This window comes from Acinetobacter sp. ANC_7512 (assembly GCF_056779935.1).
Window position 1 is genome coordinate 115,344 of the sequence record NZ_JBWYIX010000007.1, and the last position, 52,223, is coordinate 167,566.

The 52,223-nt window shown below is 39.8% G+C and carries 44 protein-coding genes and 2 tRNA genes (1 of these 46 only partly in view); 19 read left to right on the plus strand and 27 right to left on the minus strand.

Going from position 1 to position 52,223, the window contains the following annotated elements:
- From AC1M9H_RS08435 to glyQ, 3 genes are all read right to left on the minus strand, one after another.
- Positions 1 to 1,048, minus strand: partial view of a hypothetical protein gene (locus tag AC1M9H_RS08435; RefSeq protein ID WP_481597540.1) — the 5' portion only. The gene continues 164 nt to the left of window position 1, outside the view; 1,048 of the gene's 1,212 nt are visible here — the first part of the coding sequence; its start codon is at positions 1,046 to 1,048; the stop codon falls past the left edge of the window.
- Between the two features lie 158 nt (positions 1,049 to 1,206).
- Positions 1,207 to 3,276, minus strand: a complete 2,070-nt coding sequence (glyS, locus tag AC1M9H_RS08440) for a glycine--tRNA ligase subunit beta (protein WP_481613177.1) — start codon at positions 3,274 to 3,276, stop codon at positions 1,207 to 1,209.
- Positions 3,276 to 4,253 carry a glycine--tRNA ligase subunit alpha gene (gene glyQ / locus AC1M9H_RS08445; protein WP_035264216.1) on the minus strand — a complete coding sequence of 326 codons (978 nt, stop codon included), beginning with the start codon at positions 4,251 to 4,253 and terminating at the stop codon, positions 3,276 to 3,278. Before glyQ ends, glyS begins: the two co-directional genes overlap by 1 nt.
- A 348-nt stretch (positions 4,254 to 4,601) precedes the next feature.
- Between glyQ and AC1M9H_RS08450 the strand changes: the two genes are divergently transcribed.
- Positions 4,602 to 5,828: a hypothetical protein gene (locus AC1M9H_RS08450; RefSeq protein ID WP_481596196.1), complete on the plus strand. Its 1,227-nt coding sequence runs from the start codon at positions 4,602 to 4,604 to the stop codon at positions 5,826 to 5,828.
- Between the two features lie 74 nt (positions 5,829 to 5,902).
- Here the strand turns inward: AC1M9H_RS08450 and AC1M9H_RS08455 are convergent, their stop codons facing one another.
- The 3 genes from AC1M9H_RS08455 to AC1M9H_RS08465 form a co-directional block, all read right to left on the minus strand.
- Positions 5,903 to 7,312 (minus strand): SLC13 family permease, encoded by a 1,410-nt coding sequence (locus AC1M9H_RS08455; RefSeq protein WP_481613178.1) that lies wholly within the window; start codon positions 7,310 to 7,312, stop codon positions 5,903 to 5,905.
- Positions 7,313 to 7,409: 97 nt separating this feature from the next.
- Complete coding sequence (locus AC1M9H_RS08460) at positions 7,410 to 8,192, minus strand: sulfite exporter TauE/SafE family protein (RefSeq protein ID WP_481613179.1); 783 nt, start codon at positions 8,190 to 8,192, stop codon at positions 7,410 to 7,412.
- Between the two features lie 147 nt (positions 8,193 to 8,339).
- Entirely contained in the window at positions 8,340 to 8,603 is a 264-nt protein-coding gene (locus AC1M9H_RS08465; protein WP_481613180.1) for a PspC domain-containing protein, read from the minus strand.
- A 270-nt stretch (positions 8,604 to 8,873) separates the two neighbouring features.
- On the opposite strand from AC1M9H_RS08465, the gene AC1M9H_RS08470 reads away from it, so the two are divergent.
- The gene (locus AC1M9H_RS08470) at positions 8,874 to 9,485 is read left to right on the plus strand and encodes a hypothetical protein (protein WP_481613181.1); all 612 of its coding nucleotides are present in this window, start codon (positions 8,874 to 8,876) and stop codon (positions 9,483 to 9,485) included.
- A gap of 91 nt (positions 9,486 to 9,576) precedes the next feature.
- Here the strand turns inward: AC1M9H_RS08470 and AC1M9H_RS08475 are convergent.
- From AC1M9H_RS08475 to AC1M9H_RS08490, 4 genes are all read right to left on the minus strand, one after another.
- Positions 9,577 to 9,652: transfer RNA gene (locus AC1M9H_RS08475), tRNA-Lys, on the minus strand.
- Between the two features lie 19 nt (positions 9,653 to 9,671).
- A tRNA-Lys gene (locus AC1M9H_RS08480) sits at positions 9,672 to 9,747 on the minus strand.
- 130 nt (positions 9,748 to 9,877) lie between these two features.
- Positions 9,878 to 11,719 (minus strand): long-chain-acyl-CoA synthetase, encoded by a 1,842-nt coding sequence (locus AC1M9H_RS08485; protein ID WP_481613182.1) that lies wholly within the window; start codon positions 11,717 to 11,719, stop codon positions 9,878 to 9,880.
- A 205-nt stretch (positions 11,720 to 11,924) separates the two neighbouring features.
- Positions 11,925 to 15,302 carry an Rne/Rng family ribonuclease gene (locus AC1M9H_RS08490; RefSeq protein WP_481613183.1) on the minus strand — a complete coding sequence of 1,126 codons (3,378 nt, stop codon included), beginning with the start codon at positions 15,300 to 15,302 and terminating at the stop codon, positions 11,925 to 11,927.
- A 758-nt stretch (positions 15,303 to 16,060) separates the two neighbouring features.
- Between AC1M9H_RS08490 and AC1M9H_RS08495 the strand changes: the two genes are divergently transcribed.
- Both AC1M9H_RS08495 and AC1M9H_RS08500 read left to right on the plus strand, forming a co-directional pair.
- Entirely contained in the window at positions 16,061 to 17,026 is a 966-nt protein-coding gene (locus tag AC1M9H_RS08495) for an RluA family pseudouridine synthase (RefSeq protein ID WP_035264199.1), read from the plus strand.
- Positions 17,027 to 17,152: 126 nt separating this feature from the next.
- Positions 17,153 to 17,821 carry an HAD family hydrolase gene (locus AC1M9H_RS08500; protein ID WP_481613184.1) on the plus strand — a complete coding sequence of 223 codons (669 nt, stop codon included), beginning with the start codon at positions 17,153 to 17,155 and terminating at the stop codon, positions 17,819 to 17,821.
- A gap of 44 nt (positions 17,822 to 17,865) precedes the next feature.
- On the opposite strand, the gene hcaR is transcribed toward AC1M9H_RS08500, so the two are convergent.
- Complete coding sequence (gene hcaR, locus AC1M9H_RS08505; protein WP_481613185.1) at positions 17,866 to 18,771, minus strand: DNA-binding transcriptional regulator HcaR; 906 nt, start codon at positions 18,769 to 18,771, stop codon at positions 17,866 to 17,868.
- A gap of 681 nt (positions 18,772 to 19,452) precedes the next feature.
- Here hcaR and AC1M9H_RS08510 point away from each other — a divergent pair.
- Positions 19,453 to 20,574, plus strand: coding sequence for an MBL fold metallo-hydrolase (locus AC1M9H_RS08510; protein WP_481613186.1), 1,122 nt, complete (start codon positions 19,453 to 19,455; stop codon positions 20,572 to 20,574).
- Positions 20,575 to 20,619: 45 nt separating this feature from the next.
- On the opposite strand, the gene AC1M9H_RS08515 is transcribed toward AC1M9H_RS08510, so the two are convergent.
- Both AC1M9H_RS08515 and AC1M9H_RS08520 read right to left on the minus strand, forming a co-directional pair.
- Positions 20,620 to 22,140, minus strand: a complete 1,521-nt coding sequence (locus AC1M9H_RS08515) for a catalase (protein ID WP_035264193.1) — start codon at positions 22,138 to 22,140, stop codon at positions 20,620 to 20,622.
- A 426-nt stretch (positions 22,141 to 22,566) separates the two neighbouring features.
- On the minus strand, positions 22,567 to 24,804 hold the full coding sequence (locus tag AC1M9H_RS08520) for a fatty acid desaturase (RefSeq protein WP_481613187.1): 2,238 nt from the start codon (positions 24,802 to 24,804) through the stop codon (positions 22,567 to 22,569).
- 108 nt (positions 24,805 to 24,912) lie between these two features.
- On the opposite strand from AC1M9H_RS08520, the gene AC1M9H_RS08525 reads away from it, so the two are divergent.
- Together AC1M9H_RS08525 and AC1M9H_RS08530 are read left to right on the plus strand one after the other, a co-directional pair.
- The gene (locus tag AC1M9H_RS08525; RefSeq protein ID WP_481613188.1) at positions 24,913 to 25,932 is read left to right on the plus strand and encodes an AraC family transcriptional regulator; all 1,020 of its coding nucleotides are present in this window, start codon (positions 24,913 to 24,915) and stop codon (positions 25,930 to 25,932) included.
- A gap of 151 nt (positions 25,933 to 26,083) precedes the next feature.
- Positions 26,084 to 27,736, plus strand: a complete 1,653-nt coding sequence (locus tag AC1M9H_RS08530) for an acyl-CoA dehydrogenase family protein (protein ID WP_481613189.1) — start codon at positions 26,084 to 26,086, stop codon at positions 27,734 to 27,736.
- Between the two features lie 139 nt (positions 27,737 to 27,875).
- Here AC1M9H_RS08530 and AC1M9H_RS08535 read toward each other — a convergent pair whose 3' ends face one another.
- The 4 genes from AC1M9H_RS08535 to AC1M9H_RS08550 all read right to left on the minus strand — a co-directional run bounded on the left by AC1M9H_RS08535 (position 27,876) and on the right by AC1M9H_RS08550 (position 31,160).
- Positions 27,876 to 28,358 (minus strand): hypothetical protein, encoded by a 483-nt coding sequence (locus tag AC1M9H_RS08535; protein ID WP_481597550.1) that lies wholly within the window; start codon positions 28,356 to 28,358, stop codon positions 27,876 to 27,878.
- Between the two features lie 92 nt (positions 28,359 to 28,450).
- On the minus strand, positions 28,451 to 29,251 hold the full coding sequence (locus tag AC1M9H_RS08540) for an SDR family NAD(P)-dependent oxidoreductase (RefSeq protein WP_481597551.1): 801 nt from the start codon (positions 29,249 to 29,251) through the stop codon (positions 28,451 to 28,453).
- A gap of 14 nt (positions 29,252 to 29,265) precedes the next feature.
- Positions 29,266 to 30,180 (minus strand): SMP-30/gluconolactonase/LRE family protein, encoded by a 915-nt coding sequence (locus tag AC1M9H_RS08545; protein WP_481597552.1) that lies wholly within the window; start codon positions 30,178 to 30,180, stop codon positions 29,266 to 29,268.
- A gap of 68 nt (positions 30,181 to 30,248) precedes the next feature.
- Positions 30,249 to 31,160 (minus strand): NADP-dependent oxidoreductase, encoded by a 912-nt coding sequence (locus AC1M9H_RS08550; RefSeq protein WP_481613190.1) that lies wholly within the window; start codon positions 31,158 to 31,160, stop codon positions 30,249 to 30,251.
- 117 nt (positions 31,161 to 31,277) lie between these two features.
- On the opposite strand from AC1M9H_RS08550, the gene AC1M9H_RS08555 reads away from it, so the two are divergent.
- From AC1M9H_RS08555 to AC1M9H_RS08565, 3 genes are all read left to right on the plus strand, one after another.
- Positions 31,278 to 32,180, plus strand: coding sequence for a LysR substrate-binding domain-containing protein (locus tag AC1M9H_RS08555; protein ID WP_481613191.1), 903 nt, complete (start codon positions 31,278 to 31,280; stop codon positions 32,178 to 32,180).
- Positions 32,181 to 32,282: 102 nt separating this feature from the next.
- The gene (locus AC1M9H_RS08560; RefSeq protein ID WP_481613192.1) at positions 32,283 to 32,831 is read left to right on the plus strand and encodes a hypothetical protein; all 549 of its coding nucleotides are present in this window, start codon (positions 32,283 to 32,285) and stop codon (positions 32,829 to 32,831) included.
- 115 nt (positions 32,832 to 32,946) lie between these two features.
- Positions 32,947 to 33,132: a DUF7230 family protein gene (locus tag AC1M9H_RS08565; RefSeq protein WP_481596209.1), complete on the plus strand. Its 186-nt coding sequence runs from the start codon at positions 32,947 to 32,949 to the stop codon at positions 33,130 to 33,132.
- 265 nt (positions 33,133 to 33,397) lie between these two features.
- On the opposite strand, the gene ptsP is transcribed toward AC1M9H_RS08565, so the two are convergent.
- Positions 33,398 to 35,692 carry a phosphoenolpyruvate--protein phosphotransferase gene (ptsP, locus tag AC1M9H_RS08570; RefSeq protein WP_481613193.1) on the minus strand — a complete coding sequence of 765 codons (2,295 nt, stop codon included), beginning with the start codon at positions 35,690 to 35,692 and terminating at the stop codon, positions 33,398 to 33,400.
- A gap of 98 nt (positions 35,693 to 35,790) precedes the next feature.
- On the minus strand, positions 35,791 to 36,261 hold the full coding sequence (locus AC1M9H_RS08575) for an RNA pyrophosphohydrolase (RefSeq protein WP_035264177.1): 471 nt from the start codon (positions 36,259 to 36,261) through the stop codon (positions 35,791 to 35,793).
- A gap of 183 nt (positions 36,262 to 36,444) precedes the next feature.
- Between AC1M9H_RS08575 and AC1M9H_RS08580 the strand changes: the two genes are divergently transcribed.
- Positions 36,445 to 37,095 carry an HAD family hydrolase gene (locus AC1M9H_RS08580; RefSeq protein WP_481613194.1) on the plus strand — a complete coding sequence of 217 codons (651 nt, stop codon included), beginning with the start codon at positions 36,445 to 36,447 and terminating at the stop codon, positions 37,093 to 37,095.
- A gap of 184 nt (positions 37,096 to 37,279) precedes the next feature.
- Positions 37,280 to 37,531, plus strand: coding sequence for a DUF2789 domain-containing protein (locus AC1M9H_RS08585; protein ID WP_481592415.1), 252 nt, complete (start codon positions 37,280 to 37,282; stop codon positions 37,529 to 37,531).
- 68 nt (positions 37,532 to 37,599) lie between these two features.
- On the opposite strand, the gene AC1M9H_RS08590 is transcribed toward AC1M9H_RS08585, so the two are convergent.
- Positions 37,600 to 38,457: a LysR family transcriptional regulator gene (locus tag AC1M9H_RS08590; protein WP_035264171.1), complete on the minus strand. Its 858-nt coding sequence runs from the start codon at positions 38,455 to 38,457 to the stop codon at positions 37,600 to 37,602.
- A gap of 131 nt (positions 38,458 to 38,588) precedes the next feature.
- Positions 38,589 to 38,825 (minus strand): DUF2061 domain-containing protein, encoded by a 237-nt coding sequence (locus AC1M9H_RS08595; protein WP_035264169.1) that lies wholly within the window; start codon positions 38,823 to 38,825, stop codon positions 38,589 to 38,591.
- A 234-nt stretch (positions 38,826 to 39,059) separates the two neighbouring features.
- Here AC1M9H_RS08595 and leuC point away from each other — a divergent pair, with 234 nt between their 5' ends.
- From leuC to leuB, 4 genes are all read left to right on the plus strand, one after another.
- The gene (gene leuC, locus AC1M9H_RS08600; RefSeq protein WP_481613195.1) at positions 39,060 to 40,508 is read left to right on the plus strand and encodes a 3-isopropylmalate dehydratase large subunit; all 1,449 of its coding nucleotides are present in this window, start codon (positions 39,060 to 39,062) and stop codon (positions 40,506 to 40,508) included.
- 14 nt (positions 40,509 to 40,522) lie between these two features.
- Positions 40,523 to 41,173: a 3-isopropylmalate dehydratase small subunit gene (gene leuD / locus AC1M9H_RS08605; RefSeq protein ID WP_481592412.1), complete on the plus strand. Its 651-nt coding sequence runs from the start codon at positions 40,523 to 40,525 to the stop codon at positions 41,171 to 41,173.
- A 97-nt stretch (positions 41,174 to 41,270) separates the two neighbouring features.
- Positions 41,271 to 41,849, plus strand: a complete 579-nt coding sequence (locus AC1M9H_RS08610; RefSeq protein ID WP_179998722.1) for a hypothetical protein — start codon at positions 41,271 to 41,273, stop codon at positions 41,847 to 41,849.
- A gap of 30 nt (positions 41,850 to 41,879) precedes the next feature.
- On the plus strand, positions 41,880 to 42,959 hold the full coding sequence (gene leuB / locus AC1M9H_RS08615) for a 3-isopropylmalate dehydrogenase (protein WP_481596213.1): 1,080 nt from the start codon (positions 41,880 to 41,882) through the stop codon (positions 42,957 to 42,959).
- Here leuB and AC1M9H_RS08620 read toward each other — a convergent pair.
- Together AC1M9H_RS08620 and infA are read right to left on the minus strand one after the other, a co-directional pair.
- Entirely contained in the window at positions 42,952 to 43,305 is a 354-nt protein-coding gene (locus tag AC1M9H_RS08620; RefSeq protein ID WP_481613196.1) for a hypothetical protein, read from the minus strand. The two genes, leuB and AC1M9H_RS08620, sit on opposite strands and share 8 nt — an antisense overlap.
- A 329-nt stretch (positions 43,306 to 43,634) precedes the next feature.
- A complete protein-coding gene (infA, locus tag AC1M9H_RS08625; protein WP_004692529.1) occupies positions 43,635 to 43,856 on the minus strand; it encodes a translation initiation factor IF-1 in 222 nt (73 codons plus the stop codon).
- Positions 43,857 to 44,084: 228 nt separating this feature from the next.
- Between infA and AC1M9H_RS08630 the strand changes: the two genes are divergently transcribed.
- On the plus strand, positions 44,085 to 45,092 hold the full coding sequence (locus tag AC1M9H_RS08630) for an AraC family transcriptional regulator (RefSeq protein ID WP_035264130.1): 1,008 nt from the start codon (positions 44,085 to 44,087) through the stop codon (positions 45,090 to 45,092).
- Positions 45,093 to 45,144: 52 nt separating this feature from the next.
- Here the strand turns inward: AC1M9H_RS08630 and truA are convergent, their stop codons facing one another.
- The 4 genes from truA to asd form a co-directional block, all read right to left on the minus strand.
- Positions 45,145 to 45,942: a tRNA pseudouridine(38-40) synthase TruA gene (gene truA / locus AC1M9H_RS08635; protein WP_481613197.1), complete on the minus strand. Its 798-nt coding sequence runs from the start codon at positions 45,940 to 45,942 to the stop codon at positions 45,145 to 45,147.
- 8 nt (positions 45,943 to 45,950) lie between these two features.
- Entirely contained in the window at positions 45,951 to 46,928 is a 978-nt protein-coding gene (locus tag AC1M9H_RS08640) for an asparaginase domain-containing protein (RefSeq protein ID WP_481613198.1), read from the minus strand.
- Between the two features lie 37 nt (positions 46,929 to 46,965).
- Positions 46,966 to 48,888 carry a hypothetical protein gene (locus tag AC1M9H_RS08645; RefSeq protein ID WP_481613199.1) on the minus strand — a complete coding sequence of 641 codons (1,923 nt, stop codon included), beginning with the start codon at positions 48,886 to 48,888 and terminating at the stop codon, positions 46,966 to 46,968.
- A 284-nt stretch (positions 48,889 to 49,172) separates the two neighbouring features.
- Positions 49,173 to 50,291 carry an aspartate-semialdehyde dehydrogenase gene (asd, locus tag AC1M9H_RS08650; protein WP_035264122.1) on the minus strand — a complete coding sequence of 373 codons (1,119 nt, stop codon included), beginning with the start codon at positions 50,289 to 50,291 and terminating at the stop codon, positions 49,173 to 49,175.
- Positions 50,292 to 50,477: 186 nt separating this feature from the next.
- Here asd and AC1M9H_RS08655 point away from each other — a divergent pair, with 186 nt between their 5' ends.
- A complete protein-coding gene (locus AC1M9H_RS08655; protein WP_035264120.1) occupies positions 50,478 to 51,602 on the plus strand; it encodes an endonuclease/exonuclease/phosphatase family protein in 1,125 nt (374 codons plus the stop codon).
- 371 nt (positions 51,603 to 51,973) lie between these two features.
- Positions 51,974 to 52,223: hypothetical protein (locus AC1M9H_RS08660; protein ID WP_481613200.1), on the plus strand; the 250-nt coding region annotated here is incomplete at its 3' end.

Consider the following 52,223-nt stretch of genomic DNA (forward strand, 5'->3'; position numbering starts at 1 on the left):
GGATTTGGTTGTTATCAAATTTATTTGAATATTGTAGACATAAATTTTTAAATTTTTGGGAACTCTTAGTACTAGTATCTTCAATTAAGGATTCAATACAAGTACAAAGAGTTCTATATTGTCCAGCTTCATCTTCAAACCAACTTTTATAAAAATTAGTTAAAGCTAAAATACTCCTTTCGCTTTCTTTACTCATAGAGCTCATAAAATTAGAGATATCTTTCAAATGAGTTGATAGATCATTTCCAATTTTTAATTTGAAATATAAGCTTGGTAGTAAATCTGCGGTCTCTTTATAAGTATATTGATAATCGTTTGGAAAATAAGCGCACCCAGAATCTTTGGGTTCGCCATTAAAGCAATATCTCTTTTTTGAGTCTTCAAATAAGGAAATTGCACCGAGAAGTGCATATAACATTCGCTGAGAAATTTTCTCTGTTGGAGCATGTATACCAATCCATGTCGATATTCTTTTTTGATTTATTTGATTATCAATAATGCTAGGATAATAATTAAAATTAAATTGCTTGAAGTCATCATTAGAAATATTTAGATCTTTAGAGCTTAGATTAGAGCTATTTACTATAAAAAAACTTTCTAGCCTTAAGTTATTTTCTGTGGAAATGGAATTAAATGGGTATAGAAAAATTATATGAGTTGTTTGAAAAAGCGGTGAGATCATTAATGCCCTAGCTAATTGCAATTTTGCATTAAAAGGGATTTGTAAGTTGTAGGATAAATTTGGATTACGGGAAAATTCCCCGTCTTTGATGTACCAGAAATTTTCTGTTAAAAATTGAGTTACTTGTCGTTTTAGTTCAGATATAGGAAGTTCTGATAGATATGGAACACCATTTTGTCTAATGTAAAAAATAGCTTTAGAGTATGTTTTTTCATTTCTCACATAGATTGAAGTACCAAGTGTGCTAGACCAAATAGGGCTATCTGGTTCACGAATCCCAAATTCAGATAGTAGTTGGTGTCTTTCACCTGTTGAATATATTGCATCTAATATCAAATCCACTGCTTTGATACATGTGTCTAACATTCTGGATTTCCTATTTTAAGATGTCTCACAATAGTCAAATATGATAAGAGGAACTTACTTTTTTATGGGATGATTAAAAATAGGAATAATTTACTCAAAATTTTTAATAAAAAACCCCACTATTTCTAGCAGGGTTTTAAGCTTATTTCAAATTCAACTTAGTGCTGTAACACCGAAATATCAGCCACTTTCGTAAACAAATCACGAAGCTGTGCAAGCATACGTAAACGGTTTGCTTTTAATTCAGCATCATCTGCCATCACCATTACACCGTCAAAGAATGCATCGACTGGCGCACGAAGTGCAGCAAGTGCAGACAACGCAGCAGTGTAGTCTTTCGCAGCAAATAATGGCTCAACCACAGGCGTGATTTTCGCAAGTTCAGCGAACAATGCTTTCTCAGCATCTTCAACCAAGTTTGCTTCAACCACAGCGCCTTCAGGTGCAGCTTCTTTCGCAAGAATGTTTGCAACACGCTTATTCGCAGCAGCAAGCGCAGCCGCTTCAGGTAATGCACGGAAATGATTTACCGCATTTACACGCTTATCAAAATCAAGTGGTGATTTTGGTGACAACGCTTGAACCGCTTGAATCACATCAACAGCAACGCCTTGGTCTTCGTATTTCGCACGGTAACGACCTTCAAGGAATGCAACAGCATCGTTTAAAGTCTTATTGTGATCTTTCAATACATCGCCATACGCAGCAAGTGCAAGTTTGATCAGGTCTTCAATTGATACATCAAGCTCATTTTCAGTCACTAGACGTAAAATACCAATCGCAGAACGACGCAGCGCAAACGGATCTTTAGAACCTGTCGGTGCTTGACCAATACCGAAAATACCCGTCAATGTATCTAAACGGTCTGCAAGAGCAATCGTTGTACCTGTTTTGGTTTTTGGTAAAACGTCACCAGCGAATTTAGGTAAATACTGCTCACCTAAAGACTCTGCAACTTCGTCATTTTCACCTTCAAGACGTGCGTAGTAAGTACCCGCAATCCCTTGAAGTTCTGGGAATTCACCCACTAATTCAGACGTTAAGTCACATTTTGCAAGAAGTGCCGCTTTTTCAGCATCGGCAGCATTTGCACCTGTAATTGGAGCTAAAGCAACAGCCAATTTCGCAATACGTGTCGATTTATCCCAAAGCGTACCTAATTCTGCTTGGAAAACCATGTTTGCAAGTTTCTCTTTACGAGAAGCAAGCGGTTGTTTTTGGTCTTGTAAGAAGAAGAATTCAGCATCAGATAAACGTGGACGAACCACTTTCTCGTTACCTTCAATAATTTGTGTCGGGTCTTTAGACTCAATATTTGACACAGTAATGAAGTACGGTTGAAGTTTATTGTCGCTATTGACTAAGCAGAAGTACTTTTGGTTGTCCTGCATCGTGGTGATCAATGCTTCTTGAGGAACAGCAAGGAAGCGTTCTTCGAAGCTTGCACGAAGCGCAACAGGCCATTCAACCAGTGCAGTCACTTCGTCACGTAAGTCGCTAGGTACAATCGCAATCGCATTTACTTCATCAGCTAAAGCTTTGACTTGACCGTCAATGATTGCTTGACGCTCTTCAAAGTTTGCCACAACGTAAGCCGCTTTTAACTTCGCTAAGTATTCATCAGCATGCGTTAAAGTAATTGCTTCAGGTGCATGGAAACGATGACCGAAAGTTACGTTACCTGCTTTGTGATCTTGAATTGTTGCATCAACAACGTCGTTGTCTTTAAGCAATACCACCCATTTTACTGGACGTACAAATTCGGTACGGCTTGCCGCTGAACGCATACGTTTCGCAATTGGAAGATTGTCCAAGGCATTTTGTAAAATTTGGGGAAGTAAAGCATCAAGGCTTTGACCTTTGACATCTTTTAAGTAGCAAACTTTTTCGACTTTACCCGCTTGAAAAGTCGAGATTTGATCAACCGTGATGCCTTGACCACGCATAAAGCCTTCAAGCGCTTTAGTTGGGTTACCTTCAGCATCAAACGCTGCTTGTTTCGCAGGGCCATCAAAACGTTTTTGCGTGTCCGCTTGCGCGCCATCAACGTTTACGATTTTAAGGGCAAGACGACGTGGTGCTGCATAGGCTTCGATCGAGTCGAATGCAAGACCTGCATCTTTTAAGCCTTTTACAGCTTCAGCTTGCAGTGCATCACGTAATTTTTTTAAGCTTTTTGGTGGAAGTTCTTCACAACCTAATTCGAACAAAACGGTATGTTTAGACATTATTTGCTCTCCTCAGATTTTGCTTCTGCTTCAACTTGTGCCTTTAACTGTGCCAATACTTCATCACGTAATGCTGGTTCTGCCATTGGGAAACCAAGTTCCGCACGTGCAGCCACATAAGCATTTGCAATTGAACGTGCCAATGTGCGTACACGTAAGATATAACGCTGACGTTCTGTCACAGAAATCGCACCACGCGCATCGAGTAAGTTAAAGCTATGCGACGCTTTAACCACTTGCTCATACGCAGGAAGTGGAAGTTTTGCTTCGATTAAACGTGTTGCTTCAGTTTCATAGAAGTCGAAGAGTTCAAACAGTTTATCAACAGGTGCGTATTCAAAGTTATAAGTCGACTGTTCAACTTCATTTTGATGGAATACATCACCATAAGTCACTGTACCAAACTGACCTTTAGTCCAAACCAAATCGTAAACTGAGTCTACACCTTGCAAGTACATTGCAAGACGCTCTAAACCATAAGTGATTTCTCCAGTAACAGGGTAGCACTCAACACCACCGACTTGTTGGAAGTAAGTGAACTGCGTCACTTCCATGCCGTTTAACCATACTTCCCAACCTAAGCCCCACGCGCCAAGCGTTGGAGATTCCCAGTTGTCTTCTACAAAACGAATGTCGTGTACTAAGGGATCAATTCCGATCGCTTTAAGCGAGTCAAGATACAACTGTTGGATGTTGTCTGGGTTTGGCTTAAGTACCACTTGGAATTGGTAGTAATGTTGCAAACGGTTTGGGTTTTCACCATAACGACCGTCTTTCGGACGACGTGAAGGTTGAACGTATGCAGCGTTCCAAGTTTCAGGCCCTAATGCGCGTAGGAAAGTTGCAGTGTGGAATGTACCTGCACCCATTTCCATGTCGTAAGGCTGTAACACGACGCAGCCTTGCTCCGCCCAGTAGTTTTGTAAGGCAAGAATTAAGCCTTGGAAAGTATCAATATGCGATATGGCGCGACTCATGGTCTTCCACTTAAAATTAGAGAAAAATTGTGCTCAATTATAAGGACTTTAGCAGGGAGTGGCAAAGGTTAGTCCATAAATTTGTGCGGCCAACTCAATTGCTAAAAAGTTTGCATACTTGGAGCAGAACGACATCTGTAGTGTTCTTGCCTACATGTTGAAGTTTTTAATCAGATGGCAGGAAATCAACCTCAGTTGATTTCATTTTTACTTTAACTTTTGGCTTTTCAGTGGAGATATTTCATCTGAGATAATGAATAAATCTTTGAATCTCTGTATCACTATGTTATAAATGTTATGTTATAACATTTCAAGTGTAATGTATTGTCATAATAAGAGATGATCTCCATGAAAAACCAATTACCAAAGATCAGCATTTTGCTTTCAGCTATTTTACTGACAGCTTGTGGTGGTAGTGATAACAACAAATCAAATCAGAATAATCCGCCTGAAAAACCAACAACTGTGGTAAATCAAGAGGGGAGACTTTTGATCATCAATGATCAAGTCGATCGACCAGAATTGAGTTTATTCGATTTAGAACAGCAAAAAGTCATCGATGTTAAACAACTGAAGACGATGCCATTTGCGTTACATAGCAGTCCCAGTTCACGTTATGGCATCTTGATGGATCGAGTTGGTGGCACTGTTAATTTTTATGACAGCGGTTTAAGTGATAAGGGAACTGCTTCACCTCAGTTATTGAACTTCCAACTCAATGGTGCTGCACCTACGCATTATCGGAATTTTAATGGTCAGGCTGCTATTTTTTATGATGGTAGCGAGACTGAAACATCAAAATTTGATGTATTTACAGATGCAGGAATCGCTTCAAAAAATGTGGCATCGCAAAAGCTGCCATTTAAACATCATGGTGTAGCTGAACCGTTGGGTGAGTATGTATTGAGTTCATATTCAGGATCAGGCGAAACATTAGCAAGTGTGGTGAGAAATTACGAACTGCATGGTGATCATTTCCATGGTCAAAATAATTTAGAAAATACGTGTCCAGGTTTGCACGGGGCTTCATCGGTTAAAGGTTATAGTGCATTTGGCTGTGAAGACGGCGTATTGCTTGTCGAGCATGGTGTTGCAGGTCTTTTTAAAGACTCGAAGATTAAGTTGGACGTTCGTATTGGTACAGTCGTTGGCCAAGCCAATGCGCAAGAGCTAGTTGGATTGGCATCCGCTACACCTGATTTATTCATTATCAATGGTGCAAATAAGTTGGTTCAACAAATTCCATGGACTGAGAAAGATACCAATGTGAAACGTCTTCAGCAGACGTATAGCCAATCTGGCGATTATTTCGTGATACTCGATTCATTGGGGCAATTGGTGATTTTAGATACTGAGTCTTGGACAGTGAAACATCGTATTCAAGTGATTGAGCAAGGTTCAGAAGCGATAGAGAAGGCAGCGCTGATTGCACATGGTCAGCAAGATCGTGTTTTCATCAATAATGTGGTGACGAAACAGATTCATGAGATTGATTTGAAATCGGCCAAGATTGAACGCAGTATCAAGCTAGATGCCGTACCACAAAAATTCACTTGGTTGGGTGTTGCAAAATAAATAAAAGACTGGCTTTGAATCGACAAGAAAAAAGCACGATATCGTGCTTTTTTCTTTTTTGAACATTTTTTAAATTAGCTAAAGAACCAATAGATAAATAGTGACACAATGAAAATACACATTATATTCAGGACGAATCCGACTTTCATCATTTCAGACTGTTGAATATGTCCGGTACCAAATACGATGGCATTTGGTGGTGTCGCAACAGGAAGCATAAATGCACAAGAAGCACCAATGCCGATCACAATAACTAAAATTTCCTTGGGCATACCCATTTGATCGGCAATCGCTGCAAAGACTGGTACTAACAGTGCAGCAGATGCAGTGTTACTGGTGAATTCAGTCAAGAAGATAATGAACGTAGCAACGACGAAAATAATGAGGAGTGGGGAGGCATCACCAAAGGCATTGGCTAGGGTTTGACCAAGCACCAATGAACTGCCTGAATCTTTTAAAATTGCACTGAGGGTTAAACCACCGCCAAATAAAAATAAAACGCCCCAATCCGTATTTTCAGCGACTTGTTTCCATGTTGCAGTACCGATAATCACGACCAAGCATGCTGCTAACACAGCAATCCAGGTATCAGGTTGAGTGATACCAAAAGTATCGGTGAGCTTTTTACTGAAGATCCAAGCGATAGCTGTGCAGACAAACAATATCATTGTTGCAATTCGAGTGCCTGTCCAAGGGATATCCTCAGTCACAAATTGGACTTTATGGTTGAGCTTAGGTCTAAGTACCAGATAGAGACTCAAGAGCATGGCAGGTAAAATGAGCAGCATCATCGGTAAACCGATTTTCATCCAATCTGCAAAATCATAGTCTAAAGCCTTAGCCGCGATTGCATTTGGTGGAGAGCCAACCATGGTCCCTAAGCCACCAATACTTGCAGAATAGGCAATACCTAACAGGATAAAAACAAATGTTTTTCGATCTCGACTGACATCTAAATGTGAAAGTAAACCAAGGGCAAGTGGAAGCATCATTGCTGCAGTCGCCGTATTTGAAATCCACATAGATAAAAGTGCTGTTACAGCAAAAATCGCTATTACAGAGATGCCGAGATGACCACCAGACATAGAGATGATCCACATCGCAATTTTTTTATCGAGCTTTTGAATATGCAGCGCGGTCGCTAATGCGAAGCCACCAAAAAATAAAAAAATCACAGGATCTGCAAATGTAGCTAATGCCACTTGTGTTGTGATTGGTATAAGCTCATCGCCTTTAGCCATAGGCATCGTGAGAAGAACCGCGAGTACGGGTACCAATAGGGCGGTAATCGTGATATGGATGGCCTCAGTCAGCCATAAAATGCCGATAAAGCAAAGTAATGCCAACCCTTTATTGGCGTTTTCATCATAGGGTAAGACTTGATAGAGTCCATAAGAAATAAAAGCGGCGATCAGTATCAACACCCAACCTTTGATGAGCCCTTTTGGCATCATGTTGGTTGGGGTCGCGAGTTGTTCCGTCATATTCGCTCCTTTTGAATGTCGCTATAGGTTTTATAGTTGCATGTATTAAACTTCTTAATTCTGAAGAATGAATATCCTTATCACTTTTCAAAATATACTATTTAAACAATGAAATCGATTGTTCTAATAAATTATAGCTTTGCCACAGGGCTTGAATGCCGAGCAAAAGTAATAGGATCAATACTGTATTTTTAAAAAACTGTTGAGAGATATGTTGCCTGATCCATCCTCCGATCCATACCCCAAATATTGCAAAAACACAGATCAACATGACTAAAAGTTGTTGATGCTCATCAATATTGACCAAAATTGGGTAAAGTAGAAGGAGTTGTATCAATTTGCTGGCGATAAAGCTTAAATTACTCACGATCACAATATCGGTTTTACTCAGCTGACAGCTGAGTAAATACATCATTAGAAATGGTGCCATTGCATTGGTAGCACCACCGATAATGCCTGCTAACAGACCGAATATCAGCATATTGAGCATTGACGGGCTGACGATGAATGAATGTTGTCGTAATTGATCAATCACATACAGTACCATCACCATGCCAAGTAAAAGCTTTAAATAACCTTCATTGAGCCACAATAAAAGTTTCACCCCAAGCAGACTGCCAACTAAGCTACTTAGAATAAGGGGGGAAAATCTTATGCTGTAGTGTTGAATGCTCTGACATATTGAATACTGAGGGTGGGCAGTTAACAGAATTAAATTTAAAATGAGGCAGGGAAGAATGACCAAAGTGACAGCGAGGCTGAGCGGGAGTTGAGTAGAGAGTACAGCGGTACTCATCATGGGAAAGCCGAAACCGCTCAGGCCATGTAATAATGCGGCCAGTGCGCATAGCCACAATACCATCCACTCCGACTGTGCCATTGATTGTCCATATTTATTGTTTTGTTCAAGTTAGCGCTATTTTGAGAAAGATGCAAAATGAGAATAAAAAAAACACGATAATTGGGGGAAATTATCGTGTTGAAAAACTCACCCGAGGTTGTGTGGGTGATTGAGGGTAAACTCAAGTTAAAGCGGAGATCTGTCCTGATGTACAGTGCGCATTGGACGATCATAAGTATTTGAATGTTCGTGCTGAAATTTATTTTTTGGCATCACTAACCAAAGCACTAAGTACACTAAAATTCCTGGAAATGCAGCGCTCATCACTGACACTAGAACAAAAATAATTCGTAATAAATTCGCATTCCAACCAAAACGTTCAGCAATACCGCCCATCACACCAGCAATCATGTTAGAGCGGTTTGAGCGATATAAACCAACATTGGCCATTGAGTTCTCCTTTAGAACCTAAAATAGTCATGAAATAGACTTCGCAATTTCTCTTTAACATTTGTCTATATATTTTATATGGAGAATAATTTTTAGATTTAAAGGAGATTATTCAAAAAATATCGTAATTTTATGTAATGAAAAAGATAAAACCTTGATGTGGTATAGGTTCTGGATAATTAGACAGAACATGCTAATACTTGTATATCCCTATTTTATAAGGATAATATTTTTATACATCGCAATTTATCAAATGGCTCAAGATATAAAATGATGAATTTAAATTTTAAAGTTCATTCAATCTCAACGTTCAGCATTATCGCCATCATGAATATTGCACTTGCAGGATGTAGCCAGAATGAATCGCCACACATTGAACACATCAACCAAATTCAGGAGTCGCATACGCCTGAGTCTTCTAACTCATTAACGAATGTCGCAGGTAAGGCACGGCCTCCAGTTCAAGAGAATGCGGATACAACACCGCAGTCTGTTGCTAAAGAATGGCAGAAATTTGTAGGTCGCTACCAAACCACCATGCAATGTGATGATGGCTTTGCTCGTTGTGATAAGGGTGAAGCTGAGTTTATTATCAATTTATTGGCTGATGGCACAGCTCATCGTATTTTTATGCATCGTGGTAAGGTTGAATTTACAACGCAACGTCAATATCGCCAAGATCGTTGGTTGTATGATCCGCATCACCATCAAATCATTATTTTGAGAGAGAGTGGGGTTCAGTTTTTTTACGATTTGGATGAGCAGGGTAATATGGTCATGGATCTTGATAAAATTGCCAATGCAACGGAAGTGAACCAAACTTTCTTTAAAGACAATCCGCTTCCGTCACGTGCATATACTTTGCAACGTCAAAAGCTTTGAAGATATAAGAATTGATCCTCTATGAGGGTAGCTTGTATTATATTGCAGGCAATAAAAAAGCCTTTCAAGATGAAAGGCTTTTTTAAGAATCTGGTGGGTCGTCCGCGACTCGAACGCGGGACCAACGGATTAAAAGTCCGCTGCTCTACCAACTGAGCTAACGACCCATAGGGGTTTCAAAATAAGTGGTGGGTCGTCCGCGACTCGAACGCGGGACCAACGGATTAAAAGTCCGCTGCTCTACCAACTGAGCTAACGACCCATCTCGTTTTGATGTTGCGTATTTTAGCAAGTTATTTGAGTAGCGCAAGTAAAAAATATAAAACTTTGTTACGTTTGGCTAGAAATGACACAATTTCGTGTTTTCTAGCCAAAAAACAATCGATTTTAGCTTAAAAACGATATTTATACTGTTCAATATTTTTCAGAATCTCTTCATTTAAATCGCAATATGCATCTTCATTTGGTAATAAAACCAAAATACGATCTGAAGTTTTGTCTGGAAAATAAGCTTCTTCCTTTAACTTACTCTTTTGATATTTAAATGTTCCTGTGGTTTCGAGTGTTTTCTGTACACGTAAGAACACTGGAACCGCATAGCTTGGCAAAGACTTCTTAAAGAACTGAGCCATATCGGATAAATCTTGCTCATTTAGTTCAGCACCTTCTGCTAAAGTGATGGCTGCCATACCTGCACGACCGTTAGTATTTGGAATCTCAACGCCGTATACCACTGCTTCTGTGATCTTTTCATAATCACTACAAATATTTTCAACTTCAGTTGTAGAGACATTCTCACCTTTCCAGCGGAAGGTATCACCGAGACGGTCAACAAATTGAGCATGGCGGCACCCGATATCTCGCACGAGGTCACCTGTGATGAAATAAGAATCTCCTTTGGTAAAAACATCATGCATGATCGAGGATTTATTCTTTTCTGGATCGGTATAACCATCAAATGGCGAGCGATTGGTAATTTTACCAATCAATAAGCCTGTTTCACCTTTTTTGACTTTAATACAATGACCTTTTGCATCACGAATAGGGGCTTCCTTTTCCTTGTCATATTGGATGATGGCATAAGGAATAGGAGAGAAACCTACGGTATTATCGAAGTTTAAAATATTGGAAAAGCCGACATTACCTTCACTTGAAGCATAAAGTTCGAGCACTTCTTCAATGCCAAAGCGATTTTTAAATTTATCCCAAATATTTGGACGCATGCCGTTACCAATCATCTTGGTGACGCGATGATTGCGATCTTGGTGTGATTCAGGTGCATCTAGAAGATAGCGACATAGCTCACCAACATAGCCAATTGCTGAAGCATTAAATTTTTGAACATCTTTCCAAAAAGAAGAGGTTGAGAACTTACGACGAATCGCTAGCGTCGAACTACCAGCAATTACACCACACCAGCACACCACCATGCCTGTAGCATGATAAAGCGGTAAAGTGACATACATAACGTCATCTTTATTTAGATTGAGGACATGACCATATGTGCCATACGCTAACATCCAACGACTATTGGTAAAGACTACGGCTTTTGGTAAACCTGTTGTACCAGACGTATAAATATAGAATAAGCCGTCAGCACCAGTCACCTTATGTGTTTCAGCTAGATTATCTTTAGATTCAGATAAAATTTCTTGTGCAAGATTATGATAGCCTTCAGGTGCTTGACCAGCATTTTGGCGTGTATTTTGATCAGCCAACCAATAGAGCTTATCTTTTGCGACAGTCAGTTGTTCTCGTACTTCATCTACAGCTTCACGGCATTCTTCACCGACAATTACACCGATTGGTTTGACCAAATTAATACTATGGGTAAGTACCTTACCTGTTTGAGACGTATTGACGAGCGCTGAAACAACCCCAATTTTTGCAAGACCAATGACGGTGGCAATAAGTTCACTACGGTTTTCAACAATGACCGCAATCACATCACCTTTTTTTGCACCCTTAGCGATGTAGTAGTGTGCAATTTGGTTTGCCCAATCATTTAATTGTTGGTAGGTATATTTCTGATCTTCACATAACAGCGCAATACCTTGAGGATTTTTTTGCGCTGCACGCTCAAAAGCGAGGGCAAGACCTGCTGGCGTTTTAGGGGTACGTAAATAAGCCTGTTTGAGCCCGACAAGAATATTTGGCAACTTCGTGACCAAATGTGGGAGTCGTGCTGCTACGTCTTTGATTCCAATGAGATCGTTTTGATAAGTCTGGCTCATACTGGTCCTATTTTTTGTGATATTCCGTTTAGTCTTTAATTTTTCGCAAGTTTTTTACTTGGTTTTGTCACTGAATATCTTATCCATTTTGAAAAATTGATCAATTCTGAACAGGATTTTTCAGTCAAAACTTTAAAGACCATAACAAAAAAACCTAGCCACCGTAATGACTAGGTTTGTCAAAAGCTAATGTAGTTTAAGCAAATTACTCAGCTGATGGTGTTACTTTTTTTGGTGGGCGACCACGAGGGCGACGAGGACGAACAGGTTTATCTTCTTCCTGCTGTTCTGCATCATCCTTATCTGCTTCAGCTTGTGCAGATTTATCTTCAGCATTTACGGCAACTTCCGCCACTTCAACTTTCGCAGTTTCTGCTTCTGTAGACGCAACTTCAGTTGATTCAGAAGATTTTTCTTCAGGTTGCTGTTGTGAAGAAGTTTGAACTTTTTCTTCAGTCTTCACTTCAGATTGAGTCACTTCAGCTGTCTGTGTTGCTGTTTCTTGATGTGCAACTTCAGATGTTGCATCAGCTGCTTGTGGAGCATCCGTAACAGGTGCTTCAACTTTCACGGCTTCTAGTGCTGCAACTTCTTCAAGGCGCGCTTGTTTTGCTTGCTCTGCTGCAAGTTTTGCAAGACGACGACGCTCACGTGGATCGTTTGCAACACGCTTATCAGACACTGGTTTTGGAGGTGTTAAGTCCAACACAGGTGCAGGCTCTTTTTCAGCTGGAGCTTGTTGAACAGCGACATCACGTGTTACTGGTTTTTTCTCAGTAGCAGGTTCAGCAGATTGAGTATTTAAACTCGCTGCATACTGTTCAGTGAACTTTTGCAATGCGCGATTGAAGGTTGGAATTAATCCAAACTGCTCAATCAATACAGAGCAATCCGCACCATAAACATGTTGAATTAAACTTAAAACCGTATGTTGTGCTAAAGCTGGCACTTGTGAAGGGCGAAGCTTCGGCGCATCTGATTTTGCTTTCTGGTCATGTTGATGCTTGTTACGACGACGTTGACGTGGGTCGTTACTTGCACGTTGTGGTGCTTGTTGAGGTTTAACCTCAGCTTCAATGACAGGTTCATCAACTGTAATTTCCACTTGAGGTGCTGACACTTCAGCGTCTGTCACAACAGGTGCTGGAGCAGTTGCTACAGGTGCTGCTACTTCAGGCGTTAATGCAACAATCTCACTTTGTGCTTGATCAACATTAACCACTAACGCTGTTTTAAGCTCATCATTACGAGGTACATCAATTAAATCAACTTTAACTTGAGCTTCTGGAGCAACAGGTGCTGAAGATTGCTCTTGATTTAATACACTTTGATCGCGGTGACGATTTGGACGTTGTGGACGTTGTGCATTACGGTCACGACGTGGCACAGCTTGTTCAGTTTGTGCTTCGAAAGCTGTCTCGTTTTGTTGAGGGCGCTTTTGATGACGTTTCTGATCACGCTGTTCTTGGCGTTGCTCATGACGGTTTTCATTGCGTGACTCATGACGATTGTCTTGACGTTGTTCATGGCGAGGTGCCTGTACAACTTCTTCAATCACATGTTGATCTGCGTTAACTTCGCGTGTGTCACGTTGCTTATTGCGATTTTTCTTGTTATGACGTTGTGGACGCTCGTCTTTTTCAGCTTGACGTTCTTGGTCGCGTGTATCATTTTTCGCAACAGGCGTATGTGAAATATACGCATTTGTTTCAACTGGTGCAGATGCTTCAATTGCCACAGGTGTCACAGGTGCAATTTGACCGAATTGACCACGACTTACGGCACCACCGTTCACCATTTGTTCAATTGCAGCCGCTGCAGAATTGGCTGTACGAGATTGATCAATCGTACTCGCTTGTTTTTGAACAAACAGATTTTCTAACCATGCGCATGGGCTAGTTGCTGGAGCAGCTACTGCTGGGGCAGTTTTTTGCGCTACCGCAGGTTGTGTAGCATTTTGGTTATTTTTATGACGCTTATTGCCTTTTTCCTGCGTTACAGGGGCATGCGTAGGTGGAGCTGTATGCTCTTCTTCTAAGTGCCATTCTGAAGACTCATAACCCAACTCTTTTTCACTAGAACGAGTCGCTTCAGTACGTTCATAGCTGGTTGGTGCAAAGCCTTCCGGATTATACGAGATTTCGTAATGTGGCGTTTCTAAATGCGGGTGTGGGAGTACAGTCACACGTACATTTGAAGTTTGCTCCAAATACACGAGGCTATGACGTTTTTCATTGAGAAGGAATGCTGCAATTTCAACAGGAACTTCTACTTGAACTTCACCTTGACGCTCACGAAGTGCAATTTCTTCAACTTTACGCATGATCGAAAGTGAAAGAGAGCGTAAGTCACGAACCATACCTGTGCCATGACAACGTGGACATACATAGCCAGTCGCTTCTTCTAAAGAAGGACGTAAACGTTGGCGACTCATTTCCATTAAGCCGAAACGAGACAATTGACCGAACTGGATACGTGCACGATCACTTTGAGTTGATTCACGCAGTTTCGCTTCAACCATACGTTGATTACGTTCTTTGGTCATATCAATGAAGTCAATCACGACCAGACCACCGATATCACGTAAGCGAAGTTGGCGAGCGATCTCTTCTGCTGCTTCTAAGTTAGTACTAAGCGCAGTTTCCTCTACATCGTGACCACGAGTAGATTTTGCAGAGTTAATATCGATCGAAACCAATGCTTCTGTTTGGTCAATGACAATTGAACCACCAGAAGGAAGTTTCACTTCACGCTCGTAAGCTGTTTGAATTTGACTTTCGATACCAAAATGAGCAAATAAAGGCTCATTCAAAGTATATGTTTTTAACTTGTCTAATTGGTTCGGCATCACGGCTTTAACAAAGTTATAGGCTTCGTTATAAGCTTGTTCAGAATCAATTAAAATTTCTGCAACATCATCACGTAAATAGTCGCGAATTGCACGAGTAACTACACCAGCTTCCTGATGAACCAACATTGGAGAAGGGCCAGAATTTGCTGTACTTTGGATGCGTGCCCAAAGATCGAGAAGGTGCTGAAGATCAAGTTGAAGCTCTTCTTGTGAGCGACCGATCCCTGCAGTACGTACAATCACGCTCATCCCACGAGGTACATTTAAAGACGCCAACATTTCTTTCAATTCTTCACGAACTGAACCAGAAATTTGACGACTAATACCACCACCTTTCGGGTTGTTTGGCATTAAGACCAAGTAACGACCAGCAAGGGAAATAAAAGTTGAGAGAGCAGCGCCTTTGTTGCCACGTTCCTCTTTTTCAACTTGAACTAAAAGTTCAGTACCTTCAGTGATTAACTCACGAATGTTTGAAGTTTGACGAGGGTCAGCTTTGTAATATGAGTTTGCGATTTCACGCATTGAAAGGAAGCCTTGACGGCCTGCACCATATTCTACAAACACAGCTTCAAGAGATGGCTCAACGCGAGTCACATGACCTTTGTAGATATTGGCTTTCTTTTGTTCACGAGTACGATTTTCTAAATCGAAATCGTAAAGACGGTGACCAGTGATGAGTGCAACGCGAACTTCTTCGGCATGTGTTGCATTGATCAACATACGTTTCATGGGTGTAACACCTAATAGTGATACACAAGCAAAACATCGCGATTTACGTAGCGAACATCAACCCGCATGGATCAATTCCTAGATCACCATAATTAGATTGATCTAAGTGTATTACCGGCCTTTATTGATGGGCTTCGGTATTTTGATTCACGTATTGATGATGGCAATACGGCTTTAATCCTGTCACTGATTAAAGAAGCCTGAACATTCACTGGCGGACTAACGGTGCATTGGATGTTCGTTACTTTCACTGTCACATTGCTCGAAGATCATCTCTTCAATTTTTTGATAGAGTGTCTTGATACGGAATTATCGTCGTATCTTTACAAATTGTGCAGATCCAATGCATCTAACGTTATAGCCTGAATGAGAAATCAGGTTGCGACCATTCTGATGTGTATCAGTTAACGTTTAAAAACCAACATAATTTGTTGGCGACATATTTTTTTAAACAAACTGATTTATGTGCAAAAGCACAATTAAACGCAACAGTTTGTCTTTTTGCCGATATAATAAGCCTTCGGCGTTGGCATATTCTTTTGGGACCATTCCGAGTTTATGCTAAACAAGAATTTAGTTTGAATTTCAAAATTTTGAAATCTCTAAACAAATGTTCACTTACGGCGGTATCCGTGCGCTGACTATAGCAAACCTTAGATCATCTGCCTATGGGCTACACAGACATTTCTAGTCAATTGGGTAGTCTAAATGATCAGTTTTTAATCGAATTTAGTATTTTTTTAGGTCAACGTAACTGTATGAATTCTACGCAAGAATGGCAAAGCGTCACTTGGTTTGAAGTGGATGAGCACCAATTGGGGCAACGCATCGACAATTTTCTATTCGCTCGTCTTAAAGGAGTACCGAAAAGTCGAATCTATCGTTTAATTCGTGAAGGTCAGGTGCGGGTCAACAAAAAGCGTGTGAAAGCGGAAACCAAATTAAATATTGGTGATCAAATCCGTGTTGCACCGATTCGTTATGAACAAAAAGATGAATCTCAAGCTCCAGTATCAGACAAAGTCGCGCAGGGCTTGTTAAGCCGTGTGGTTTATGAAGATGAAGGTCTTTTAGTGGTGAACAAACCTTCTGGGATTGCGGTGCACGGTGGAAGTGGTGTGGCGTATGGCTTAATTGAAGGCTTACGCGCAGCGACAGGGAAAAAATATTTAGAACTGATCCATCGTATTGACCGAGATACTTCAGGCTTGGTGATGATTTCTAAAAAGCGTAGCGTGTTAAAAACACTTCAAGATATGCTTCGTGAACACAAAATTCAAAAAACTTATGCTGCTGTGGTGAAAGGCCAAGTAACACTAGATTCACAATTAATCGATGCACCATTACATCGCTATGAGTTAGCCAATGGTGAACGTCGAGTACGTGTATCTAAAGAAGGAAAACCTTCAAAAACCCAATGGAAGGTAGCAGAACGCTTCATGCATGCATCACTTGTGTATGCGTCACCGCTTTCTGGTCGTACACATCAAATTCGTGTACATGGACTCAGTATCGGCCATCCCTTGGTGGGTGATGAAAAGTACGGGCATGAGACGGAATATCGTGGACCTAAACCACGCCGTTTATGTTTACATGCAATGCGCTTAGAGATCCCTGGATATCCAGTAATTGAAGCTCCATTGCCTGAGGATATGCAAAGCTTGGTTGCACAACTTCGCGCACAAAAAGCGGATAAACCTGTAGTGCAGTCTCAACAAGACTGAGTGCGTCTCAGTGGTTGTGTAAGGATTGAATCATTGTGTCATGACGAGGTCATGCAACGATGAGATCTTAATATGTCAATATGATATTTAAATGGCATCCACCCGATCAAAATTAGGATACAAAATATGACATCAGCGGTAAAACTCATTATTTTTGATTGGGATGGCACCTTATTTGATTCAGTGGGTCAAATTGTTAAAAGCTTAAAATTTGCCGCCAAACAATTTAATCAACCTTTAACTGATGAGGATGCTAAAAGCATTATTGGCTTAGGATTACCTGAAGTTGCGCAGGTTTTATTTCCTCAGGTTCCTGATTTACACGAGGCAATTTTACAGTCTTATTCAGCGCATTATGTTGAGCACTCGAAACATGATCGTTGGTTTGATGGTGTGGCTGAAATGTTGCATGATCTCAAAGAATCAGGGATTCATTTGGCTGTTGCGACAGGAAAAAGTCGTAAGGGGCTAGATCGAGTACTGGGGCAAACTCAGAGTGTGAGTTTGTTTTCAGCTACACGTGCAGCCAGTGAAACAAAATCAAAACCAGATCCGTTGATGTTGGCTGAAATTTTAGCCGAAACTGGTTTTAATGCAGATCAAGCGATAATGGTAGGAGATACTTCATACGATCTTGAAATGGCATTGAATATTCGTATGCCAAGTGTAGGGGTGACGTATGGCGTTCATCTACCTGAGGTATTACAGCAATATGATCCCCTTGCGGTTGTTGATTCCATTGATGAGTTACATCAATTTTTAAAACATGTGATCAAACAGTCTGTTGCGTGTTAAAGCACAGTGAATAAAAAACCCGCTTGATTCAGCGGGTTTTTTATTCACGTTGAACTTTGATTAAAGTCTAAATAAAAGACTTTTGAGAGTAACTCCATAAATTTTTGCACAGCAATACCAGTGGCATTTTTGCGATAACTTACAAAGAGATCGAGCGAAGGTAGCTCTACATCGAGTGGTCGAGTCACACTATTTTCCAAGAGAAGTGGCACAATATAGCCAGGAAGAATCGTACACCCTAAGCCAATACCAATAGAGTTAATGTTAAACAAGATATTGTCAGCTTTTTGAACAATTTTAAAAGAAACGCCATTTTGTTCAGCAAAGCCTATAATGGTGTCATGTAAGGTTTTAGATTGCTCATCTGAAGGGATCACAAAATCAATGCCATCAAGCGCTTTTACAGGAATACGATCGTACTTTGCCAAAGGGTGATCTTTAGGCAGAATAAAAACTAAAGGCTCACGGAGTACAAAGCGACTCTCGATCTCTTCAGAATCTAAACGTTGACGAGTAAAAGTAATGTCCAATTCACCTTTCTGTATGCCTTTGAATTGCTCAATATTATTTAAGCTTTGTAATTCAATTTTTAATTCGGGATTTTGAACACGTAAGTTAGGTAATACATAAGGAAAGATTTTCATTTCTGCAACTGGCACAAAACCAATGCGTAGCATTTTTTGTTTTGCTTTAGACACTTGGCGCGCCATATTAATTGCTTTTTCTGCTTGAGCAATGGTGAGTCTCGCCTGTTCCAGAAACACAGCGCCTTCTTCGGTCAATTCAACTTTTCGTTTGGTACGATTTAGTAAACGCACACCAACATCTTCTTCTAAATCTTTGATTTGTTGGCTGAGTGAAGGCTGTGCTGTGTAGAGCTTAAGTGCAGCTTTGCTAAAATTAAGCTCTTCTGCAACTGTAATAAAATAGCGCAAATGCCGTAATTCCATATAGCCTTCCAGAGAATAATCTAAAAAATGTCTTAATGTTGCTAAAGATGAGTATAAGTGAAATTGATCAATAAGTAGATGTATTTTGGTATTTACTTAGTGAATGAAGCATTTTTTTGTATTTCAAAATTCACATGCATTTAATTTCTTACTTAGATAGAAATTCTACATTTCAAGATCGAACTCTCATCGCGAATGAGTGACTGATTTGTATAGGTTTAGAAAAGATTGTATCTATTAAAGTTGAAACCAATTGTTTCGGCTTTAAGTCTATGAAAAATAATAATGTAGAGAAAAGTACGTTGAAGCTTTGGGAGATCAGTTGTTCAGCGTTAAGTCACATCCTAAACAAAATTTAACTTCCTCTATTTAAGATTTCTGTGGGTGATTAAAAAAACATCAAAAATCAGAAAAAAACAACAAAATCATAAACAAAAAGAAAGTCTGAGTTGTATATGATGAATAATAGAGGGATGATTGGTGGTCTATTTCACAATTTATTGATGAAATTATAACCACTTCATGGGAATTGAGATTGATGTTGTCTTAAATGAAACACGAACAGTGTATCTTTTAAAAACATAATTTAAAAATGCGAATAGATGATGAACATAATCTATTTATATAACTGAATAATCAACTATTTCAAAATCGCTTCGGTTTGAGGTGCTTACATTTATTATGTCTAATTTGACTGATATTCCAACGACGACTTCGAGTAATCCAGAGTCTACACTTGTTGTTGGACGGAAGCCGCAGAATTCTAATCTGCACTATCAACTAAAGACTGAAGATTGTATTCGGCATGTGTGGTTTAAACCAAAACTTAAATTGGTTTCACTGGATCACCATAACGGACAAAGATTCGTTAATCAGGAACCACGTCCTGCACAGCTCAACCAATGGAATTTATATAAATGGTTGATGGCTCGTAAAAGCTTTACCTGGCAAGGTGATTTCGCGAAAGAGAAACAGGACTTTATTCAAACCAAACGTGCTAAGCCTGAGGCTCGTCCGCATGCAGATTTAGAAGATTGGCAAGTATGGTTTGTTGGTCATGCTACGGTTTTAATTCAAATTGGTCCATATAACTTCTTAACCGACCCTGTATGGGCGGATTATGTAAGCCCAAAGCACGGGAGTGGACCGAAACGTGTTATCCCTGCAGGGATTGCACTTGAAGATTTACCACAGATTCACGCAGTATTACTCAGTCATAATCACTATGATCATATGGATTTAGCGAGTTTGAATTGGCTACATCAAAAATTTGCTATGCCGATCTATACAGGTCTAGGAAATGCAGCCTATTTGCCGAAAGCATTTCATGTGATTGAGATGGATTGGTGGCAGTCTGCCTTATTCAAAGATTTTAAAATTGTCTACACACCTGCCCAACATGGTTCTGGTCGAGGGCTTCGTGATCAAAACCTTGCATTATGGGGTGGTTTTTCAATTTTATCTGAGCATGGGCATTGTTACTTTGCTGGTGATACAGGCTATGCACAACATTTTAAAGAGATTCACCAGCGCTTAGGTGCACCAAGGATTGCTTTACTGCCAATCGGTGCATATGAACCAAGAGTATTGATGCAATATCTACATATGAATCCTGCTGATGCATTCCAAGCACATAAAGATTTACACGCAAAACGTTCATTAGCGATTCACTATCGTACTTTTCAGTTAACAGATGAAGATCGGAATCAACCTGAGTTGGATCTGCACCAAGCGATGAAAAATGCATCTAAATTTATCAGTCCGTTTTATTGTATTCGGGAAGGTAAAAAACTAATTGTTTGAATAAAAAAAACCGCTGATAACAGCGGTTTTTTATGGAGATATTAATTAAAGTAAGCCAGGATTTCCTTGTGCTGGGTCAGTTGCACGTGCAGCCTGTGCATCAGCTACGGTCATGCCTAATGCTTTTGCAACACCCTCGCCATATGCTGGGTCACAAGCATAGCAGTTACGAATATGACGATACTTAATGAAATCTAATGCATCGCCCATTGCTGCGGCTGTATTGTCAAATAAAGCCTGTTTTTGCTGATCATTCATGAGATTGAATAATGCGCGTGGTTGACTGAAATAGTCATTATCATCTTCGCGGTAATCCCAGAAATCTGCCGCACCAGAAATTTTTAATGGTGGCTCTTTATATTGTGGCTGTTCCTGCCATTGGCTGAAACTATTTGGTTCATAGTGTGGCAAAGCACCATAGTTACCATCAGTACGACCTTGACCATCGCGACGATTTGAGTGAACAGGGCAACGCGGTGCATTCACTGGAATTTGATAATGGTTAACACCAACACGGTAGCGTGCAGCATCTGCATAGTTGAACAGACGTGCTTGAAGCATACGGTCAGGTGAGAAGCTGATGCCTGGCACTAAGTTACTTGGAGCAAAGGCAGCTTGTTCTACGTCTTGGAAGTAGTTTTCAGGGTTACGATTAAGTTCGAATTCACCGACTTCGATCAAAGGATAGTCCCCTTTAGGCCATACTTTGGTTAAGTCAAATGGGTGATATGGAACTTTCTCTGCATCTAACTCAGGCATGATTTGGACGTACATTTTCCATTTCGGGAAATCACCACGTTCAATCGCATCAAATAAGTCAGTTTGAGAACTTTCGCGATCTTTCGCAATAATCGCTTCAGCTTCTGCATCAGTTAAATTCTTAATGCCTTGTTGCGTGCGCATATGGAATTTAACCCAGAAGCGTTCGTTGTTGGCATTAATGAAACTGAAGGTATGGCTACCAAAACCATGCATGTGACGGTAACCATCTGGGATACCTCGGTCTGACATGACAATCGTCACTTGATGTAATGCTTCTGGAAGTAAAGTCCAAAAATCCCAGTTGTTGGTTGCACTACGTTTGTTGGTTTTAGGATCGCGTTTAACTGCTTTGTTTAAGTCAGGGAACTTACGCGCATCACGTAAGAAGAAAACTGGAGTGTTATTACCTACTAAATCCCAGTTACCTTCTTCAGTGTAGAATTTCATTGCGAAACCGCGGATATCACGTTCAGCATCTGCTGCACCACGTTCGCCAGCAACTGTAGAGAAGCGCACAAAAATATCGGTTTTTTTACCGATTTCAGAGAATAATTTAGCGCGAGTATATTGCGTAATATCATGGGTAACAGTGAAGGTACCAAATGCCCCAGAACCTTTCGCGTGCATACGACGCTCAGGAATCACTTCACGAACGAAGTTGCCTAATTTTTCATTCAGCCATAAATCTTGTGCAAGTAAAGGACCACGTGCACCTGCTGTCATACTGTTTTGGTTGTCTACTACAGGAGCACCAGCATCAGTTGTTAAGTGGGTGACAGGACATTTTTTTGAGTCATCGCTCATATTCATTCTCCATTTATAATATATGCCTTTCTTGATGGTTGGCTGAGCATTCACTTTTATAAGTTCTAGCGCCTCCAATATCAGAGACATGAACCGTTTTGTTCGATCATTCTAAAGCAACATTGTGACAAGAATGTGTGTTTTATTGAGTTTACAAATTCATCATAAATCATGATGCGTTCAATTGGAGTGTTTAATTTGTAAATAAAATTCCAATTACCCTCATATAAATTAAGGGTTTATTTGAATATTCACCAATAGAATATTTGGTTCAAGTTAAAAGGATTTAACGATGATTTACAGTAAGGTTTTGGTTGTGTAATTTTTGGATATGAATCATAAGTTTGGTTGTTTAAGTGTTTGAATCTTACTGTCATGAAGCATTGCATGATTACTTCATGACGGCGATTAACTTAAGAATCTTTGTTAAACATCAAGCACAATGATTGGTGAGCGAGCCACAGTGTTGCATAGGGTAATGCGATGTTGAATAGTGGATGAATTAACTTCTAATTGAGTTTGACCTTCCAATTTAGTGCATACACAGGCTTTGCATAAACCTTGTCGACAACCGCTTGGCAGTTTTAGTCCAGCCCAACGCGCGGCTTCAAGTAAAGTGACATTCCCTTCAATATCGATACTTTTATTACTTTTTTTGAAAATCACTCGACGTGTAACACCATCAGACTCAAAACTGAGAGGAGCAGGTTTAAAATTTTCTGTGTGAAATGCTGCTGCTTTAACGCCTGCTTGAATAAGTTGTTGGCGAGCAGAATCGATTAATGCTTGAGGGGCGCAGGCATATACGTGTTGGCATTTAAAATCTCTAATATAAGGTTGGAAAATTTCAAGACTAAAACGTCCTTGTCGTAAATCAGATGTCGACTCGTTCTGAACTTTGGAGCAGATGAAGTGAACATTCAAATTTGAATACTTCGCGATTTGACGAATCTCATTTTCAAACAAAATAGAATTTTCATCATGGTTAAAGTAAAACAAATGAGCTTCAGCTTTACTTTCGATACGCTGATATTTTCTTAACATACTTAAAATTGGTGTAATACCGACTCCTGCTGCGATAAAGATTAACTTCGGCGGGAGGGTGTCTAAAACAAAATCAGGTGTAGATTGTGGTGGACTTACAATCGTCACCTCTGTATTTACAGGAACATGATCATGAATATAGTGAGAAACGATGCCCGCAGGTGTACGTTTCACTGCTATTTCAAAATAGCCATCTGCGCTTTGGCTTTCATGCAATAAGCTGTATTGACGAATATAAGTTTGCCCATTTATTTCAAAGCTTAATGAAATAAATGCACCTGCCTGCCATTTTAAATGTTCCCAGCCTTGAGGCTTGCTCATTTTGAGTGTTTTGACTTGACCATTAAGCTGTATTTCGACTTGTATAACTTTTGTCGACGCATTATAGAACTGTGGCTTGTGTAAATATGTCATGGTTGAGGGTGGCTGATATTGAATTCCTCGTTTGATACGTTTTAATAATTCTTTTGGTCGAATGAGTAATTTGAAAGGGTTATTTTTTTCTTGATTACCAAAAGGTAGAGTTCTTTTAATGAGGCTGAGCGGTATCGCTGGAATCAGCTTTTCCATGGGTGAATTGTGATAAGGCAAATGATATTTTTCACAAATACTACGTACTACAGCTTTGATTTGTCTTTGACGATTACATGCTAAATCTGGAAATAAATGATGCTCAAGATGTGTATCTAATCCGCCATAAAAGATTTCAAATGGAGGTGGATTTGGATACGGGACCTCATCATCAAGGATTTTTTTGAGAAACTGATCCAGCGGTGCATATGGGATAAAATTGGTGGTACTTTTAATCTGTCGTATGAAATATTCTTCTTGCGTCTCATCAGGTCCAGGATCTGAATAAAGCTCCAAATTTTCAGCGTGATGTTCTAAGAAGAGGATATGAAGTAAAAAACCATAGCCTATCGTTGTTGTAAGATAATTTCCGATAAAAACAGGTAATTTTTTTGACCATTTTGCAGCGACTGGTGCTTCAATAAACTGTTTTTGAGCATGAGCTTTTATGAGACGAAGTGATTGAGTAAAGGTTTCTTTGGAAAGGATCTTTCGACCTTCTGTACGTGCTGCTGATGTGGCTGTATAGAGTGTGAAATAGTAGGATGGAGTGATCATCAGCGCACTGTAAATCAGCAATTGAACACTGTGATGCCCGTACCAGCTTTGACCTGCCAAGCTTCTTAAAAAGGAATACCCTAAATCATGATCTTTGCCAACGATGTTGGTAAATGGATGATGATTTTGATGATGCATGACGCGCCATTCACGAGGATCAGTCACAAAGTCCCATACCCAGCGTTCTGAATGAAACTCGGTTGCTTGGGGGAGGTGATCATAACTTCCGTGCATGATGTTATGACCGAGCTCTGAAAATTCGAGTAGGGTGTGTAAACAACCCAGAATAATGCCCCGTCCCCAAGATTCTAAACTTATACATTCACGAATAAGTTGCTCACTGCGTAATTTTATAGCCTTTGAATATGCAGCAACATTTCGAATATGATCAATATCTTGGTCGTTCATCTCGGCTTTGGTTTTTTGATATAACGCCGTGAGTTCATTGACCAGGCTTTGCTGTTCCTCAGCAAGATTGGCATACATGTTCATAAAAAATTCCATTTTCTTTTATTTATGAATATAAGAGATTGAATTCACTTGTAGAATGATAATTAAACAGTTAAATTTGACATTAGATGACAAATAAAAACGCGAATAATGATGCTTAATTCATGGAAGTTTTTAAGGGAAGCGAATACAGCTCGGGTACTATGTCATGTTGCAGAAAGCTACGGTATTACTTTTGAGCAATGCCTAGAAAATACACAACTGACGAAACAGGATCTTTATCAAGAAAATTTTGAAATCCAAGAGCGAAATGAATTACAGATCATCAGAAATATTCTGAATCTAATCTCTGATGAACATCCCATTGCGCTCGAAGCTGGGCTTCGACATCACACCACCACATTAGGGGCTTGGGGATTTGCAATTTTAAGTAGTGCCAATGTCAGAGAAGCGTTGCTGATCGCGATACGATATCTGAAATTAGGCGCAATTTTTTCTGATGTGGCTTTGCAAGAAGATGGTGAATTTACACATTTAAATTTATTTCATCATGACCTAAGTGCTGATATGCAATTATTTATTTTAGAAAGAGATATTGCGACCATCATCACACTTCAAAATGACATTCTTGGTGCTCAATTACCATTTCAGATAGATTTAGCGATGACCAAGCCTTGCTATGCAAATCAGATAGAAGAATTAACTGGTTATCCTATTTTTTATGAGAAACCACAAAGTCGAATCACGATTCAATCTGAATTGTTGCTTACCCCATTGCGTCAAGCTGATGACTTCACTTTTATGCGTTACCAAAAAGAGTGTGAGCATGTATTTCGACGCCGAAAAAGCTTAGGGGACTATAGTAAAAAAATACGCGAGTTTTTATTAAAGAATGCATCCCAAATGCCGACGATTGAAGATATATCCAAAGCTTTAGCTGTCAATATTCGTACCATTCAGCGCAATTTAGCCAATGAAGGGATTACGTTTCACCAATTGGTTAAAAATTTACGTGAGGATTTGGCAGATGATTTATTGCTGGGTACTGATCTCACAATAGATCAAATTTCTGAACGGTTGGGTTATGCGGAAGTATCTGTTTTTTCTAGAGCATTCAAGCGCTGTAAGGGTATGCCACCAGCAAAATATCGAAAGATGATGCAACAATAGCAGAACACAATACTGAGATCATATTAAGACGTTAATAAAAATTTAATGACAATTCAGGTCATCATTTGCACTAGATAATCTACTTTCAAAAGCTATACTCGATAATATAAATAATCAAGTTATAGATAAAAATTCCAAAGAGGGTGCGTTTATGTCGGCATGGATGACACATCAAATACATAATCAATTTGATGAGCTTCAAGATTACAATCTATATACAACAGATCCAATCTTACAAGAAATCTTACAGCGTTATGGCAGTAGAAACTCAGTCCATTTAAGTGAATTTGGAGCAGTCGTAGGTTGTGAAAGCTTTTATCACCATGCTGATCTTGCCAATAAACATCCTCCTATTTTACATAGTTTTGATGCTCGAGGTAGACGGGCAGATTTTGTTGAATTTCATCCTTCATGGCACAAATGGATGGCGTTAAATCGTAAATATGCGGTTCATGCACATCCTTTTCTAAATTTCACTCAAGAATCTGGTTGGGTGGATTGGGCAGCAAAATTCTTCCTCAGTGGTCAAGTGGAGTGTGGAAACTTATGTCCAAATTCAATGACCTTGGGCAGCATTCCATTGATTCAAAAAGAACCTGAGCTGTGGAAAAAGCTAGGAGATAAACTTTTATCCACTGAATATGATGAACGCGATTTACCAATTGCTCAGAAAAAATCGATTTGGATTGGAATGGGCATGACTGAAAAGCAGGGAGGTTCTGATGTGCGTGCTAATGAAACGACAGCTGTTCCAGTTGGGCAGTCTGGAAGAGGGCAATCCTATTTACTAACTGGGCATAAATGGTTTTTTTCAGCACCTATGTGCGATGCACATTTGGTTGTTGCTAAAACTGAGCATGATGGATTGGCGTGTTTCTTTGTTCCGCGTTGGTTGGAAGATGGCACAAAAAATGCGATTCATATTCAACGGCTCAAAGAGAAGGTTGGAAATCGCAGCAATTCCAGCTCTGAGGTCGAATTTAAAGAAGCTTGGGGCATTATGATGGGGGAGGCTGGACGCGGCATTCCGACGATTATTGAAATGGCGAACTATACCCGATTAACGTGTGCGGTAGGTTCAAGTGGCATTATGCGTCAGGCCCTAGTACAAAGCATTGCCTATACTCGTCAACGTCAAGCATTTGGTAAGAGACTCATTGAGCAGCCATTAATGCGGTCTGTGCTCACAGATCTTGCTTTAGAAACTGAAGCGGCAGTGCAGTTGAGTTTTCATTTGGCTCATTGTTATGAACATGACAGCGAACTTTGTTTGGCATGGAAACGTATCATGACACCAGCAGCAAAATTTTGGATCTGTAAAAGAGCAGTAGAAATGACTGGTGAAATGATGGAGGTTTTCGGTGGCAATGGCTACGTTGAACATGGCATCATGGCTCGTCTCTTTAAAGAAGCACCTGTGAACACTATTTGGGAAGGGTCAGGTAATGTCATGTGTCTCGATGTGCTTCGTGCTATTTCACGTGATCCTGAATCAATCGAGCATTTATTTAAAGATTTAGTATCTACTGCAAGTCAAGACAAAATACTTAATGAAGAGTTGCAGGGACTGTTTAGATTATTTCATCAGGAACCTGATTATTTACAATTTATGGGGAGAAGCTTAGTCAGTCGTTTGGTTGTGCTCTCTCAAGCAGTATTGTTGAAACGTTATGCGCCAGATTTTATTGCCAATGCTTTTATTGCGACGCGTTATCAAAAATTTCATGGTCAAGTGGTGGGAATGCTTGATGCGCAAGATGTGGATGTAGACAAGATATTACAACGTGTACTAGCAAGTGCATAAAGATAAAGCAGTTTGGCTCAGTATAGTGATTGATTTAGTAGTTCTTTCAACTACATAAAGATCGCCCGAAGCACTGCTGTCACAGGTTTCGGGCTTTCAATGTGCAAGACATCATTTCTTGTTGATGATTTCCTTAAGGTCATTGTAAGGCATGTGCTTCAGCTAAACCTAAGCTCGTTAAATCAGGGTGAAATAACGATTCATTGGTCGCTTCCGCGAGTTCGATAATATAACCGGGCGCAAGTTCTAAACGACCTTGTGCACCCATAATATTTTCAGTCCGTTTTTGTAGGACAGGAATATTATTTTTCTCAGCTTTACGGTATACCGCTTCAATATCATCCACCACAAACATGATTTTGGTGTCTTGAATAAAATCAGGCAGGGTTGCTAACTTTTCAGGTTCAATCACCACCAGTGAGACATGTCCTAAAATAGACTTTAAACCTACAACCAGCAGGTTGTGATATTCAGCGAGACGGAACACGTATTCCACTTCGCCATCAAAAAAATCCAAGTAATTTCGAATGTATTGTTGTTCTTGGCCTGGTGCTAAAAACACACGTTCATATGGTCCTGAAATTAGATGTTCAGCAAAAACAGTATTTTGTAGATGACTCATGATCAATTCCTTCTTTTTAAAGTCTGAGTGGGGAGAGGGTTCAGCCATTGAATCGGCTGAACCTGTGGATTTATTCGTGAATGAAGTGTGGTTTAAGAGACGGTTGGTTTTTCCGCCAATGGCATACCGTTGAGGAGGTAACCTCCATCGGCAGCAACAACTTGTCCTGTGACGAAAGAGGCTTCATCTGAACTGAGCCATAGTGCAAGATGTGCGACTTCGAGTGGATCTGCACCGCGATGCATTGGGGTAGCTTCTCGAGAATGTTCCTCAAAGTTGGAAATAATGGTGGCAGTTTTATCAGTCATTGGAGTAATGGTATAGCCGGGTACCACGACATTCACCCGAATACCTAAACGTGCATACTCCATCGCCACGACTTTACTGAGACCAATCAATCCTGCTTTTGACGCGGCATAAGCTGCCAAATTCGAAGCACCAGTTAAGCCACCAATGGATGATGTATTCACAATGGCGCCTTGATTACCTTTTTTCAGCATTAGGCGGACTTCTGCACGCATCAGTAAAAAATTACTGGTTAAATTGACTGAGATAATGTGATCCCAGTCTTTCTTTTCTGCATTGACAATCGGTGCGTGAACTCCCGAGATGCCTGCATTGTTAAACGCAATATCTAAATGACCATAATGTTGTTCAATATACGAAATTAATGATTCAACGTCTTGTTCATCACTGACATCGGCTTTAAAGAAATCAACCTTAAGCTGTGCAGCCTGTGCTTCTTGCTCCAGTGCTGCACCAGCTTTTTCATTACGTGCCACACCAATCACGGTTGCGCCACGTTTGGCATATTCCAAGGCTGCAGCTTTACCAATACCTGAACTGGCGCCTGTGACAAGCACGATCTTATTTTCAAATTGTTGAGTTTTCATTGTTCTTGTCCTATTTAAATTAAGCTATTAGAGAATGGGAGCTTTAAGCCTTTTCTAGGCCATTGAACCTCATATAAGCGACCTGTCGCTGAAGCTGTGATATAGGCTGTTTTCAAATCTGCACCACCAAAACAGATATTGGTCACTGTTGGGTCTTTTACGGGGACTTCCACAAAATCAATGATTTTACCTTCAGGGGAGATGGTGGTAATTCCGCCTTTTGGCATGGTTGCCACACTGACATTACCTTCCGCATCAACCGCCAGCGAGTCTAGGAAAGTAAAGTCACCTAAGCCGATCAGTAACTGTGCACCTTTTTTAAGATTGAGTTCACCAACGCCTGTGACTTCCCACCACCAAATGCGACCTGTAATGGTTTCTGCGATATAAACACGTGTGCCATCGGGTGAAAGACCTACACCATTTGGGGTGAACAAAGGACTAACCAAACGTTTCACTAAGGTTCCATCTAGTTGTCCATAACTTAGAGCCCCTAAATCCATATCATGTTCACGGCGCTGTCCATGATCAGTGAAATAAAAACCGCCCTGACCATCCATGATGAGATCGTTGGGTGCCAAAATTGGACCATCCTCATAACGGGTATATAAATCTTTCACCTCACCTGTTGCAGACACTGTCTGAATTCGCCCGCCAATGTAGTCTTGAGGCTGTGGGCCTGGGGCAATCAAACCCTCATGTTCTTCCCAAGACATTCCGCCGTTGTTGGCAATGTAAAGTGTATTGTTGGGCCCCAAGGCTGCGCCATTTGGTGCTCCTTGAACTTGCGCGAGCACCTGTTGTTCACCATTTGGATAGAGTCGTTTGAGCTGTTGGCTTTTCAGTTCAACCACGATTACTGAGCCATCGTTTAGTGCCACTGGACCTTCAGGAAAGGCCAAATCCTCAGCAAATACTTTAAATTCCATCTTGTGCTCCTGTATTTATTTTTGTCATGTTGTGCTGAGTGCATTGAATGGCTCAGCAATAGGAAGTTTTAAATTTGTTCATCAAAGATCAGCACGCTTTTACCACGAGTGTGACCATTCAAAATATCGTCATAGGCTTGAGCTGCTTGATGGAATGGGTACTGGCGACTCACCACCCAACTGAAACGACCATCAGCAACACGATCTACCACGTATTTCAAATTAGACGGTTTTTTCTTGACCCATACTGCTTGGATTTTGGAAGAGGACAGTTTGCGGCCAGCTGTTGATCCCATAAACCCGCCAGACTTCACTGTTGCTAAAGAGGCTTGAGTGGCTTCTTCATTTCCGGCTAAATCGATCGATGCATCAAAAGGTTCAGGGTGTAACGCCTTTAAACGCTCAATTAAACCATCGCCGTAGACCACAGGTGTTGCACCTAATTCTTTTAAATACTCCTGATTTTTCGCAGATGCAGTCGCGACAACATCAATGCCTTTTTCTTTGGCTAATTGAACAGTAATCGAACCAACACCGCCTGAGGCACCATGGATCAAGAGGGATTTCACTGGGCCCATTTCATCTAAAATGGTCATGGCGGTTTGAGCCACACCCGCTAAAGTCCCTGCGGTTGCCCAATCAAGATTTTGCGGTTTCGCCACTAAAAAATTAATCGGAACATCAATTACAGAAGCATGAGTGAATCCTGCACCAGAACCTAAGACTTCATCACCCACTTTCCATGGGCTCTGCTCACCGTTAATCTCTACAATCACCCCTGCATATTCAGTTCCAAAGGCTTGCGGCATTTGCGCATGCTTGAATTCACCTGTCATACGACGGGCATCAATTGGGTTAATTCCAGCTGCTTTGACTTGGATGCGTGCCATGCCTGCGGCTAAAAGAGGAAGTTGACTTTCAACGAATTCGAGAACATCAGCTTGTCCGTATTCTCTTGCAATCAAAATTGTACTTTTCATTTTCATATCCTTTTTATTTAAATCATATGGGAATATTTGAATTGTAGTCTGTACAAATATATTGAGAAGAGCTAAAAATAAGCATAATTATTCCAAAAATGATACAAGTAGAGCGATATGTTGGATTTAAACAGTTTGAGAGTATTTAGGGATGTGGTCAGTGCAGGCGGGTATTCAGCAGCACATCGGCAAACGGGTCAGTCTCGTGCCACGCTCAGTCGACATATTATGGAGTTAGAAGAGGCCTTGTCTTCACGGCTGATTGAACGGAGCACTCGCAGTTTTCGTTTAACGGAGCAAGGTCAGATACTCTATGAGCGTTGTATCGAGATTTTTGCGCAAGTCGATGATGCCGTGATGATGGTGGAGCATCTACAGCATGAACCGAATGGTTTGGTTCGGATTGCGATTCCGCCCTCGCTGTTGCATTTTCATCAGTTGGGCGATGAAATTTTGCGTTATATGGAGACTTATCCCAAAGTTAAAATCCATCTTGAAGTTTCAAATCGGGCAGTTGATGTCCACAATGAAAATGTTGATTTTGTGATTCGTGCGAGAACCAGTTTAGATTATCCATTGGACTATGTGCCTGTATTGTTGGCAAAAATGAATTTACTCATGGTGGCTCATCCGAAATGGCAAGATCAAGTTAATGGTCAACTTGATGAAATTTTAAAACATGTGCCTGTCATTGCATGGAAGGGCAATGGTGAATATGCCTATTGGCAACTCACGCATAAGATCACAGGTCAAACCATTCAGTATAAAACGCAACCCAAATTAATTGTGGATGATATGCAGATGATGCATCAAGCTGTATTGAAAGGTTTAGGAATCGCCATGATTCCTCAAGTCTACGTGCAGGAGGATTTGGCATTGGGACGATTGATTGAAGTTGGTGCCGAGTCTGAAGCAGTCCCAAGTTTGATCCATGTGGTGCATTTGGGTCAACGTGGCATGCGACCTGCGGTACGACATCTGTTAGATTGGTTAAAGCAAGTCACGCAGAATTTACGTTAATGGTATATAAATATTAGGACGTGGCTGACGCAGTCATTAGTTTATAAAGATACTTTGCGTACAATTCTCATTTTCATAATTAATAGTACATTGAGATTTTGAATGAGTATTACAAAAGAAAAGAATAATTGGCGACTAATATCAGTAGTTCTAACATGTACAATTTTTATAGGATTATATTATTTTTTTAAGGTTTATCCTCAGCAAACAGAACAATCAAGATTACAATTTGCGGAAAAAGTTCTGTCTGCGTTTTTTTGGATAGATATAGCTGATAGAAATCGTATTTATCAGGCTATATTTGATCAAGGTTTAATCCTAAATCCTGTCAATGATGAAATATTTATTAAAGATTTAAACAATTTAAGTATGCTTCATTCACAAAATGAAGGTAAAAGTCTCTTTAGTGTCTTAGAGCGCTATGTACAGTATTCTTCCAGTGATATGAGCAGTGTAAAAGCGCTTTGTTTACAAATGAAATTTGTAAAAGCCTATAGCCAAAAAATAATTGAACAAAATTACACAAGCCAAAGTTTATCTGAAATGCAGAGATCTAATGTAAGAAACTTAGAACTTATCCAACCTTGGCTCACAAATTTAGAATCTTATGAACAGTTTTATAAGTCGAAAAAAATGATTGTAGATTGTTAAATTAAATCAACTTTAAAAATATCTGAAAAAGGTAATTCAATGCTTGTAAAATGTACAAAAAAGCGTAATATCGCTTTCCCATCATCTAGGGTGGTTAAACTGAAGGTAATATAAAATGGCAAAGAAAAAAGCATTGCCAGAGGTTGTGATTCACAACTTTGTGGCGAAACATATGCATGAGGTCAACAAAAGCCAAGTGTTTATAGATCGTAAGAAAGATGCAAAACGTGGCTACAGCAAGCACAAAAAAGGGAGATGTTCGAATGATTATCTCCCTTTTTTTATATGCCTAAACACGTGAAGGTTAGTCTGCTCCACCGATACTTCCACCGCAATCTATATCAACATGTGATGATAATTCGCTCATTTGGTGTTCAGAATTCATCGTTGAGTCATGACCTAGCGTATGATTTGAAATAGGTTTGTTAGGTGTTGAACTACTTTTTAATTTACTAATATATAAATGAAATAGAATTACCGAGATCGCTACGAACAACATGAAGATAAAAAAAGCCAATTGATCATGTTGTTACTCAGCTCTTTCTCTGCTTAAACCGAGATTCATATTAGGCATTTACAATACGATTCGATTTCACCATATCCGCTAAACCATGATGACGGAAATAATATTCCATCCAACTTTTTACAATGAGTGGATTATTCATTTTCACCACTTCATCTAAAAGCGTTTGCGCATCTACCATTGGAACATGACAAATTGCTTTACGGACTCTGAGAATATTGCTCGAACTCATTGAAAGTGTATTAAAGCCCATCGCCATCAGTAAAATTGCTGAGAGTGGATCGCCAGCCATTTCACCACAAATACTGACAGGTTTGTCATATTTATGACACTCTTGAACTAAGCGTTGCAATGCTCGAAGCACTGAGGGATGGAAGTGAGAATAAACACTCGATACACGTGGGTTATTACGGTCGACTGCCAACAAATATTGGATTAAATCATTCGAACCCACTGAGAAGAAATCAACTAATTCTGCAAACTCACCAATTTGAAGTAAAACACTAGGTACTTCCACCATGATGCCAATTTTAGGACGATTAATTTTAACTTGTTCTTCTTCCTGAACCGCAGCTAAATCACGCTCAATAATATAAAGCGCTTCTTCTACTTCACTGACGCTGGTGATCATTGGCAGCAAAATATGCAAATTATTCAAGCCAACACTGGCTTTTAACATCGCACGAATTTGTGAAGAGAAAATCTCAGGATGATCCAAGGTAAAACGAATCCCTCTCCATCCTAATGCTGAGTTTTCTTCTTCTATTTCGAAATAAGGTAAATCTTTATCTGCACCAATATCCAAAGTACGCATCACGACTGGTTTATTGGCAAAGTGACTAAGTTGTTGACGGTAAATCGCTCGTTGCTCTTCTTCACCCGGGAAACGATCACGCAACATAAATGGAATTTCTGAACGATAGAGTCCGACACCTTTGGCACCACGTTGTACACCACGCACGACATCAATCATTAAACCTGTATTCACAAATAAGCGTACTGCAACACCATCAGGAGTGATGGCATCTTTGGTTTCATACTGTTTAAGATCTTTGGCTATTTGTTCTTCTTCTTTTTGGATGTCACGATAACGTTGACGTAAACGGCGTGGTGGATTGATAAATACACGTCCTTGATAGGCATCAACAATCATTTCCACATCATCAAGGGTAGTCACCGGAAGTTCGGTGACCCCAACGACTGTCGGTATACCCAAAGCACGTGCCACAATCACCATATGTGAATTGGCAGCCCCTTCAGACGTCACAATCGCTGCAATCTTATCGACAGGAAGTTCAACCAATGCTGCCGTACTGATTTCTTCACCCACAATGATACTGTCATTACTCAGTTCTCGGTGACTTAAATCATCTTCTTGAAGTGCTGCTAAAATGCGACGTCCAAGGTCTTTTAAGTCTGCAACACGTTCTCGTAAATAATCGTCTTCCATTTGTGCAAAGATTGCCACATGACGATCAATAACGTGTTTAACTGCACCTTGAGCCCAGTGACCATCACGGATTAACTCTTTGATTTCAGCAGGCAGGGCATTCTCATCCAACATTCTCAAGAATACGCTAAATAATGCACGTTCCTCAGACATCAAAGAATCTTGCATTTTTTCATCAAGTGATTGAATTTCTTTACGAACAGAATCAACCGCATGATCGAGTAATTCAAGCTCCTCACTGATATCTTCAGCTTCGCGGTCAGGTACTGAACCTAAATCTGCGGGTGGATAAAGAATAAGTGCACGACCTAATGCAATACCACCTGCACCTGATGATCCTTGAAATGTTTTATAGGTTGGAGAATTATTTGGCTTACGGAAAACATCGATATTTCCAACTGCATGCGCATGCGCGATAACGCCAGAAAGTTGTGCACAAAGTGTGACTAAAAACGATTCAGCAGCTTCGCTAAAGTCTTGTGGTTCAGTATTTTGAACCACGAGAACACCCATGACTTTTCGACGATACATGACAGGAACGCCAAGGAAAGAGTTATAAATCTCTTCACCCGTTTCTGGAAAATACGCGAAACGCTCATGCTTAAACGCATTCTCGATATTGACGATTTCCTCGCGTTGTCCAACGAGCCCGACCAAACCCTCACCCAATTGCAGTGAGACATTGCCAATAGATTCAGCATTTAAGCCTTTGGAAGCCATCAGAACGTAACGTTGGTTACGTTCATCAAGTAAATAAATAGAGCACACATCTACATGCATTGCTTCGGAAATTTGGTTGACCATAATTTCTAACGAATCATGCAAACTGACAGACGCATTGATTTCTTGGACAATGCGCCGTAAAGAGTCTAATTGCATGTTCGACATGTAGCGGTGCTCCTCTTAAAGGGATGTAATTATGGTGATTATTCAAATAGTCGAAATAAAAATCAAACATTTAAATTCAATGTTTAATATAAATCATGCTATGGCAGATGCATACACAATTCCAACATGGCACGACGGTAAACATCTTTTTTGAAGTTCACCACTTGGCCTAGTGGATACCAATAGCTGACCCATTGCCATTGATCAAACTCTGGCGGATCATTTAAGTTCAACTGAATATGATTCGTTGACGCGACTAATTTCAATAAAAACCATTTTTGCTTTTGTCCGATACACACAGGATCAGAATCTGATCTGATGTAGCGAAGTGGCAAACGATAATGTAACCAACCTTCGGTCTGAGCAATTATTTGGACGTGCTCCGGCAATAACCCGACTTCTTCACGGAGTTCCCTGAAAAGTGCCTGTTCTGGAGTTTCACCAAATTGGATGCCTCCTTGAGGAAATTGCCAAGCATTGTGACCAATGCGTTTTGCCCATAAAACTTGTCCAATATCATTTGCCAAAATGATCCCGACATTCGGTCGGAAACCTTCTGAGTCGATCATTTGGCACCTAAAATTTATTAAATTCGTTGACTTTGGGTTCGGGGGCATCCACTCTCTATGCCCAACTCGAAAAGTTCAAAGTAATAATGTTTTAAAATTGCTATGATCTTAACGAATTTCTATCGACTAGCGGAGATAGATTTACATTTTTTTTCTTAAATTTCAGTTTGAACGAGTAATTTCATGAAATTGGCGTTGTTTGATTTAGATCACACCTTGTTAAATACCGACTCTGACCATTCTTGGGGCGAGTTTTTAGTCAATGAAGGCTTGGTTGATCCAGTTCGACATCGCGCCATGAATGACAAATTTTATGAAGATTACAAAGCGGGACAACTTGATCCAATTGCCTACAACGAATTCGTATTTGAGTTTTTAACGCAACATAACAATGAGTATTTGACGGACTTACATCAGCTTTTTATGCAAAAAGTGATTCGACCTCAAATGCGCCCTGAAGGTTATAAAGTGATTCAACGTCATCAAGATGCTGGGCATCAATTAGTAGGAATTACCGCAACATCAGATTTTATTACTGCACCTATTTTTCGTGAATTTGGTATTACAGAAATTATTGCAACCAATGCAGAAGTGGTTGATGGTAAATATACGGGTAAAGTCATTAATATTCCTTGTTATCAAAAAGGTAAATTGGCACGATTAGATCAATGGCTCCAGGGACGAGAAGTTACTGAATCATGGGCATATTCAGACTCCATTAATGATCGATTCTTATTGGAATATGCGGATCATGCGATTGCAGTCAATCCAGATGATCGTCTTGAAGCATTGGCTAAAGAGCAGGGTTGGGATATCCAAGACTGGTCCATTTAAGACAGTTTTATTCTCAAAATTAAAAATTGCTAAAGCCATTGTATCAATGGCTTTTTTTCATTGATCAGCATTGAAATAACTTGAGATGAAATTCAGCATAAATTTACAGACGTTTTCATCCCTTAGTGATACCTTATGCGCAAACAACTAACTTAAAATTAATCAAAATCATAAGGAATATACGATGATAAATGCAGAGCCAAGAATGACCAACTTATTTGAGCAATTAGGATTGGATTCTAGCGAGCAAGCTATTGCAGAATTTATTGAAACACATCAGTTAGAAGCTGAAACCTTTTTGACTGAAGCAAGTTTTTGGTCTGAAGGTCAACGTCAATTTTTGAAAGAAAAATTATGTTCAGATGGTTCATGGGCATTAATTATCGATCAGCTCAATGAGTCTTTACATGAAGATTCATTGAAGAAAAAAGCTTAAGTAGCTCACTTGTCTTAAAAAGTAAAAAGTCATCTGATTAGATGACTTTTAAATATCGAGTGCTGAAATTATTTCATTAAATCAACCAATGCTTTGGCTGCCTTAGATTGGGTGCGTCCCGGATGCCAAACCATACCCAATTGACGCTGCATTTCTAAATTAATATCCAGTCTGACCAGGTCTTGATTGACTAAAGTACTTGGCAAGACAGACCAACCTAACCCAATAGAAGCCAACATGCGAATGGATTCAAGCGGATTATTGCTCATGGACACTTTAGGTTTTAATCCATTTTTTTCAAATTCTGCAAGGGTGATCTGCGCTGTATATGTTTGAGCTGCAGGTAATAAACTTGGATACTGCATGAGATCTTCAAGGCTTAAATTTTTCATATTTGCCAATGGATGAAAAACTGCAGCAACGAAAACCAAAGGATCACTCCATAAAGGAACATATTTTAAACGTTCATCTAGGACTGGGGGTAAGGTTAAGAATGCCAGTTCAAGATCACCAGCTAACACTTTTTCATGAGCTTGTTCTGAATCTACAAAATGCACATCTAATGTCACATCAGGATATTGCTGAACATAGCTTTTTAAATGTTGCGGTAAATGATGTAATCCAATGTGATGGCTGGTACCAACTTTAAGCTTTCCTTTAATCTGATTTTGGTCGTGGCTTAAGGTGTGATGAATATCACCTAGTTCATTTAACCAATTTTTAACTTTAGGAAGCAGGGAATGAGCCGCATGGGTGGCTTGTACACCTCGGCCAGCAGATTCAAATAATTTGACACCAAAATAATCTTCTAAACTATGAATACGTTTGGTAACAGCGGGCTGAGTGATAAATAGTTGATCAGCTGCCATAGAAATCGAACCCGTTTCCATGACTTTTATAAAAGCTTCAAAGGCAGCAAGATTCATAATTTAAACTCGGTTATGAAAATATTATTTAATTATAAAATAAATTTATATCTATTGCGAAGTAATTCTTCATAAACTGTTGCAAAAAAAGCCGCATAGTGCGGCTTAGATGAGGAGGATCACAGGTGAAACTATGCGACGATATTTTCTTCCTGTTGTATCGTTTTTTTCTCCCACACGCGTTCGTGAATGAAATAAGCCACGGCTTGTACAGTAGGCTCAAGTAAACTCAAAGTAATTGCCATCCAAATGCTGCCTGTGACAAGGTAGCCTACAATCATGGCTACCGTAATGTGCATAATGTAGTAGCTTAATGTTTTTTTGAACATGCGTTGATTATCTTCAACAAATTTTTGAATATGTGCCATGTGAACATCCTCAGTTGGTGGTGATCTTGGAGATGTTTAAATGATAAGCATTCTTATTTAATCTGTAAAAGCGAATATTATTTTTAAATTAATCGTTTTTATAGATGGTTTTTGTGTTTAAATTGATTCTAAAAAGTTTTTAAACTAATAAAAATGATAAATTAGATTTATGTGAATAGGCCGTTATAATCGTAATTAATGACAGAATTACCCAGTCCAGTGGAGCAAATCGACATGGCAGGCGAAACCCAAAAAGCAGAAACTCAAACAAAAAAAACGTTGTACGATAAATTGTGGGACGATCATTTAGTTAAACAACGCGATGATGGCTCTTCTTTACTTTATATCGATCGTCACTTGTTGCATGAAGTAACTTCACCACAAGCTTTTGAAGGCTTGCAACTTGCAGGTCGTAAGCCTTGGCGTTTAAGTGCTAACGTAGCGACACCTGACCATAACGTTCCGACTTCAACGAAAGAGCGTTCTGAAGGTATTGCAGGTATTGAAGATGATACATCACGTATCCAAGTACAAACTTTAGATGACAACTGTAAAACGTTTAATGTTGCACAGTTTGATATCAACGATATCCGCCAAGGGATCGCACATGTAGTTGGTCCTGAGCAGGGTTTAACTTTACCAGGTATGACAGTAGTGTGTGGTGACTCACATACTGCAACACACGGCGCATTTGGCTGTTTAGCACACGGTATTGGTACATCAGAAGTTGAACACGTATTGGCAACCCAATGCTTAGTTCAAAAGAAAATGAAGAACATGTTGGTGCGTGTTGACGGTAAATTAGGTCAAGGCGTAACACCAAAAGACGTGGTTTTAGCGATTATCGGTAAAATTGGTACTGCTGGTGGTACTGGTCATGCGATTGAGTTTGGCGGCCAAGTATTCCGTGATATGTCGATCGAAGGCCGTATGACAGTATGTAACATGGCAATCGAAGGCGGTGCACGTGTTGGTATGGTTGCTGTTGATGAAAAAACCATTGAATACGTAAAAGGTCGTCCATACGCACCTAAAGGTGAGCAGTGGGATCAAGCAGTTGCATATTGGAATACATTGCATTCTGATGAAGGTGCGCACTTTGATACTGTTGTTGTATTACAAGGTGAAGAGATTGAGCCACAAGTATCTTGGGGTACATCTCCTGAGATGGTGATTCCAGTATCTGCAGCTGTTCCTACATTAGAACAAGCGAAAGATGACGTACAACGCAACGACTGGACACGTGCTTATCAATATATGGGCTTAACCGCGGGTCAAGCATTGTCTGATATTAAATTGGATCGCGTATTTATCGGTTCTTGCACCAACTCTCGTATTGAAGATATCCGTGCGGCAGCTGAAGTTGCAAAAGGCAAAAAAGTTGCAAGCACGATTAAGCAAGCGATGGTTGTTCCGGGTTCTGGCTTAGTCAAAGCACAAGCAGAAGCTGAAGGTTTGGATAAAATCTTAATAGAAGCTGGTTTTGAATGGCGTGAGCCGGGTTGCTCAATGTGTTTAGCAATGAACGCAGATAAATTACAACCGGGTGAGCACTGTGCGTCTACTTCAAACCGTAACTTCGAAGGTCGTCAAGGTAATGGTGGTCGTACACATTTAGTGAGTCCAGCGATGGCAGCAGCAGCGGCAATTGCGGGTCATTTTGTTGATGTACGTTCATTCTAAGAGGAGCAAACAACATGAAAAAATATACCGTTGAACAAGGTATCGTTGCACCTTTAGACCGTGCCAATGTCGATACAGATTTAATTATTCCAAAACAGTTCTTGAAATCAATTAAGCGTACAGGTTTCGGCGCGAATTTGTTTGATGAGTTACGTTATTTAGATGAAGGCTACTTGGGGCAAGACAACTCAAAACGTCCTTTGAATCCAGATTTTGAGTTGAACAAACCACGTTATCAAGGTGCTTCAATCTTGATTTCACGTGCCAACTTTGGTTGTGGTTCAAGCCGAGAACATGCGCCATGGGCTTTAGAAGAATATGGTTTCCGTACCGTAATCGCACCAAGCTATGCAGACATTTTCTACAACAACAGCTTTAAAAATGGCATGTTACCAGTGATCTTGTCTGAAGAGATTGTGGATCAATTATTCAAAGAGTGTGCAGCACAAGAAGGTTATCAGTTAACGATTGATCTTGAAGCACAAGAAGTGCGTACACCATCTGGTGAAGCATTTAAATTTGAAGTTGATCCATTCAGAAAGCACTGTTTGTTGAATGGTTTAGATGATATTGGTTTAACGTTACAAGCGGCAGAAGATATTCGTGCTTATGAGGAAAGAACTAAAGCTGTTCGCCCATGGGTATTCCAAGAAATCAAAGCGTAACTGATACTTAAAGCTATAGTGCTCTGATTCAAGTCTTGCTAATATCGGTGCAAAATTATTCTTTTAGTTTTGCGCCGTTTGGTGAGGTTGGGCACAAATGAAGGCAAAAGTTTTATTACGCTATGCGTTTTTCGGATTGTCTGTCGCCGTTTTATCCGCTTGTCAGACCGTAGACCGATTACAACTGAAAAAGATTAAAGAAACGCCTGAAACCAGAAATCATGCTTTGATTTATTGCTCAGGAACGCTGAATTGTGAGTTTGAAAGATTCGATGAGCATCCCATTGTTGATGCTCAATCTCGAAGATTAGATCAGCGTGCGATCAAGCAAGGTATTGTGCGATTAAATGCTGGCTCTTTGAAAGATCCGCAAGCCTTATATCTTTCAGTTCCTGCTGGACTGCATGAAGTGGTGGTTCGCTTTTATCCGATTTCAGAGGAAAAAGCAGAAACTATTAATGTCATCCATCGCTTCGAAGCAAAAAAAGATTACCGATTTGTAATGTTTAGAGATCGAAGCAGTGGGAAGAAAAGTTTACTTGATGCTTCTGCACCAGAGCCATTATGTGTTGACTTGTTGCAAGAGCAACAAACTATTCGCCGTTTCTGCAAACCCTATAATGTTCTCAATGGACTAGGTGAGTTTGTGGAACAAAAAAATTTAAAAACACGTTAGTTCATACTAACTTTACAAATGGAAAATCTCATGTCTAAACAAATCTTGATTTTAGCTGGTGACGGCATTGGTCCTGAAATTGTAAAAGCAGCTGAACAGGTCCTCACCCGTGTCAATGAAAAATTTAATCTAGATTTAACATGGGAACAAGGTTTATTGGGTGGCGCTGCAATTGATGCGCATGGTTCACCTTATCCAGAAGTTACCTCTGAACAAGCAAAAAAAGCAGATGCGATTTTGTTAGGTGCTGTGGGTGGTCCGAAGTGGGATACAATTGAGCGCTCAATTCGTCCTGAGCGTGGTTTATTAAAATTACGTAGTGAACTTAACCTTTTCGCTAACTTGCGTCCAGCGATCTTGTATCCTCAATTGGCAGATGCTTCAAGTTTGAAACCTGAAATTGTTTCAGGCTTAGATATTTTAATTGTCCGTGAATTAACTGGTGGTATTTACTTTGGTCAACCACGGGGTATTCGTGAATTAGAGAATGGTGAGAAGCAAGGCTTTAATACCGACGTATATGCAGAGTCAGAAATCAAACGTATTGCTAAAGTGGCGTTTGAAATGGCGAAACTACGCGGTGGTAAAGTGTGTTCAGTTGATAAAGCGAATGTTCTTGAAGTCACTGAGCTTTGGAAACAAACAGTAACTCAGTTACATGCTGAACAGTATGCTGACATTAACTTGTCACATATGTATGTCGATAATGCAGCAATGCAATTGGTTCGTGCACCTAAACAATTTGATGTGATCGTAACAGGTAACTTGTTCGGTGATATCTTGTCTGATGAAGCAGCGATGTTGACTGGTTCAATCGGTATGTTGCCATCAGCTTCTTTAGATGAAAATGGTAAAGGGATGTATGAGCCTTGTCATGGTTCAGCACCAGATATCGCAGGTCAAAATATCGCAAACCCATTGGCAACAATTTTATCTGTTGCAATGATGCTTCGATATACGTTCCGTCAAGAAGCTGCAGCAAAAGCGATTGAAGATGCAGTAGGGAATGTTTTAGACCAAGGTTTACGTACAGCTGACATTATGTCTGAAGGCATGAAGAAGGTCGGGACAGTTGAAATGGGTGAAGCAGTTGTTGCAGCGCTTAACTAATTTCAGTTGATTCATTCAAAACGCAGCCTATGAGCTGCGTTTTTTTATTGCCGAGCTTTTGAAAGCGATATTGTTTTTTTAAGCTAAAAACACTTGAGCAAGTCATTAGGTTATCGTAGTACTGACTTACTGAAGTTGTCTGTACAGGAATCATAAAACCATTTTCATCTTTCATCGAATTTCCCATTGGAATCGCGGTGTTGACTATACGTTCAAAACTGAAAATTTCCCGCTCATCTCGAATCACAGGATTAGGCTTCAGTTTAATGTTAAAAGAATTCAAATTGATATTTTCACGCATATGTTGGATATCTTGCCCTACAAATTGTGAAATATAAGTGTTCATATTTTTTTGTTCTGAAAATTTGCTGTTTGGCATGTCGTTAATAGGAAAAGTGTAAATATGCAAATGAGCGAAAACCACAATTGATTTAATGCATGAAATAGTGGAGCGATACGAAGATTTTTTATGTTGAATGTGTAAATGGGCTTTGTTGGTATATTTGATTGGATAGTGAATGAATAAATAGTGAGTTTAATTATTCTATAACATATGAGTATTGGTCTTCTCACAAAGACAGACGATTGCTTTAGTAGAGTGAATCTCCTGTAGTTCATAAAATAAAAGTACAAAAACAAAAAAGCCACTCAATGTGGCTTTTCGCTTACTAACACTTAGCGTGCACGGTAAGTAATGCGACCCTTAGATAAGTCATAAGGTGTCATTTCAACTTTAACACTGTCGCCAGTCAAAATACGAATATAGTGTTTACGCATTTTACCAGAAATGTGTGCAATTACTTCGTGACCGTTTTCTAAACGTACACGGAACATAGTATTAGGAAGCGTTTCGGTGACAACGCCTTCGAACTCGATAAGTTCCTCTTTATTGGCCATAGCCTACCTGATGATCAAATTGGAAAGGCGCAAATTATAGGCAAAATTTTAGAAAAAAACAAGGTTAAACCAAGTTCAGTCGGCGTTTCTATGGTCAAACTTGTCGAACAAACAAATAAAATTTTTAAACAAAAAAATGCTTAACTATGTTGTCAGTTTGGTCAATCGACTGTAATCTAATTCATAAGTTTTAAGTAAATATTAATAACATACAAGGAAGGGCACTGCGTGAGTCAGCTAACTGATGCTTCGGTTGTTCTACGATTAGGTTATCAAGCAATTCGTCGTGCTGGATTGCCCACAGAAGAAATTTTAACAAAAGCGGGTGTGGCCTTAAATCAAGTAGATCAAAATGCGCGTACGCCTTTAAGCGCGCAGTACGCTTTCTGGGTTGCTGCCGAAGAAGTCAGTAAAGATCCAGACATTGGTCTACATTTAGGTGAGCATTTACCACTTTATCGTGGTCAAGTGATTGAACATCTTTTTATTTCATCTGAAAATTTTGGCGAAGGCCTGAAAAGGGCTTTAGCGTATCAACGTCTAATCAGTGATGCATTTCATGCCAAATTGGTTATTGAAGATGATCGTTGCTACCTAACCAATGGCGAACAACCTTTCTCTGAAAACCTAGTCAATCGTCATTTTTCTGAGTGCGCGATTTCAGGCATTTTAAGATTCTTCAAATTTATTACTGAAGGTCGTTTTCAACCTATATATATCGATTTTAACTTTAGCGAGGGTGCTTCAGACGATGAGTATTTCCGTGTATATGAGTGCCCGGTAAGTTTAGGTCAAAAAGAAACGCGACTTTATTTTGATCCTGCAATTTTAGATTATGTACTTTGGCAAGCCGAGCCAGAATTACTTCAACTACATGAGCAGTTGGCGATTGAAAAATTACAGGAGTTGGCTCGATACGATTTAGTGGGTGAGGTGCGCCGTGCCATTGGTTCTACACTTGAGAGTGGAGAAACAACGCTAGAAACTGTGGCGGCTCAGTTGAATATTACCCCACGTCGTTTGAGAACACAGCTCAGTGAAGCCAATACAAGCTTCCAGCAAATTTTATCTGACTATCGTTGTCGTTTAGCTAAAAAACTTTTGGCAAACACCAATGAAAGCGTAGAGAGAATTGTCTATCTGACGGGTTTCTCGGAACCAAGTACGTTCTATCGTGCCTTTAAACGATGGACCAATGAGACACCTGTTGAATATCGTAAGCGGAAACAGCGCTAAAAAAATCCCTTCTTTTGAAGGGATTTTTTTCTATTCAATTCAAAATAAAAAACTATTCAGGCATGTTTAACCAATGAGGGCCTAGGGGTACTTTAGGCAAGTTAAACTCTGCAGGATAGTGTGCTTGGATAAAGTAAAGGCCGTCAGGTGGTGCTGTGATCCCTGCTGCTTTACGGTCTTCTGCTGCGAATATTTCATCGATATGGTCAATGTCGTACATGCCCTGACCGATTTCCAGTAAACAGCCCATAATATTGCGAACCATATGGTGTAAAAAACCATCTGCTTGGATGTCTAGAACGAGGTAAGCACCGTGTTTGATGAGTTTGCAATGGCTCACATGGCGTACAGGCTGGTTGGATTGACACGCAGCAGCTCTAAAGCTTTCAAAGTTATGAGTACCCTCAAATTTTGAGGCTGCAGCAATCATTTTATCCACATCCAGTGGGTAATAAGCATGCGTTACTTGTTTGTGGAGTAAGGCAGGGCGCATGGGGCTGTTATAAACGACATAACGATAACGGCGAGCCTGCGCTTTAAAGCGTGCATGAAAATCACTATCCATTTCTTGAATCCATTGGATGGCAATATCTTTAGGAAGTGTACTGTTAGCCCCCATAAGCCAGCCACGAATTGGACGTATTGCATTTGTGTCAAAGTGAGCCACCATATTTGTGGCATGAACACCTGCATCTGTTCGACCCGCACCATGCAAAATGATGGGTTCATCAGCAATTTTGCTCAACACTTTTTCCATGGTTTCTTGTACGCTCGGCACACCAGGTTGCTGTGTTTGCCAACCTCGATACCGAACGCCACTAAACTCAATTCCGATTGCAAAACGCGGCATTTGAACCTCTAATTTGATGAATCATACCAATGTTGTAACCATTGATCTGTGGAGGGGTATTGTAAATACATTTTTAGAATTTTGGCATAAAGATCGGCATCACTGAGTGTATCGTCGATCAAAATATCAGATGCTTTAATCCAACTGCTAATTGCATAGCGTTGATCTAATTCTCCAAACAGGACCTGACTACTTAATACAATATGGCAGCCTAAGGCACGAAGCTGCTTCAAAATATCTGTGGTATCCGCATTAATTGCTAAATTACCGGTTCCATATGCTTGAAGTATGAGTACATGAGGCGGATTGTCGATAAAACGCGTTAAATGCTGATTGAATAATTTGATTTCAATGGGGCGAAGACTCAGATTCGCAATATTGAGTTGTATCGAGCGTTCAATATGTTGCTCAGTAATGTTGAAAAAAGAACTTGATATGGGCTTGATGACATTTGTAAATGCTTCACCACAAAATGCATTTAGTGCCGTGCGATGAGTCTTAACTGCAGTTCTAGCATGAAAAATTTGATGGTTAAAGCATAAGTAAACACCATCAGACACATTTTCCATATATTGGATGGCATGATTCAGATTATCTAAAGCATCGCTCGATGGATGCAAAGATGTCGCTGCATGATTGAGCAGAGGAAATTGGCTACCTGTGATAATGACTCGACACGTATCATGGAGAAATCGAGAAAGAATAGCCGCAGCATAACTCATGGTATCGGTACCATGAATGACAATAAATTTTTGAAATTGTTTAGCTTGTAATTGTTGAATTTTTTGGATTAACAGCAACCAATCACGCGCCGTACATGCACTACTGTCTTTAATCTCATGAGCCTGAACAAGCTCTATTGGATTTTGAACGGGCAAAATTTCTTTTAATTGCGGGAAAAAATCGGCAGCAGGCATAGGCGCTAAAGGTTCACCAACGCAACCAAATGTCCCACCCATATAGATTAAAGCTATTTTTGAACTCATAAAAAAAGCAGCCTGATTAGACTGCTTCATATTAAGATTAATTGGAATCAGATTCCATGCTCTCTCGGAGTTTTGCTGCACGCATTTTTTGTTCGTCATTGTAATGCGATTCATATTCCGTAATTAATTTTTCTGCTTCATCAAACGCGCCAAATTTAATGTATTGATCCGCTAAATCTAAATTAAGTTGAATTTCATCAACGTTGAGTAATTCAGGAAAACGTTGTACAAGAGGATCATCAGGACGATTCGGATTCATGTTTATCGCAGATGTTTCATGCGAATGACTCTGTTGCACTTCTACATTTTCATCTGAAGAATTGAGGTCAAAATTAAATTCGTTTGTTGGTTCAATTGAGCTTTTTTCTGTAGATTTTGAATCAAGATTTTCTTCAAAGTCGAAAGTCACGAAATCTAAATTCTGATCATTCACGCTTTGCTCTGAAACTTTTGCTGAGCTAGATGTTTCAGCATCAAAGTTAAAATCATCTGAAAGATCGAAAGTGAGTTCATCCTTAGATGTTGTTTGAGAAGGAGACTGTTCCGATTGATCTGAAAAGCTAAATTCCAATGAATCTATTTCAATATTCAGTTCTTGTGGATTTTTTTCTGATGGAGAAGAACTCAGTGATGAATGAGACAGATCTGTTTTTTCAACCCATTCTTGACTTAAATCAAGTGTGAAGTCGAGATTTTGGATGGACTCATTTTCTGAAGCACGGTTCTCTCTAGCGGTCGACTGCACTGATTCTGTTTGTGATTTATTTTCAGACTGAAAACTGGAGAAATCTAAATCAAACTCTAAGGGGGCGCGATCTTCAGTCGATTGATTGGTTGTTTCAGATTCAGTCTGTGTTTGAGCATTTGGCTCGAAAGTTAAATCTGTCGTGATAAATTCTAAAGGTGTTTGCTCTTTTGATGCAGGAGTCTTCTCATCATCTTGCTCGAATGGGTGTTGTGAGGTTGGTTGCGGTGTATCTTCCATAAAAAAATCGAGTTCAAAATGCTCGTTTTGCGATGGAGTCTGTTGTTCAGTTGCCTGCTGATTTTCAGCCTGATCAGAAGGGAGCTGGTCAATGATTTCTTCATTGGTTTTATTGAGCGTAAACTCTTCTGCTAAATCCAGCTGTTCTGAGCTAAATACAAAATGAGCAGTAGGTTCAGCAGAGACATGCTCAGTTTCTTCCTCAGGAGTGCTTTTCTTCTCTTTGGCTTGTAAGGGATGTGGGTATTGTTCTGTTTCAAACACAAATGTTGAGCTTTGAGAAGGAAGAGAAGATTGCTCTGTGGTCTCATTTGTTTCAGTGGGTGTGCTTTCCTGAGTGCTATGTTGTTCATCCTGTGATTTGATGAGATGATCAAAGGCTTGTTCTGATTGCACTGCAGGGATTTCAGTTATAAAACTGGTGCTATGAAACTGTGCAGCATGACGAGGCTGATTCTCGGTGTTCGATATATCCCGTGATTCTTTCGCAATTTCTTTATTCTGTTCCGCTTCTTTTGCAGCTTTAAGTTTGTCTTCAGCTTCATCCGCAATGTAATGTAATCCAGTGGAGCGTAAATAATTACTTAATTGTTTTAAAGCAAATTCATCATTCTGTAGGATGTGAATATCAATCAAATACGAGTAAAGCTCATGTTGTCTAGGATCACGATTCAATGCTTGATTGATTTTTGCTTCGGCTGACATATAGCTTTCTGATTGAATTAAGTATTCAATGCTGGCTTTAAGTTCATCAGCCACTGGTTCAGCACTTAAGTCTTGTGGTGCGCCATGACCGTGCTGTGAATAGGCTTGTTGTGGGGTGGAGCGAGTTTTAGGGCTTTTCTTAGCGCGTTTTACACTCACATTTTTTTTAGATTTTGTTGATCCTGTGTCACCATTTTTTTGTTTATCCTCACGTTTTTTGAGCACCAGTGCGATTAACAACAAGACGACAAATGGAATGACATACAACATAATTTTTCCCCTTCATTGAATTCAATGAATTTATTGCAAATCTAATACCTGAGTGCTCGAAATATTGGACTGTTTTTAATCTCGATTTTTTATATTCTCAGTTCATCATTATGCATCGATCAAGATGTTCGAAATAAGAAGTGATGAGATTGTAATTTAACTGTTTTTTGTATCGATGTCATAATATTTCCTTTCAAATAGCACTCCAAGCTCTAATCAATTCAAATTGCATAAAAAAAGCCGATCTAATCAGACCGGCTTTTTATTGAAGTGACTATTAAATATTAAGCATTTTTATAGTCAATCAAGATGCGTAGCATACGGCGTAAAGGTTCAGCAGCACCCCAAAGTAATTGGTCACCAACAGTGAACGCGCCTAAATACTCTTTACCCATATTGAGTTTACGTAAACGACCTACTGGAACAGTAAGCGTGCCTGTTACTGCAACAGGTGTAAGATCAGTCATTGATGCTTCACGTGTGTTCGGCACAACTTTAGACCAGTCATTTGCACTTGCAATGATGTCTTCAATTTCATTTAAAGGAACATCTTTACGAAGTTTTAAAGTTAATGCTTGTGAGTGACAGCGCATTGCACCAATACGTACACAGTGACCATCAATAGGTACAATTTGTGAATTACCAAGAATCTTATTGGTTTCAACTTGACCTTTCCATTCCTCTTTCGATTGACCGCTTTCAAGCTGTTTGTCGATATAAGGAATTAAAGAACCTGCTAAAGGTACACCGAAGTTTGCTGAAGGGAATCCTTCACCACGCTGTAATTCAGCAATTTTAGAGTCGATATCTAAAATTGGAGAACGTGGATCGTCTAATAGATCTTTTGTATTGTTATACAAATAGCCCATACCTGTGATGAGTTCACGCATGTTTTGCGCACCCGCACCAGAAGCAGCTTGGTAAGTCATTGAAGTCGCCCATTCAACAAGATTGTTTTGGAACAGACCACCAAGACCCATTAACATCAATGAAACAGTACAGTTACCGCCCACAAATGTTTTCGTACCTTTTACCAAACCGTCTTTGATCACATTCATGTTGACTGGATCTAATACGATGATTGCTTCATCGTCCATACGCAATGTAGATGCAGCATCAATCCAGTAACCATTCCAACCATCAGCTTTCAACTTAGGGAAAACTTCAGTGGTATAATCACCACCTTGGCAGGTAATAATGACATCCATTTGCTTCAGACTATTAATGTCTGTCGCATCCATAAGTGCTGGGGCAGTTTTACCACCAAACGCAGGGGCTTCACCACCTGCATTACTGGTAGAGAAGTAGAATGGCTCAAAATGAGCGAAATCATTCTCTTCAACCATACGTTGCATAAGGACGGAACCAACCATCCCGCGCCAACCGACCAGACCTACTTTCATGTCACTTTGCCTCGGTGCGTTAAAATAAAAAAGGGGGTTCGAGTGTATCAAAAGAGTGTATAACTGCAAGTGGTACACAATCAAAACAGCAAATATATTGTGCAATATATCTTGTTTATGTTACATGCAAAACTAATATAAATTTATGAATCATCGAAAAATTAAGAATATATAAAGAGAAGCGCTATGCTATGGATTGAGATACTGGCTGTTGTTGTGATTTGGTTAAGTTTTTGGTCTTTGATTCCGCGTGATGAGTGGTGGTTTCGAGGTGCCGATTTTCCAAGACTACAAATTTTAGCCCTAGGCTTTATCGCATTTATCCTCCTGTTGATTTGGGATGGGGAATGGGATTTAAGACGCCAAGTCATATTTGTTGGATTAATTGCTGCATTAGCATATCAATTGAAGATGGTTTTGCCTTATACCTTAATTTGGAAAAAACAGGTGAAACAGGTCCAACCAGATCAACTTGATCCATCAAAGCAAATCTCTTTAATTGTGTCGAATGTTTTAACACCAAATACAGAATATCATCGTTTGATTGAACAGATTCATCAGCATCAACCCGATATCGTATTGACGCTTGAAACAGACCAAACCTGGCAGAATGAACTTTCAGTCATCGAAGCGGATTATCCTTATCGTGTTCCAGTACCTTTAGATAATCTCTATGGAATGCATCTCTACAGTAAATTGGAATTGAGTGATACCGAAGTCAAATTCATACTGAGTAATGAGATTCCTTCTATTCATACCACAGTGAAATTACGTTCTGGACAGCCAGTTCAATTATATTGTTTACATCCCAAACCGCCGAGTCCAACTGAAGCCAAAGACTCTACATTACGTGATGCTGAATTGTTGATTGTGGGTGATCAAATTAAAGACTTGGATGAAAGTTGCATTGTCATGGGAGATCTAAACGATGTGGCATGGTCTCGTACCACACGACTATTTCAACGTATCAGTGGTTTATTAGATCCGCGTGTTGGACGTCATTATGTCAATACCTTCCATGCGGACTATCCGCTATTACGATGGTCACTCGATCATGTATTCCACAGCACTGATTTTGCTTTGGTGAAAATGGAGCGATTACCGCATATTGGTTCGGATCACTTTCCTGTGTACGTTGTTTTACAAACTGGACGACAATTTGAGCAAGTACAGCAAGAATTAGAACAGACGGATGCTGATGAGCAAGAGGCTCAGGAGGCGATTCAAGAAGGTATTGCGAAAGCTGAGAAAGAAGAGAAACAAGTGACAGATGAGATTGCGCAAGATTATAAAGATGGCAAACAAGTGTGAATAGATGCGTGTAAGAAATTGCTTACAATGAATGTGTCTGTTGACCCATAGTCACGAAGCGAGCTTAAGCGTAATCTAAGCTTATCGGCACAGGGAGTGGGAATGGAATGATCCCAATATGGAAGACGACGCCGACGGAAAATCATCATGGAGATGATGTAGGAAAGGAAAGCCAATAAAACAATAATATGATTTTTGAAAAGCACAACCTCATCGACCCGAGTTTTACAGGATGTAGAACTCGGTTTTAGTTTATGGTGGATTTAAACGTTTATATGCATACAGGTCGAATGAATTAAATCTCGTTATTCAGCTCTAATCTTTTATTAATGATATGATTTGCCAAAATGAAAATATTGAGCAGATGGGGTATGACTTTGTTTCTTAAAAATATGAAAGACATAACTACAAGCAAATCCTTCGCTTCAATCGTTGTGTTAAATGTACTAATGAGCACCAGCGTATTTGCACAAGAAGCTGATGAAAAAATGATGGATGCGGTTGCATCTCAAGAACAGGTCGCGAACACTGAAGCTAAAGAAGCTAAAGAAGCTAAAGAAGCTAAAGAAGCTAAAGAAGCTAAAGAAGCTAAAGAAGCTAAAGAAGCTAAAGAAGCTAAAG

Excerpts from the sequence above, each read along its gene's own strand:
- AC1M9H_RS08540 (WP_481597551.1), bottom strand. The coding sequence starts at position 29,251 with ATGAAAACTCAACAATTTGAAAATAAGATCGTGCTTGTCACAGGCGCC.
- AC1M9H_RS08585 (WP_481592415.1), top strand. The coding sequence starts at position 37,280 with ATGATAAATGCAGAGCCAAGAATGACCAACTTATTTGAGCAATTAGGA.
- AC1M9H_RS08490 (WP_481613183.1), bottom strand. The coding sequence starts at position 15,302 with ATGAAACGTATGTTGATCAATGCAACACATGCCGAAGAAGTTCGCGTT.
- AC1M9H_RS08595 (WP_035264169.1), bottom strand. The coding sequence starts at position 38,825 with ATGGCACATATTCAAAAATTTGTTGAAGATAATCAACGCATGTTCAAA.
- asd (WP_035264122.1), bottom strand. The coding sequence starts at position 50,291 with ATGAAAGTAGGTCTGGTCGGTTGGCGCGGGATGGTTGGTTCCGTCCTT.
- AC1M9H_RS08535 (WP_481597550.1), bottom strand. The coding sequence starts at position 28,358 with ATGAGTCATCTACAAAATACTGTTTTTGCTGAACATCTAATTTCAGGA.
- AC1M9H_RS08550 (WP_481613190.1), bottom strand. The coding sequence starts at position 31,160 with ATGAAAAGTACAATTTTGATTGCAAGAGAATACGGACAAGCTGATGTT.
- AC1M9H_RS08465 (WP_481613180.1), bottom strand. The coding sequence starts at position 8,603 with ATGGCCAATGTTGGTTTATATCGCTCAAACCGCTCTAACATGATTGCT.
- AC1M9H_RS08580 (WP_481613194.1), top strand. The coding sequence starts at position 36,445 with ATGAAATTGGCGTTGTTTGATTTAGATCACACCTTGTTAAATACCGAC.
- leuC (WP_481613195.1), top strand. The coding sequence starts at position 39,060 with ATGGCAGGCGAAACCCAAAAAGCAGAAACTCAAACAAAAAAAACGTTG.
- AC1M9H_RS08575 (WP_035264177.1), bottom strand. The coding sequence starts at position 36,261 with ATGATCGACTCAGAAGGTTTCCGACCGAATGTCGGGATCATTTTGGCA.
- AC1M9H_RS08640 (WP_481613198.1), bottom strand. The coding sequence starts at position 46,928 with ATGAGTTCAAAAATAGCTTTAATCTATATGGGTGGGACATTTGGTTGC.
- AC1M9H_RS08590 (WP_035264171.1), bottom strand. The coding sequence starts at position 38,457 with ATGAATCTTGCTGCCTTTGAAGCTTTTATAAAAGTCATGGAAACGGGT.
- ptsP (WP_481613193.1), bottom strand. The coding sequence starts at position 35,692 with ATGTCGAACATGCAATTAGACTCTTTACGGCGCATTGTCCAAGAAATC.
- AC1M9H_RS08510 (WP_481613186.1), top strand. The coding sequence starts at position 19,453 with ATGTCTAATTTGACTGATATTCCAACGACGACTTCGAGTAATCCAGAG.
- hcaR (WP_481613185.1), bottom strand. The coding sequence starts at position 18,771 with ATGGAATTACGGCATTTGCGCTATTTTATTACAGTTGCAGAAGAGCTT.
- AC1M9H_RS08655 (WP_035264120.1), top strand. The coding sequence starts at position 50,478 with ATGCTATGGATTGAGATACTGGCTGTTGTTGTGATTTGGTTAAGTTTT.
- glyS (WP_481613177.1), bottom strand. The coding sequence starts at position 3,276 with ATGTCTAAACATACCGTTTTGTTCGAATTAGGTTGTGAAGAACTTCCA.
- AC1M9H_RS08515 (WP_035264193.1), bottom strand. The coding sequence starts at position 22,140 with ATGAGCGATGACTCAAAAAAATGTCCTGTCACCCACTTAACAACTGAT.
- AC1M9H_RS08500 (WP_481613184.1), top strand. The coding sequence starts at position 17,153 with ATGACATCAGCGGTAAAACTCATTATTTTTGATTGGGATGGCACCTTA.
- AC1M9H_RS08455 (WP_481613178.1), bottom strand. The coding sequence starts at position 7,312 with ATGACGGAACAACTCGCGACCCCAACCAACATGATGCCAAAAGGGCTC.
- AC1M9H_RS08525 (WP_481613188.1), top strand. The coding sequence starts at position 24,913 with ATGATGCTTAATTCATGGAAGTTTTTAAGGGAAGCGAATACAGCTCGG.
- AC1M9H_RS08645 (WP_481613199.1), bottom strand. The coding sequence starts at position 48,888 with ATGTTGTATGTCATTCCATTTGTCGTCTTGTTGTTAATCGCACTGGTG.
- AC1M9H_RS08470 (WP_481613181.1), top strand. The coding sequence starts at position 8,874 with ATGATGAATTTAAATTTTAAAGTTCATTCAATCTCAACGTTCAGCATT.
- AC1M9H_RS08555 (WP_481613191.1), top strand. The coding sequence starts at position 31,278 with ATGTTGGATTTAAACAGTTTGAGAGTATTTAGGGATGTGGTCAGTGCA.
- infA (WP_004692529.1), bottom strand. The coding sequence starts at position 43,856 with ATGGCCAATAAAGAGGAACTTATCGAGTTCGAAGGCGTTGTCACCGAA.
- AC1M9H_RS08545 (WP_481597552.1), bottom strand. The coding sequence starts at position 30,180 with ATGGAATTTAAAGTATTTGCTGAGGATTTGGCCTTTCCTGAAGGTCCA.
- AC1M9H_RS08565 (WP_481596209.1), top strand. The coding sequence starts at position 32,947 with ATGGCAAAGAAAAAAGCATTGCCAGAGGTTGTGATTCACAACTTTGTG.
- AC1M9H_RS08450 (WP_481596196.1), top strand. The coding sequence starts at position 4,602 with ATGAAAAACCAATTACCAAAGATCAGCATTTTGCTTTCAGCTATTTTA.
- leuB (WP_481596213.1), top strand. The coding sequence starts at position 41,880 with ATGTCTAAACAAATCTTGATTTTAGCTGGTGACGGCATTGGTCCTGAA.
- glyQ (WP_035264216.1), bottom strand. The coding sequence starts at position 4,253 with ATGAGTCGCGCCATATCGCATATTGATACTTTCCAAGGCTTAATTCTT.
- AC1M9H_RS08520 (WP_481613187.1), bottom strand. The coding sequence starts at position 24,804 with ATGAACATGTATGCCAATCTTGCTGAGGAACAGCAAAGCCTGGTCAAT.
- AC1M9H_RS08560 (WP_481613192.1), top strand. The coding sequence starts at position 32,283 with ATGAGTATTACAAAAGAAAAGAATAATTGGCGACTAATATCAGTAGTT.
- AC1M9H_RS08620 (WP_481613196.1), bottom strand. The coding sequence starts at position 43,305 with ATGAACACTTATATTTCACAATTTGTAGGGCAAGATATCCAACATATG.
- AC1M9H_RS08530 (WP_481613189.1), top strand. The coding sequence starts at position 26,084 with ATGTCGGCATGGATGACACATCAAATACATAATCAATTTGATGAGCTT.
- AC1M9H_RS08485 (WP_481613182.1), bottom strand. The coding sequence starts at position 11,719 with ATGAGCCAGACTTATCAAAACGATCTCATTGGAATCAAAGACGTAGCA.
- truA (WP_481613197.1), bottom strand. The coding sequence starts at position 45,942 with ATGCCGCGTTTTGCAATCGGAATTGAGTTTAGTGGCGTTCGGTATCGA.
- AC1M9H_RS08495 (WP_035264199.1), top strand. The coding sequence starts at position 16,061 with ATGAATTCTACGCAAGAATGGCAAAGCGTCACTTGGTTTGAAGTGGAT.
- AC1M9H_RS08610 (WP_179998722.1), top strand. The coding sequence starts at position 41,271 with ATGAAGGCAAAAGTTTTATTACGCTATGCGTTTTTCGGATTGTCTGTC.
- AC1M9H_RS08460 (WP_481613179.1), bottom strand. The coding sequence starts at position 8,192 with ATGGCACAGTCGGAGTGGATGGTATTGTGGCTATGCGCACTGGCCGCA.
- leuD (WP_481592412.1), top strand. The coding sequence starts at position 40,523 with ATGAAAAAATATACCGTTGAACAAGGTATCGTTGCACCTTTAGACCGT.